Source organism: Streptomyces sp. NPDC090022 (assembly GCF_044748145.1).
Lineage (GTDB): Bacteria > Actinomycetota > Actinomycetes > Streptomycetales > Streptomycetaceae > Streptomyces.
This window is the reverse complement of sequence record NZ_JBIVFN010000002.1, coordinates 500,285-557,955: the sequence shown is the minus strand read 5'-3', so window position 1 is coordinate 557,955 and position 57,671 is coordinate 500,285. Positions and strand designations below refer to the sequence as shown.

Annotated in this window: 46 protein-coding genes and 1 tRNA gene (2 of these 47 running past the window's edge); 18 read left to right on the top strand and 29 right to left on the bottom strand. The window is 69.6% G+C overall.

What is annotated here, in order from left to right; genetic code table 11:
* The 5 genes from ACIPXB_RS07170 to ACIPXB_RS07150 all read left to right on the top strand — a co-directional run.
* A protein-coding gene (locus tag ACIPXB_RS07170) for a bifunctional 3'-5' exonuclease/DNA polymerase (RefSeq protein WP_401445561.1) crosses the window boundary here: on the top strand, positions 1 to 337 show its 3' end. It extends 1,397 nt beyond the left edge of the window; only the last 337 of its 1,734 coding nucleotides appear in the window; its start codon lies off the left edge, out of view; the stop codon is at positions 335 to 337.
* 146 nt (positions 338 to 483) lie between these two features.
* Entirely contained in the window at positions 484 to 1,905 is a 1,422-nt protein-coding gene (locus ACIPXB_RS07165; RefSeq protein WP_401445559.1) for a protein kinase, read from the top strand.
* A 5-nt stretch (positions 1,906 to 1,910) separates the two neighbouring features.
* Positions 1,911 to 2,489 (top strand): hypothetical protein, encoded by a 579-nt coding sequence (locus tag ACIPXB_RS07160; protein ID WP_401445557.1) that lies wholly within the window; start codon positions 1,911 to 1,913, stop codon positions 2,487 to 2,489.
* Between the two features lie 11 nt (positions 2,490 to 2,500).
* The gene (locus ACIPXB_RS07155) at positions 2,501 to 4,540 is read left to right on the top strand and encodes a HesA/MoeB/ThiF family protein (RefSeq protein WP_401445555.1); all 2,040 of its coding nucleotides are present in this window, start codon (positions 2,501 to 2,503) and stop codon (positions 4,538 to 4,540) included.
* Between the two features lie 16 nt (positions 4,541 to 4,556).
* Positions 4,557 to 5,186 (top strand): hypothetical protein, encoded by a 630-nt coding sequence (locus ACIPXB_RS07150; protein ID WP_401445553.1) that lies wholly within the window; start codon positions 4,557 to 4,559, stop codon positions 5,184 to 5,186.
* A 109-nt stretch (positions 5,187 to 5,295) separates the two neighbouring features.
* Here the strand turns inward: ACIPXB_RS07150 and ACIPXB_RS07145 are convergent, their stop codons facing one another.
* Positions 5,296 to 5,547 (bottom strand): hypothetical protein, encoded by a 252-nt coding sequence (locus tag ACIPXB_RS07145; protein ID WP_401445552.1) that lies wholly within the window; start codon positions 5,545 to 5,547, stop codon positions 5,296 to 5,298.
* Positions 5,548 to 5,614: 67 nt separating this feature from the next.
* Here ACIPXB_RS07145 and ACIPXB_RS07140 point away from each other — a divergent pair, with 67 nt between their 5' ends.
* From ACIPXB_RS07140 to ACIPXB_RS07110, 7 genes are all read left to right on the top strand, one after another.
* Positions 5,615 to 6,052, top strand: coding sequence for a hypothetical protein (locus tag ACIPXB_RS07140; RefSeq protein WP_401445550.1), 438 nt, complete (start codon positions 5,615 to 5,617; stop codon positions 6,050 to 6,052).
* A gap of 406 nt (positions 6,053 to 6,458) precedes the next feature.
* Positions 6,459 to 6,923 carry a hypothetical protein gene (locus ACIPXB_RS07135; RefSeq protein ID WP_401445548.1) on the top strand — a complete coding sequence of 155 codons (465 nt, stop codon included), beginning with the start codon at positions 6,459 to 6,461 and terminating at the stop codon, positions 6,921 to 6,923.
* Positions 6,924 to 6,930: 7 nt separating this feature from the next.
* Positions 6,931 to 7,161, top strand: a complete 231-nt coding sequence (locus tag ACIPXB_RS07130) for a hypothetical protein (RefSeq protein WP_401445546.1) — start codon at positions 6,931 to 6,933, stop codon at positions 7,159 to 7,161.
* Positions 7,162 to 7,354: 193 nt separating this feature from the next.
* The gene (locus ACIPXB_RS07125; RefSeq protein WP_401445544.1) at positions 7,355 to 7,810 is read left to right on the top strand and encodes a helix-turn-helix domain-containing protein; all 456 of its coding nucleotides are present in this window, start codon (positions 7,355 to 7,357) and stop codon (positions 7,808 to 7,810) included.
* A 4-nt stretch (positions 7,811 to 7,814) separates the two neighbouring features.
* Positions 7,815 to 8,372, top strand: coding sequence for a PIN domain-containing protein (locus ACIPXB_RS07120; protein ID WP_401445542.1), 558 nt, complete (start codon positions 7,815 to 7,817; stop codon positions 8,370 to 8,372).
* A gap of 411 nt (positions 8,373 to 8,783) precedes the next feature.
* Positions 8,784 to 10,205, top strand: a complete 1,422-nt coding sequence (locus ACIPXB_RS07115) for a hypothetical protein (protein WP_401445541.1) — start codon at positions 8,784 to 8,786, stop codon at positions 10,203 to 10,205.
* Positions 10,206 to 10,568: 363 nt separating this feature from the next.
* Positions 10,569 to 11,360, top strand: coding sequence for a phosphoadenosine phosphosulfate reductase (locus tag ACIPXB_RS07110; RefSeq protein WP_401445539.1), 792 nt, complete (start codon positions 10,569 to 10,571; stop codon positions 11,358 to 11,360).
* 59 nt (positions 11,361 to 11,419) lie between these two features.
* Here the strand turns inward: ACIPXB_RS07110 and ACIPXB_RS07105 are convergent, their stop codons facing one another.
* The 5 genes from ACIPXB_RS07105 to ACIPXB_RS07085 form a co-directional block, all read right to left on the bottom strand.
* Positions 11,420 to 11,926 carry a hypothetical protein gene (locus ACIPXB_RS07105; RefSeq protein ID WP_401445537.1) on the bottom strand — a complete coding sequence of 169 codons (507 nt, stop codon included), beginning with the start codon at positions 11,924 to 11,926 and terminating at the stop codon, positions 11,420 to 11,422.
* 188 nt (positions 11,927 to 12,114) lie between these two features.
* Positions 12,115 to 12,951 carry a phosphoadenosine phosphosulfate reductase family protein gene (locus ACIPXB_RS07100; RefSeq protein ID WP_401445534.1) on the bottom strand — a complete coding sequence of 279 codons (837 nt, stop codon included), beginning with the start codon at positions 12,949 to 12,951 and terminating at the stop codon, positions 12,115 to 12,117.
* A complete protein-coding gene (locus ACIPXB_RS07095) occupies positions 12,948 to 16,550 on the bottom strand; it encodes an ATP-binding protein (RefSeq protein WP_401445532.1) in 3,603 nt (1,200 codons plus the stop codon). The genes ACIPXB_RS07100 and ACIPXB_RS07095 overlap by 4 nt, the downstream gene beginning before the upstream one ends.
* A gap of 2 nt (positions 16,551 to 16,552) precedes the next feature.
* On the bottom strand, positions 16,553 to 17,659 hold the full coding sequence (locus tag ACIPXB_RS07090) for a DUF4007 family protein (RefSeq protein ID WP_401445530.1): 1,107 nt from the start codon (positions 17,657 to 17,659) through the stop codon (positions 16,553 to 16,555).
* Between the two features lie 61 nt (positions 17,660 to 17,720).
* Entirely contained in the window at positions 17,721 to 18,869 is a 1,149-nt protein-coding gene (locus ACIPXB_RS07085; RefSeq protein ID WP_401445527.1) for a cysteine desulfurase family protein, read from the bottom strand.
* 540 nt (positions 18,870 to 19,409) lie between these two features.
* Here ACIPXB_RS07085 and ACIPXB_RS07080 point away from each other — a divergent pair.
* Positions 19,410 to 21,728, top strand: a complete 2,319-nt coding sequence (locus ACIPXB_RS07080; protein ID WP_401445525.1) for a DUF262 domain-containing protein — start codon at positions 19,410 to 19,412, stop codon at positions 21,726 to 21,728.
* Positions 21,729 to 21,849: 121 nt separating this feature from the next.
* On the opposite strand, the gene ACIPXB_RS07075 is transcribed toward ACIPXB_RS07080, so the two are convergent.
* Positions 21,850 to 22,503 carry a class I SAM-dependent methyltransferase gene (locus tag ACIPXB_RS07075; protein WP_401445523.1) on the bottom strand — a complete coding sequence of 218 codons (654 nt, stop codon included), beginning with the start codon at positions 22,501 to 22,503 and terminating at the stop codon, positions 21,850 to 21,852.
* A gap of 614 nt (positions 22,504 to 23,117) precedes the next feature.
* Positions 23,118 to 23,504, bottom strand: coding sequence for a hypothetical protein (locus tag ACIPXB_RS07070; RefSeq protein ID WP_401445521.1), 387 nt, complete (start codon positions 23,502 to 23,504; stop codon positions 23,118 to 23,120).
* Positions 23,505 to 23,915: 411 nt separating this feature from the next.
* On the opposite strand from ACIPXB_RS07070, the gene aspS reads away from it, so the two are divergent.
* Positions 23,916 to 25,232 (top strand): aspartate--tRNA(Asn) ligase, encoded by a 1,317-nt coding sequence (gene aspS, locus ACIPXB_RS07065; RefSeq protein WP_401445519.1) that lies wholly within the window; start codon positions 23,916 to 23,918, stop codon positions 25,230 to 25,232.
* A gap of 64 nt (positions 25,233 to 25,296) precedes the next feature.
* Here the strand turns inward: aspS and ACIPXB_RS07060 are convergent, their stop codons facing one another.
* The 5 genes from ACIPXB_RS07060 to ACIPXB_RS07040 form a co-directional block, all read right to left on the bottom strand.
* Positions 25,297 to 26,079, bottom strand: coding sequence for a hypothetical protein (locus tag ACIPXB_RS07060; protein ID WP_401445517.1), 783 nt, complete (start codon positions 26,077 to 26,079; stop codon positions 25,297 to 25,299).
* Positions 26,080 to 26,094: 15 nt separating this feature from the next.
* On the bottom strand, positions 26,095 to 26,973 hold the full coding sequence (locus tag ACIPXB_RS07055; RefSeq protein ID WP_401445515.1) for a radical SAM protein: 879 nt from the start codon (positions 26,971 to 26,973) through the stop codon (positions 26,095 to 26,097).
* Positions 26,970 to 28,271 carry a radical SAM protein gene (locus tag ACIPXB_RS07050; protein WP_401445512.1) on the bottom strand — a complete coding sequence of 434 codons (1,302 nt, stop codon included), beginning with the start codon at positions 28,269 to 28,271 and terminating at the stop codon, positions 26,970 to 26,972. Before ACIPXB_RS07050 ends, ACIPXB_RS07055 begins: the two co-directional genes overlap by 4 nt.
* 4 nt (positions 28,272 to 28,275) lie before the next feature.
* Positions 28,276 to 28,635 (bottom strand): hypothetical protein, encoded by a 360-nt coding sequence (locus ACIPXB_RS07045; RefSeq protein WP_385430850.1) that lies wholly within the window; start codon positions 28,633 to 28,635, stop codon positions 28,276 to 28,278.
* 215 nt (positions 28,636 to 28,850) lie between these two features.
* Complete coding sequence (locus tag ACIPXB_RS07040) at positions 28,851 to 29,117, bottom strand: hypothetical protein (protein ID WP_401445510.1); 267 nt, start codon at positions 29,115 to 29,117, stop codon at positions 28,851 to 28,853.
* 449 nt (positions 29,118 to 29,566) lie between these two features.
* Here ACIPXB_RS07040 and ACIPXB_RS07035 point away from each other — a divergent pair, with 449 nt between their 5' ends.
* The gene (locus tag ACIPXB_RS07035; protein ID WP_401445508.1) at positions 29,567 to 30,889 is read left to right on the top strand and encodes a DNA-binding protein; all 1,323 of its coding nucleotides are present in this window, start codon (positions 29,567 to 29,569) and stop codon (positions 30,887 to 30,889) included.
* A 17-nt stretch (positions 30,890 to 30,906) separates the two neighbouring features.
* On the opposite strand, the gene ACIPXB_RS07030 is transcribed toward ACIPXB_RS07035, so the two are convergent.
* Entirely contained in the window at positions 30,907 to 31,929 is a 1,023-nt protein-coding gene (locus ACIPXB_RS07030) for an NAD-dependent epimerase/dehydratase family protein (RefSeq protein WP_401445506.1), read from the bottom strand.
* 198 nt (positions 31,930 to 32,127) lie between these two features.
* Here ACIPXB_RS07030 and serS point away from each other — a divergent pair, with 198 nt between their 5' ends.
* Complete coding sequence (gene serS, locus ACIPXB_RS07025; protein WP_401445503.1) at positions 32,128 to 33,420, top strand: serine--tRNA ligase; 1,293 nt, start codon at positions 32,128 to 32,130, stop codon at positions 33,418 to 33,420.
* 282 nt (positions 33,421 to 33,702) lie between these two features.
* Here serS and ACIPXB_RS07020 read toward each other — a convergent pair whose 3' ends face one another.
* The 6 genes from ACIPXB_RS07020 to ACIPXB_RS06995 form a co-directional block, all read right to left on the bottom strand.
* Positions 33,703 to 34,494 carry a ParB N-terminal domain-containing protein gene (locus tag ACIPXB_RS07020; RefSeq protein WP_401445501.1) on the bottom strand — a complete coding sequence of 264 codons (792 nt, stop codon included), beginning with the start codon at positions 34,492 to 34,494 and terminating at the stop codon, positions 33,703 to 33,705.
* A gap of 328 nt (positions 34,495 to 34,822) precedes the next feature.
* Entirely contained in the window at positions 34,823 to 36,523 is a 1,701-nt protein-coding gene (locus ACIPXB_RS07015) for a relaxase/mobilization nuclease domain-containing protein (RefSeq protein ID WP_401445498.1), read from the bottom strand.
* A gap of 5 nt (positions 36,524 to 36,528) precedes the next feature.
* Entirely contained in the window at positions 36,529 to 37,080 is a 552-nt protein-coding gene (gene mobC, locus ACIPXB_RS07010; protein ID WP_401445495.1) for a plasmid mobilization relaxosome protein MobC, read from the bottom strand.
* 473 nt (positions 37,081 to 37,553) lie between these two features.
* Positions 37,554 to 38,411 (bottom strand): DUF2637 domain-containing protein, encoded by an 858-nt coding sequence (locus tag ACIPXB_RS07005; RefSeq protein ID WP_401445493.1) that lies wholly within the window; start codon positions 38,409 to 38,411, stop codon positions 37,554 to 37,556.
* A 358-nt stretch (positions 38,412 to 38,769) separates the two neighbouring features.
* On the bottom strand, positions 38,770 to 40,056 hold the full coding sequence (locus ACIPXB_RS07000) for a DUF3631 domain-containing protein (protein WP_401445491.1): 1,287 nt from the start codon (positions 40,054 to 40,056) through the stop codon (positions 38,770 to 38,772).
* A gap of 230 nt (positions 40,057 to 40,286) precedes the next feature.
* On the bottom strand, positions 40,287 to 40,481 hold the full coding sequence (locus ACIPXB_RS06995) for a hypothetical protein (RefSeq protein WP_360631750.1): 195 nt from the start codon (positions 40,479 to 40,481) through the stop codon (positions 40,287 to 40,289).
* A 129-nt stretch (positions 40,482 to 40,610) separates the two neighbouring features.
* Here ACIPXB_RS06995 and ACIPXB_RS06990 point away from each other — a divergent pair, with 129 nt between their 5' ends.
* Entirely contained in the window at positions 40,611 to 41,291 is a 681-nt protein-coding gene (locus ACIPXB_RS06990; RefSeq protein ID WP_401445488.1) for a helix-turn-helix domain-containing protein, read from the top strand.
* Positions 41,288 to 42,898, top strand: coding sequence for a tyrosine-type recombinase/integrase (locus tag ACIPXB_RS06985; protein ID WP_401445485.1), 1,611 nt, complete (start codon positions 41,288 to 41,290; stop codon positions 42,896 to 42,898). The genes ACIPXB_RS06990 and ACIPXB_RS06985 overlap by 4 nt, the downstream gene beginning before the upstream one ends.
* A gap of 122 nt (positions 42,899 to 43,020) precedes the next feature.
* Here the strand turns inward: ACIPXB_RS06985 and ACIPXB_RS06980 are convergent.
* The 9 genes from ACIPXB_RS06980 to ACIPXB_RS06940 form a co-directional block, all read right to left on the bottom strand.
* Positions 43,021 to 43,094, bottom strand: a tRNA-Thr gene (locus ACIPXB_RS06980).
* Positions 43,095 to 43,234: 140 nt separating this feature from the next.
* Complete coding sequence (locus ACIPXB_RS06975) at positions 43,235 to 44,800, bottom strand: alpha/beta hydrolase (protein WP_401445483.1); 1,566 nt, start codon at positions 44,798 to 44,800, stop codon at positions 43,235 to 43,237.
* Between the two features lie 135 nt (positions 44,801 to 44,935).
* Positions 44,936 to 46,147, bottom strand: a complete 1,212-nt coding sequence (locus tag ACIPXB_RS06970; RefSeq protein WP_401445481.1) for a DNA polymerase III subunit delta' — start codon at positions 46,145 to 46,147, stop codon at positions 44,936 to 44,938.
* 97 nt (positions 46,148 to 46,244) lie between these two features.
* Positions 46,245 to 49,511: a dTMP kinase gene (gene tmk / locus ACIPXB_RS06965; protein ID WP_401445478.1), complete on the bottom strand. Its 3,267-nt coding sequence runs from the start codon at positions 49,509 to 49,511 to the stop codon at positions 46,245 to 46,247.
* 155 nt (positions 49,512 to 49,666) lie between these two features.
* Positions 49,667 to 52,540: a type I DNA topoisomerase gene (gene topA / locus ACIPXB_RS06960; RefSeq protein ID WP_401445476.1), complete on the bottom strand. Its 2,874-nt coding sequence runs from the start codon at positions 52,538 to 52,540 to the stop codon at positions 49,667 to 49,669.
* Between the two features lie 310 nt (positions 52,541 to 52,850).
* Positions 52,851 to 53,048, bottom strand: coding sequence for a hypothetical protein (locus tag ACIPXB_RS06955; protein WP_401445474.1), 198 nt, complete (start codon positions 53,046 to 53,048; stop codon positions 52,851 to 52,853).
* A 234-nt stretch (positions 53,049 to 53,282) separates the two neighbouring features.
* Positions 53,283 to 54,809 carry a methyltransferase gene (locus ACIPXB_RS06950; RefSeq protein WP_401445472.1) on the bottom strand — a complete coding sequence of 509 codons (1,527 nt, stop codon included), beginning with the start codon at positions 54,807 to 54,809 and terminating at the stop codon, positions 53,283 to 53,285.
* Positions 54,810 to 54,936: 127 nt separating this feature from the next.
* Positions 54,937 to 55,503 (bottom strand): small secreted protein, encoded by a 567-nt coding sequence (locus ACIPXB_RS06945; RefSeq protein ID WP_401445470.1) that lies wholly within the window; start codon positions 55,501 to 55,503, stop codon positions 54,937 to 54,939.
* A 128-nt stretch (positions 55,504 to 55,631) separates the two neighbouring features.
* Positions 55,632 to 57,671: the 3' portion of a sodium-translocating pyrophosphatase gene (locus ACIPXB_RS06940; RefSeq protein WP_401445467.1), read on the bottom strand. It continues 339 nt past the right edge of the window; only the last 2,040 of its 2,379 coding nucleotides appear in the window; its start codon lies beyond the right edge, outside the window — the gene reads right to left on this strand; the stop codon is at positions 55,632 to 55,634.

The following is a 57,671-nucleotide window of genomic DNA, read 5'->3' as shown; positions in this document are numbered from 1 at the left end:
ACCGCCGGGCGCCACCGACTGGGTCCCCGGCTACGCCTCCACCGACTCCCGGGCCCGCGGCCGCTTCACCCGTAACTTCGTCGTCCAGGGCAGCGCCGCCGACTGGGCCCTGCTGATGCTGGCCGCCCTGCGCCAGTCGACCGCGCACCTGCGCGCCGAGCTGGTGTTCTTCCAGCACGACGAGGTGATCGTGCACTGCCCCGAGGAGGAGGCGCAGACCGTCGCCGCCGCGATCCGCGCCGCCGGCGACCTCGCCGGCCGCATCGCCTTCGGCGACACCCCGGTCCGCTTCCCGTTCACCACGGCGATCGTGGAGTGCTACGCCGACGCCAAGTGACGGCGTACGCCCCCTGCCCCCCGCCCTCCTCCCGTGTCCGGAAACCACCCAGTTTCACGATTCCGATGAACCGATGACAGGTCTGGTGTCACCCTTGTGCCATGTCGGGTTTTCGGGGGGCGGACCCGGCGCCTACACGGCGCTTGGTGCTGGACCGGTACGAGTTGCTCGAGCGTTTCCACGGCGGCATGGCGGAGGTGTGGAAGGCCCGTGACCTGCGGCTGGGCCGTACGGTCGTGGCGAAGTTCCTGCACGTGGCGGACCGCGGCACGCCCGCCGCCAAGCGTTTCCTGCGGGAGGCCCGGATCCTGGCCGGAATCGACGACCCGCGCGTGGTCCGCATCCACGACGTCGACGAGGCCGAAATCGACGGGTCCTGGAACCTGTACCTGATCACCCAGTACGTCGACGGGCGCACGCTGGGCGCGGCCCTGCACCGGGACGCCTCCATGCCGGTCGGCCGGGCCCTGCACTGGGCCGCCGAGCTGTGCGAGGCCCTCGTCCCCGTGCACGCCCAGGACCTGGTCCACCGCGACGTGAAGCCGGGCAACGTCATGGTGCGGGAGGTGGGCGGGGAGGAGCGGCTGGTGCTGCTCGACTTCGGGATCTCCCGCTCGTACACGGTCGTCGGCGATCTCGGCAACGCGGCGGGCGTGACCGGCACCGGGCAGCTCCTGGGCACGCCCGGCTACATGGCGCCGGAGCGCTTCATGCTGGAGCCGCCGGGGCCCGCCACCGACCTCTACTCGGTCGGCTGCGTGCTGTTCGAGTTGCTCACCGGCCAGCAGCCCTACGTGGCTCCGGACTTCGGCGACTACTTCCGCCTCCACTGCCACGCGCCGATCCCCTCCGTACGGGCGCTGCGCGCCGACGTACCGGCGGCCGTCGACCAGCTGGTCACCAGGCTCCTGGCCAAACACCCCGGCGAGCGGCCGGCCGACGCCAAGGGCATGGCCCGCACCCTGCGGGAGCTCGGCGGCGGCAGCCACCGCCGGCCCGCGCCGCCCGCCGACCCGGTCGGCGCGGTCGAGGACCGCTGCAACGCCGTCCTGGCCGCCGGCCACACCCCCGACGAGCGGGTGCGCCGGCTGACCGAGGTGGCCGTACTGGCCCGCGACGTCCTGCCCGCCGACCACCGCGGCGCCTGGCTGGTCGCCCTGCACCTGGCGCAGGCACTGCACGCGGCCAAGAACCCGGCCGCGGCCGCCGACCGGCTCGCCCCGGTGGCCGCCCGAGCCCGCCAGGTCCTCGGCGCGCTCGACCCGCTGACCCTGACCTGCTCCCTCAACCTCGCCCGCTACCTGGGCGAAGCCGGCCACCCGGCGGCCGCCGCCAAGCACCTGGGCGACCTGCGCACCGCCCTCGCCGGCGCCCTGGAGCCCACCGACCCGCGGATGGCCGAGCTCCGCTTCGACCTGGCCCACTGGCTGGCGACCGCGGGCGAACAGCAGCGGGCCGCCGCCGAGTTCCGGGCGCTGTACGCCGACCACTGCCAGGCGTTCGGCCCGGACGCCCCCCAGACCATCCAGCTGTACGAACTCATCACGCAGGCACCGAACGAGGGATGATGCGCATGCCTGACATGTACGACCTCAACGCCATCCGCGAGAGCTTCTTCGCCAGCCAGGCCAAGAGATCGGACGGCCCGCAGTCGGGCCGCGACCAGGTGTACGTCGACCGGGGCGGCAAGGTCCGGCTCGGCACCGGCGGCGAGAGCGACGCCCCGCTGTCCAGGGTCCCGCACAGCACCTTCGCCGCGCGCCGGAGCGGCAGCGGCCATTCCGCCCGGCTGGCCCAGGAGTACCAGGTCGCGGAGACCAAGATGCCGCCGGGCACCTACTACGAGAGCACGCCCGGCGCCGAGGGCTGGGTGTACGAGATCACCACCGAGTTCGGCAACACGTACGTGATGTGCGCGCACTTCGACGGCACCGACTACAAGGTCCGGCTGCTGGAACCGGCACTGGAGTCGCTGCCCGGCCACGACCAGCACGGCGTCCACCTCTACTACAGCGGGAAGATCTGCCTCTCCGACAGCCCGGGATCGGGCCAGCCCACGCTCCAGGAGGCGTACGCGCGCTCGGCGGCCTGGGCCCTCGGCGTGGACTTCGTCCGCATGGGCCACCCCTTCCCGTTCAACCGCAACCAGTAGGAGCGCCCGCGGTGCTGCCCGTACATGTCTTCGACTACGTCATCGAACAGGTGGGGACGGACATCGGGCGCACCCGGCCCGAGCAGGGCGGCGCCCTGCTCGGGCTGCGCGGCCGGGACGTCCTGACCGCCTTCGTCCACGACGCGCACGCGCACGTGACGCGGGTGGAGTACAGCAACACGTCCTGGCTGCTGGAGGAGATCGTCCGGCGGGAGGCGAGCGGCACCGAGCGCTTCAAGGGCATCGTGCACTCGCACCCGCTGGGCATGCCCCACCCCTCGGGCCAGGACCACCGCGAGTACGGCCGCACACTGGAGTCCGTCTCCGAACTCGGCCGCTACATCGCCCCGATCGTCACGCACGACGTCCACACCCCCGGCCGGCCGCACGAGCTGTTCACGGACACGGCGCGGATGTCGTTCTTCGGCGCCGTCTGGGCGGCCCGGGGCGTACGGCTGGACCCCATGCGGCCGGTGGTGGTCCCGCTGGCCGCGGCCGTACGGCAGGCGGGCCTGCCCTGGACACCGGACCTGCCGGTCACCGACCGCGTGAACGGCGTCGACGGGGTCCGGATCCCGCTGCCTGCCGACCCGCACACCGGGGCCCAGCGGCACCTGTTCGTCACGCCCGACTTCCCGGTGACCGCGCCCCTGCTGCTGGAGGAGGGCCCGGCGGGGCACGACCCGGGGGCGCGGTCGCGGGGCGCGCGGGAGGTGAGCGTACGGGAACTGGTGTGGGACCACCGGATACCGGAACTGGAACGCCTGGGTCACGCCCTCCACGAGCCGCACACCCAGGCCCAGCCGTCCTTCACCCCCCTGCCGGCCACGCTGACGACGCCCGCCCCGGAGCTCCGCCCGGAACCGGACGGGGAGCAGGACCGGCACCAGAACCCGATGGCGGCACCCCCCACCCCGGCCCCGGCCTCACTCCCCGCCCCCGCCCAGGCGGAAGCGGAACCCACCCGTCCCCCGGTACGGGCGGCAGCGGACCCTCCGACCCCGATCGCGCCCGAGCACCCGCCCGGATGGCTGCGCCGGCGCGCCCTGCGGCTCGGCATCGGGCGGAGCCGGGCGGTCCACGCCGGCCTGTTCGCCCGGACCGGCGGCCTGCTCTCCCCGGAACTCGCCGGCGCCCACGTCCTGCTGGTCGGCGTCGGCTCGGTCGGCAGCTACCTCGCCGACGTCCTGGTCCGCTCCGGCATCGGCCGGCTGACCCTGGTGGACCCCGACCGGGTCGAGGCGTCCAACGTCGGGCGCGCGCTGTTCGGCGTACGCGACATCGGCCGCAACAAGGCCAAGGTGACCGCGCGGCGGCTGCGCCGGATCAACCGGAAGCTGTCGGTCGACGTCCGGCCGTACGAGGTCGCGCGCCTGGACAACCACAGCTGGCAGCAGCTGATCGCCGGCGCCCACCTGGTGATCGCCGCCACCGACGACAACGCGGCGCAGCAACGCCTCAACCACCTCAGCTACTTCGTCGGCCGCCCGGCGGTCTTCGTCGGCCTGTACGAGGGGGCGGCCGGCGGCGAGATCGTGTACACCACGCCCGGCTCGCCGTGCTGGTCCTGCGCGACGGGCGGGGTGCGCGAGCGGCTGGGCGACCTCGGACACCAGCCCCGTACGGACTACGGCACGGGCCGGACGTACGCCGTACCCGGACTGCTGCCGGACATCCAGCACCTGGCCTCCTCCGCCGCGAAGGTCGCGCTGTCGCTGCTGCACGAGCCGGACGGACCTGAGCGGATCGGCGGGTTCCTGAGCATGCCGCTGCGGGAGGGGCTGTCCATGGTCCAGTTCGGCATGGAACCGGACCACTGGTTCTTCCCGATGATCCTCGACGGGGTGCCCGGCCAGCACGCCTTCCAGAGCGTGTGGCTGCGTACGGGGAGCCGGCCGGACTGCGCGGTGTGCGGGAACCCGGCGCTGCGCAGCGACCCGGGCGACTACGCCGGGACGGGCGACGACTCCGAGATCACGCGGGCCCAGCAGCAGGCCCTGGCGGAACGACGGCGGACGGGGTCCTCCCGGGCCGCCCACGGCCGGCGATAGGAGGACGGGGCGCACGATGGCCGACGACACGACGGAGGCGATGCGGGCGGCCCGGCGCGCCCGCGCCCAGGCGAGCACGGGCGCCACCCCGCAACCACCCCCGCCCCCACCACCGCCACCCCCGACCCGAACCCCGCCGCCGCCCCCGCCCCCGGCCCCCATGGCGCCCCGGCCGAGGTACGTCGCGCCGCGCCCGCCCCGGTCCGCGGCCGGCCTGGGGGGTTTCGCCCGGCTGGGCCAGTCGGGGGCGCTGGCCGTCCTGCTCTGGCAGATCCTGGTCCTCGTCAAGTGGCCGCTGCCGTTCACCACGTCGGCGCAGTACGCCGGCGCATGGCAGGAGCCGTTCGCGCTCGCCGCCGCCCAGCGGCGCTGGGAGCACTTCGGCGAGGTCCAGCGCTTCGTCCTCGGGCAGGGTCCGGCGGTCGAGTACCCCTGGCTGTTCCCGGCGTGCGCGGTCGCCCTCGTCCTGCTGGTACGGGCCGTACGTCTCCCCGACACGGCCCAGGCCGTGCTGGGCGGCTGCGCCGGGCTGTACGGCGCGGCGCTCCTGTTCGCGGGCGGCCAGGTCCTGCTCCACCAATGGCCGCTGACCGCCGTCCTGCTGGCGCTGAGCCTGACCCTGCTGTACGCGATCCGCATCAAATAGGGCACAGGCGACCGCCCCACCCGCCTGCCCACCCTCCCCATGTCCGAATCCCGCCGTACCGTGACCGAAACGTCTCCGCCCCGACGCCGACACCGGCCCGTTGGCGTTGCTAGGTTCGCGGCGCAGCCGACCGCGGGAGGACCGCACCCATGACCGTCAGACGTGCCCTGCTGACCTCCATCGCCACCACGGCCCTGCTCCTGCCGGTCACCACGGCCTGCTCCAGCACCCCCGCACCCCCACGCGCCACCTCGTCCCCGGCCCCTCCCCCCGCGCCGACGACGACCCCCGCCACCCCCGCGCCGCTGCCGGCGACGACCACCCCGATACCACCCACCTCGCCCACCCCCACGACCCCCACACCCCAGTCCCCGACCCCACTCGCAACCCCATCCCCGAGGCCTCCCCAGCCCCCCACCCGGGCCTCGATGTCCGTCGAGACCAGAGGCGGCCGGCTCACGCTCGTCCGCGGGGGCGCCGCCCAGGAGTTCACGGTCACCGTCCGCAACGGCAACACCCAGGCCTACGACCACCTGCTGCTGACGTTCCAGATGGAGATCCTGTTCGGCGGCGGCACCGCCGAGCCGACCGGCCCCGGCCCGGGCTTCGTCCTGGAACGCAAGGACCCCGCGACCGGCGCCTGGCGCCCGGCCACCCTGCGCATCGCCAACGACTCCCTGCCGAACGCGCTGCTGCGCGGCGGCACCCCGCTGCCCCGCGACACCACCCGCACCGAGCACTACCGCCTGCGCGCCCTGCGCGTCGGAGCCGCCGGCAGCACCCCGGTCATGATCCGCCTGGTCGACACGGACACCGACCGCTCGGTGGCCACGTTCAACCTCCCGACGAGCACAGCCCGCCGCTGAGACACAAGGCCGGGAGCCCCGCCGAGAACCCAACAAAAAACCCAGGTCACGCATGACGTGACCTGGGCTTCGATGGAGCCGCCTTCGGGATTCGAACCCGAGACCTACGCATTACGAGGCCCCACAAAATCATCCCGGCCAGTGCCGGGCGGTGCCACAGAATCCCGTTTCCCCAGGTCAGGGACCTACGTACCCGAACCCTCGTGCCACCCAATCCACCCCGTGCCACCCCGTCCGCTCACGCAGCGCTCACGCATGAGATCAGCATCCGGGGACCGCGGTTACGGGTAGTCAGCACGCCAATCTGCTGATCACTCTTCATAGTGGACCGCCCCTCGGGGGCAGCACCCTGTGCCAGCAACAGGAGTTCCGATCTGCAGACACACTGCGCCAGAAGGGGACACCAATGGGCAAGCGCTCCACAGCACGCATCATCGCCGCTCTCACCGCAACGGCTGCGCTGGCCGTCTTACCTCCGGCCGAGGCGCACGCCGGCGCCATCGGCTCGACGCCCGTGGCCACCTTCGACTACCAAGTCGGAGGCGTCACGATGAAGGTCCCTACGGGCTGCATGTTCACCCACATCATCCGCGGCGGCGGCAGGAACATCACCTACCAGAACGCCGGCGTCGACTGCGGATTCGTCGGAGCCCTCAACGCCGGGTTCTGCAACTGGCGCATCGACTTCACCTACGCGGACACCGACAACAAGATCTACCGCACCTCACGCGGCAAGACCCACACCGAGTGCAAGATCAACCCGATGCGGGACAACGCACCCCAGAAACTCCCCCGCTACGGAAAGGCCTGCGCGTACATCAACGTCAACGGCGTTCGCCGGGCCGGCCAGTGCCACCACATCACGAAGTGAGCCGCACATGACCAACCATCCCACCCCCGAGGAACCCGCCTGGGAAGCCAAGCGCCGTCGCGCCGGCATCACCGCCTTCCTCACCGGCGCCGGCGCATCCTTCGCCTTCTTCGCCTTTTTCCCTGGCCTCCCCCACGTGATCGACTGGGGCGCGATCCTCGTCTCGTTCGCCGTCGGGGGGCTGATCCGCTGGGCATGGCTGGCCCGCATCACGAAGAAGCACGCCGATCTGGGCTGAAGCCCGACCGGGTACGCGCTACCTCAGGCCGTAGCCGGCCGCGCGGTCAGCCCCCGCGCACCCGCCCGGCCTCGCTCGCCCGCCACCACGACACCAGAGCGAACCGTGTTGCGGTTATTGCGATTGCTGCAGATAATGCGGTTAAAGGTTGCCTCATCGCGACTGAGACGCCACACGAAGGGACGGTCACACAATGAGCACGTCGACCGCTCGGCCCACACCCCCGTCCGGGGCGAATGCCGACTTCGCGGCCCGGGCCCTGATGCCCGTAAAGAGGTCCCTCGCGCGCTCTCCTCGCGCCGAACGGATCCGCTTCCGGATCGAGGACGCAAATGCCGATCTTGAGCTGCCCCGAGAGGCCGTGGAACTGCTGGCGACGGTACTGAGCCACATGGCCGCAGGCCGCGCTGTCTCCATCGTCCCCGAACACGCCGAGCTGACCACACAACAAGCCGCTGACATGCTGAACGTGTCCCGGCCGTTCCTGATCGGACTGCTGGACGCCGGCGAAATCGACTACCGGAAGGTCGGCACCCACCGCCGGATCAAGGCGCAGTCCCTGCTTGAGTACCAACGCCAGGACGACCAGAAACGACGGGCGGCAGCAGACGAACTAACCGCCCTGAACCAGGAGATGGGGCTGATCTGACCCCGTGGCGTTCATCGTCGTCTACGACGCCTGCGTCCTGTACCCGAGCACGCTGCGCGATCTTCTGATCCGCATAGCCCAAGCCGGGCTCGTGCAGGCCAAATGGACCGAACGGATCCTCGATGAGGTCTTCACGAATCTTCAGGCCAACAGGCCAGACCTCGAGTCTGCGAGGTTGACCCGTACACGCGAGTTGATGATGCGCGCTGTTCGGGACTGCCTCGTCAAGGACTACGAGCCCTTGGAGTCGGCGCTGGACCTGCCGGACGCCGACGACCGTCACGTACTCGCTGCCGCCGTCAAGTCCCGGGCTCAACTCATCGTCACCAACAACCTCAAAGACTTCCCCGACGAGACGCTGAGTACATGGAACGTCGAAGCCGTCTCCGCGGACGACTTCGTTTTGGCCCAGATCGACCTCGATCGCCAGAGGGTCTTTGCCGCTGTCCAACAGATCGCCGACTCATGGCGAAATCCGCCCGGGGTCGCGGGCGATGTGCTTGATCGCCTGGAGCGAGACGGCCTCCTGGAGTCGGCCGCCGCCCTTCGCGCTGGCCGGTAGCTCGGGGCCAGTTCCCCCGATCCGGTGCTCACGCACGGGGTTCCAGGCTCCGGCCGCCACATGCCCGCGGGCGTAGCGGAAAGGCAAAAGCCCAGGTCACAAGCTATGTGACCTGGGCCTTCTCTGAGCCGCCTTCGGGATTCGAACCCGAGACCTACGCATTACGAGGGTCCGCAAGATCATCCCGGGTGGTGCCGGACGATGCCGCAGAATCCCGTTTCCGCTGATCAGAGGCTTGCGGCCGTGATCACCGTGACACCTGGTCCGCGCCCGTGCCACCCAGTCCGCTCACGCAGCGCTCACGCAAGCAGGCCGTCCGACGACCGCGAACCCGCAGGTCTCCGGTGCTGCCAGAAGCGACCACCCGTACGAGTCATTGCCTCTGGCTCGGCTCCGGGGTGAGCTGTTTCCATGCATCGCTGGTCTCCCCTGAACGAACGACAGCTCGCCCTGCTCGGCCGACTCGCGAGCGGCAAGGAGTCCGAGGAGCCCTCTTGGGACCCCGGTGAGTTCCGCACCGCCTACGCGCTGCGCGACCGAGGGCTGGTGACGATCAAGCGCAGCGGGGGTGAGGTAGATGCCCAGGTCACCGAGGCAGGCACCTTCTACATCCAGCACGGCCACCACCCGGACGACCCCGCGCACGCCGACGAAAAGAAGACCGCCGAGGGGAAGGCGGCAGGGGGCACCCGCTCCGCCTCCTACGCCGACAGGCCAGTCGCACTCGCCCGTCGGACCAAGGCGAAGGAGCTCATCGAGCGACTCGTTACGGACAGGCGGGTCACCGTCACCGAGCCCGACGACGCCACGGTGACGGAGTGGCGACGCGTGATCGACTACGCGAAGCGCCACAGCCTCGTCCCTGAGGGACAACGCATCGAGAGTCTCCGCATGTGGAATCGCGACCTGCAGATCTCTCTGGTCGAGGGCCCACACCCCAACTCACGGAGGCAGAGGCCTGATGAGGCGCCGCCCGTCCACGTGCCCACTCAGTTGCGCTCTCCGCATCCGGTCGTGGCCGCACTGAGGGACGACGAGGGCCGACTCGTCGTGCCGGCCCCTCTGCGCCGCCGATCGTTGCTGCTTCTCCAGGGCCTCGCCGCCGAAGCAGTACGCCGCGGGCACAAGGTCAAGGAGCATGAAGTCCCCTCCCGCCACCGCAGCCATGCCTACACGTACAACGGGCGCCACTACCCCTCCAGCTACTCCCGCCGCGAAGGCGAACTGGACCTGGTCGTGGGCGGATTCGCCTACACCGTCACGATCCAGCAGGAGTTTCCCCAGTCCACCGAACCAGAGCGCTCCAAGAGCCTCGTGATCGAACTGGGCTACAGCCAAGCCAGCCGGCAGTCCCGCTGGGCCGATCGCAAGCGCTGGGTGCTGGAGGACATCCTGGGAGCCGTGCTCCGGGAGATCGAGACCCGCTCCGTAGAGGACGCCCAGCGCAAGGCGGACGAAGAGCGGGCGAAGGCCGAAGGCGAGGTCCGCTGGCGGGCAGCCATGGAGAAGGCTAAGGACCTGGCCGCCCAGGAACAGTTTGCTGAGGTACTTCGCGCTCAGGCCCGCCAGTGGCAGGAAGCGACTGAGCTGGGCGCGTACTGCAACGCCCTGGAGCGTCGACTGGAAGAGGAGGCCGGGGAAGATGAGGCCACGGTGGCCTCGGCACGAGGGTGGCTAGCCTGGGCACGCCGTTACGTTCAGAGCCTCGACCCACTGGCCCGTCCACCCGCCATGCCCACCGCTCGCGAACCGAAGCCCGAGGAGCTGGCGCCCTACCTGAACGGCTGGAGCCCACACGGCCCCGAAGCGCACCGCGGCTGGGGAGCTCACTAAAGGGGGCGACCCACCATCTGCGATGACCCTGTGGAGCCGAGAGTCAGCGACTACCTGCGCACGGCGACGAGTCCCCTCCGCTCACGGAGCGGTACCTGATTCACGGCCGGCCAAGAACGCCCACTAGGCGCCGCCGGCACGGCAAGCGACGGCCTACACGGGCCGCCCCCTCCCGCTGAATCACCCCGCTCCATCAGGAGATAAACACTTGACCAAATGGATCAACGTCAATAGATTATTCCATCGTGCTGGAGTCGAACCATAGGGGGAGCCATGGGGCAGTTGAGGACTCGCAAACCAGGCGCAGCGTCAGATCATCAAGCAGCGTCGAGCGGCTCGGCAGGGCCTCGACTGGGGCTACGCGTGGTCTCCTACGGTGGCGGCGTACAGTCCACCGCGCTCCTCGTGCTCGCGGCGCGAAGAGAGATTGACTACCGCACGTTCCTCTTCGCCAACGTTGGCAACGACAGTGAGCACCCGGCGACCCTGGCATACGTACGGGATGTTGCTCTGCCCTTCGCCGCGGCGAAGGGCATCCAACTGGAGTCGCTTGAACGTCGCCGTCGGGATGGCACCTCCGAGACGCTGCTCCAGCGGCTTTCGCGACCGGAGCTCCGTTCGATCCCAATCCCAGTGCGGATGGCGAACGGGGCGCCTGGTCGACGGTCGTGCACGGCAGACTTCAAGATCAGGGTGGTGGGGAGATGGCTGCGTGAGCATGGGGCCACTGCTGGAACCCCAGCGACCGTGGCCATCGGAATCTCCGTCGACGAGATACACCGGGCCAACCGACGGCGGAGAGAACCGCATGAGGAGATCGACTACCCCCTGCTCGACATGGGACTTCGGAGATCAGACTGCGAGCGTCTGATCTCCGAGGCCGGCCTGCCGGTGCCGCCCAAGAGTTCCTGCTTCTTCTGCCCGTTCAAGACGGTCGAAGCATGGAGGCAACAGCGAGCCGCAGACCCCGAACTCTTCGCCAAGTCGGTCAAGGTTGAGGAGCTGGTCAATCAGCGGAGGGCGTCCTTGGGGCGTGATCCCGTCTACCTGAGTAGGTTCGGCCGCCCCCTGAGGGAAGCGATAGCTGCCCCTGGACCGGCCGCATCAGGCGATGAGGACGACGGGGTGTGTGACGCGGGGTGGTGCATGACATAAACCATGCCATCGGGGCGTGGTCTTTCATCCGAGCTGTGACTCCGGCCTGGGCACTGCGCTCACCCCTTCCGGCCTCGTGGCTTCTGAGCAGCCCGTCGACCGGCCCGCAGTTCATCGACTACCTCCGTGATCACGGGCCGACCTCGCACAGCGGCATCTGCCATGATCGTCTCTAGCAGCCACAGCGGCGACCGAGACAGCACCAAGTCGGCATCGGCAATTGTCCGCCTATGCCTCCATCGGGCAACGGCCCGTTCGTCGGTGCCGAGGACCATGGCCGCTTCTTTGCTCCCCAGCAGAACGGGCAAGTCTGCTGGGGCTTCCAGCGCGTAGCCGCCGGGAACAGATTCCTTATACAGGGCGAGGCGCTCGGCCGAGACTTCCCGGCCGTTGTGCCCGTCGAGGCGGAGGACCGTCCCGAGCAGCCAGTACGGGTTTCCAGAAGCCACGAGGTCGGGCTCGCCAAGCACCCCTTCGGTTCGCCACTTCTGCGATGTCTGGCGCTCGACGCCGAAGAGACCGGCGATCTCCGCGTGGCCGACCAGGTACGGCATCTGCGGGGCCATGACCTCTACTTCTCCGTGCCGAGCGTCGAAAGGGGCCCTGCTTCCCGCAGGGCCCCTAAAAGATAGCCTCCACCGGCCTGCCGTGTTGGCAGGTGGCCGGCGTAGGGCCACATCGGCAAAGGAAGCGCGACTGTCACGTTGTACGCGACCGCCACCTGCCTACAGCGTGGCCTTGAAGCCAAGGCAGCTCAGAGATGGCACACCGAGCAGCCGGCCTCATCGTCGTCTTCATCATGCGCGTCGGCGAGGACTTCCAGAAGCGGCCTGTTGGGTCGTACACGCTTGGCCGCCCGCTCGAGGGCGCCCTGATGCTTGGCTTCGATCTCTTCGCGGCGCTCTATCAGCTCATGCAGGGACTCCCCCTGAGACCAGGTGTACTGCCGGTCCTGCATGGCGGTGTGCCGGTAGTTGACCTTCTCCTCGTAGGCTATTGCCTTCTCGAACAGCTCAGGGTGCCGGTCCTTGAGTCCAACCCATTCGTGCTTCCGCTGGAAGAAGCAGAAGTAGCAGCCAGACCTAGTGCGCCACTCGTAGTAGGCCGGCAAACCGATGCCTGCCTCCTCGAGGATGTGGTCGACACCTGCTCGATCGATCCCGTCCTCACGGAAGGGGAACACTGCAGTGATGTTGGGCTTGGTACTGACATAGCCGAGTCGGTTCTCGTCGGCCCTGATGGCGACGTAGGAGATCACCTCATCGTCACCGACCCACTCCTCCAGCGGCTTGATCTTCAGATTCTTGGTGCACCAACGCATCTGAGGGCTGGGGAGTGTGCCCTGATAGACCTCCAGCCAGTGGTCGAAGTCCCGAGTGGCGTTCAGCCGGACGATCGGCTTACCGACCGCGGCTTCGAGGCGATTGAGGTACTCGTACGTTTCCGGCAACTCGGCGCCGGTGTCACAAAAGAAGTACTCCATCTCCGGCACCCGGTCGCGCATGTGGATGGCAAGCGCGGAGGAGTCCTTGCCGCCGGACAGGCCGAGGACATGGCGCTTCTTGCTGCCGGAGCCGTTGGTGTCGCTCACAGCTTCTCCTTCGTCTCGTGGGCCTTGTCGGTGTCGGCAGCCGCCAGGCGTTCCGCCAGGGCAGCGAGGAGGATCCGGGCGCCGTCAGGGCCGAGTGCCTTCTCAGCCTGCCTGATGACACTGACAACGAGGTCATCGGCAGCTTGTCGGGACTGCTTCGGCATATGGATGAGCGTCCGCTCTTCCGTGCCCTGGGAAGTGGTCAGCGTCAGCAGACGTGTTTCGATCTGACGCGGAGCCGCGACAGCCTGCCCCTGGAGGGGGACGTCGTGCGCCTCGTAGAGGTGGCTGACGCGCTCGAGGGCGCGTGCGATCTCCTTGACCTTGGCAGGGAAGCTCGCAACGTCCTTGTCCGTCCAGTCGCCGAGAGCCTTGTTGGTCAGACGAATGACGATCGGGTCCAACCAATCCTCATCCGCCAAGCTCTCGTTGAGGACTCGGGAAACGAAGCCCTTCAGGTTCAGCTCGAGTGGGGCGTTGGCGAAGCCGTGCAGTCGCTCACTGAGGCCAGACCGGAGTGCTGCGATCTCCGTGGGCAGGCGGAACTCGTTGCCGATGGATGTCAGGACCTCCTGGCGAAGCGCGGCGCTCGCGCCGGAGAGATCGTCTAGGGCAGCGATCAGCTTCGCGGTGTATTCCTGGGCGATGCCCTCGTCCTTCATCGAGTCCGCGGCGATCGGCTCCAGGCCCAGTGCTTCGGGAAGCGACGTGAAGATCAGCTTGTCCGGATCGGTGGCGCCTTCCAGGACTTGGCGAATCTTCAGGGCGTTCTCGCTCAGCCGGTTGGTCTTGACCGCGTACGGCTCCAGGTCCATCACACGCCCAAGGATCGTGCGCGTCACCGAGAGGAGAACGGGGTTGCGGACCAGGCGAGATCGCGGCGGGACCACGCCCAGTGCCTTGGCGAGTCCATCGACGACCAGACGGCGCTGCCCGCGGCCTACAGGAGCGGCCTTTACCGTGAACCGGTCCGGGTAGGGGACGTTGAGCCGCTCAATGATTTCGGGAGTCAGGCGCTGGCAGTAGTTCCCTTCCTCGAAGAGCGCAATGTCCTCACCTCGCAGGATAAGCGCCGTAACCACCAGAACCGGCACAACGCCGGCCTTGACTCCGTACGGAGGTGCCATCAGCTGGTGGTAGATGTCCACGATGGGAGTGGGCTGTTTGGCGTTCGTGAGCGCTTCCTCGAGCGCCGCCCAGGCAGCCATGACACTGTCGTTCACATCGGCACTGGGGCGCGCGATGCCATGGGTCAGGATCGTGTCGCCCTCGGTGTCACTTCCACCCTCTGCCGCGACCCTGTGGAGACCCAGGTACTCGACGACTCCGTGGTACATCGCTCGTTCCGCGGAGTAGTTGTCCGGGTCAAACCCCAGGATGTGGACCCCCGACCGCTGGAGCATGGCGGTGAGGACCTCGCGACGCGCCCGCGCGCCATTGCTGGTGAGCTGGTGGCGGCCGGCCATCTCATTGCGAACCCACGGCGTGAACGGGTAAACGCGCTCGCATGCCTGCGAGACGAGGCTCGCATAGCTACGGGCCTCGATGATCGCGGTCGACTCGCTGGCGGTATCACTGCCCGCGTTCCACAGGTGCCAGGTCGACTGGCTGCTGCGGGGATTGAACGCCTCGTCGAGCTGGGCTCCAATGCTCTGGGCAATCTCAGCCGCGCGTTCAGCGATCTCTCGTGCCGCAACGTGATCGATGGTGTCGTCGTCGAGGAGCTCCTGAAGCGCTACCAAGTCGATGCCGGCCCGCAGGACGGCCTCAGGGTTCTTCGTGACACCAACCAGCACTGGCAGCGGCGAGTTCACTGCTGGGCGGGTCTCCAGCGTGCCGAGGTGGTAGACGATGAGACCGTCAGCGGCGTCCTTGACGACCTCCGGCCCATCGATCTTTTCGCCCTCGTGACTGACGGCAGTGACGAAATACCTGAGCATGCCAGTGCGTTGGCTGTGGCGGCCGGCGACCACAGCGGCGGGCAGGACCTTACCGAGGTGCTTGCTGAAGTACTCGACCACGTCGGCTGCCTGAATCCTGGTGGCCACCTCGCGCACACGCGCGTCGATGTCGACGTCGGTCCCCTGCCAGACGCGGTACTCATTGCTGTAGGCGCGGTGGACAACGAAACCGTCCGCGACGAGTCGGTTCAGGCGCTCCTGCAAGGCTGCGAAGCGGTCCTGGTCGGAGGCGTCGGTCGGGTCATTCAGGGCGAACTGGATCATGGACGGCGTGGCTCGGAGCAAGCCATCCGCATCGATCAGGTTCAGGATGCCAATGACCTTGATGACTTCCTGGTCTTCGGCCGGCAGGCCATGCGCCTCATTCAGCCGCATATCCACTTCGAGCCAGCGGCTGGCGTTGGAGGAAGCAAGGATGGTTGTCCGGCCGGAAGCGAAAAAGTAGTCGTACAGCTGAGGCAGGCGCACCGTAGATGCGCGATCGGGCACACCGGACCCAAGCGTCTCAAGTGACCGTCGAACGGTATTCGGCTCATCGCCGGCGAGGAACCCGGTGAGGCTGCGGTCGTGCTGTCCGATCTGGGATGCAAGGAGCGGGGCGGCGATCGCAGTAAGTGGGTGAAGCGGGTATAGGCCGGCGAATGTCTCGGCGGAGATGTCGACGACTGAGTTGAGGGCGTGACCAGTCCATGCTTCCGCGGCGGCGTGCGCTTGTTCCTGGATCAGGGCAAGGCCGGCGTCCGCGACGCCCGACAGGTCCAGCCGTCGCCGCATCAGGTGGACGGCGTCCCCGAGGTTCGGCGCAAACGTGATGTCTTCGAACCGACCCTGGACCTTGGCCCACTCCTGAGTCTGGACGGCGCTGGATCGTGCCGCGTAGTCAGTGAAGGCCAGGTGCTGCAGGGTGAAGATGAACAGGGGCAGTCCAGAACGGCCGGCCCCCTTTTCTGCCAGTGTCTGCAGCAGGAACACATCGCTGTCGGCATCGCCAGTGTCTCCGGCGGCGGCGAGGTATTCGAGCGACTTGCCGAACTCATCGAGAATCAGCAGGACCGGTGCCGTGTCGCACAGCACCGTGACCGCATCCTCCAGGTCCTGTGCAGTCGGAACACCCCGCTCAGAGCACTGGGCGAGCACCTGGGCAACGGCCTTCGGAGGCCGTGACTTCCATCTCCGCTCTACGGCCGTCTGCAAAGCGCGGTGAATCGTTGCAGCCAGGGGCTCGCGTCGGGCGGTGGCGACCGCGCCGAGGAACCCGCCTGGCGCGAGTTCGTCTCGCACTCGGGCCAGTCGTGCAGCGTAGCCAGGGCTCGTTGCGGCGACCGCTGCCTCGGCCTCAGCACGGCGGGCCTTGTCGTGGCCGAGGAACGCGTCGAAGAGGTTAGACAGGGTGGACTTGCCGGAGCCATACGGGCCGGTAAACGACCACGCGCGCGTACGTCCGAGATCACCCACTGCGTTCGTGAGGCGCTCCAGGACATCGTGAGCGCGCGCACCGACGTAGGGCGAATTCAGCTGGCGCTCACGGACGTCGCGTTCAAGGTTGGTGGACCGCAGTTCCGATCCGACCAGGGTGATACCTGCAGGAAGCTGGGCGGTAGCGCTGTTCTTTAGGGACTGCTTGCTCTTCGTTGCCATGATCAGGCGTTCTCCTCGCCGAATACCAGCTCGTCAACCTGCCGGGAGGGCTTCTTGCGCGTGGGCCTCGTAGTCCCGTTCGCGAGGCCCGGGTACTTCTCGAGCCACTCCTCGGGAGTGGGGAAGCCTTCACGGTCCCGCGCCCGCCCGTAGTAGTCGTCCAGCACGTCCCAGGCCAAGGCCTGCGGAGCCCCGGCGAAGGCAAGGCTGCGCTGGCCGAGCGCCTCGACGATCTGCAGTTCGGGGTGATCGGCCACAAGGGAGTCGATGGCCTTGGTCAGCTCGGGCTCCCGCATTCGGAATGCACGCCCAGGAGAGCCCTCTTCGGCGGAGAGCCTGGCCAGTGAGATCGAACCAGCACCTGGGGCGAACCGGGAGGCGTAGTCAAGGCAGGCGTAGGCGAGGACCGGCGCCGGGAGATTGGACCGCGAGCCGTTCGTGAAACGCCAGGTACGTTGCTTGCCCTTGCCCTGCCCTTCGAGCAGTCCAAGCTCGCGGAACGGCGACATGAGGAGATCTTCAAAGCTTCCAGGAGACAGCGGATTGAACTCCTGGTCCTGCGAGTACATCTTCGTCAGGCAGTCCACATCACGACCGACCGACTCCGCGGCCTTCCAGAACTTCTCCTCGAAGTTCTCGCGCACGTAGCGCGTGATGACACTCTCCATCTCCGCGTCAGTGACGCGCGAGCGGGGGGCGAGGTTGAACATCACATACCAACTTGGCGCCATGCATTTGGTGCCCGGCTCGGACGAGAGCAGCCACCAATGCAGCAGCCAGAGGCTACCGGTGTCCTCCAGGTAGGGGTCTGCCCCTTCCTCGTCGAGCAGCCAGCGCGCCCGCCACGTGGGTGCAGCAAGGTGCGCACGCTGGGAAGGGTCTTCGTGCGCATATTCCTGGACGAGCTTGAAGGCCTTCGACCAGTACCGCATAGCGTTGACCATGTTGCGGCCGACGCCGAGGCGGACACGCGCGTCGTCCCTGATGAAGATGTCAGGAACGTCCTTGACCTGCATGTATGCCTTGTGCATCCACCCGAACCTCGGAGCAAAGGTCTCGTGACGGTTGAAGTGGAGCTCGACGGCTTCGGCGAGCCGGCTGTCTGACATCGGGGGATGCCTTTCGGTGGGCAAACTCAGGGGAAGGTGGGGGTATCGAAGAGAACGCCGGTCACGGCTCCGCAGTGGCGGCCAGCAGTGCTCGCACCTGCGCGACTGAGCCGACGGCAGCCTTGATCGCGCGTTCGACATCCTCTTCGGTCGTGGCATAACCCAGCGAAAAGCGGATGGTGGCGTCCGCGTCGTCACGGGTGCGCCCCATAGCGAGGAGCACGTGACTCGGGCTCGGCGCGCCGGAGGAGCACGCGCTGCCGTCAGACGCGGCCACGTGGGGCATCGCGGCGAGAACCGCGTCAGCCTGCACGCCAGCGAACGTGACGCTAGTCACTCCGGGCAGTCGGGGGACACTCGAGCCGTTGATCCGGCAGTCAGGCACGTGGGCAAGGAGTCCGGCTTCCAGTCGGTTGCGCAGCTCAGTAATTCGGACTGCCTCGGCTCGCAGCTTGAGCCGGGCAGCTTCAGCAGCAGCACCAAGCCCCGCGATGCCGGCTACGTTGAGTGTGCCCGCTCGCCAACCGCGTTCGTGGCCGCCACCGATCATCAGCGGTCGGTACGGCAAGGTCGTGCCGCGCCGAACGAAGAGCGCTCCGACGCCCTGTGGTCCACCGAACTTATGCGCCGAGAGGGACAGCAGGTCGACGTCCAAGTCGGCGAGGTTCACGGGAAGCCGACCGACGCACTGCGTAGCGTCCGTGTGGACGAGGGCTCCCGCCTCATGCGCAGCCGTGACTAGGCCAGCCAGGTCGGCCAGTACGCCCGTCTCATTATTGGCGAGCATGACTGAGACCAGCGCCACTTCCCGAGTACGAAGAGCCTCGTGGAGCGGCTCCAGCTCGGCGATGCCGTTACTGTCGACCGGCACGACTACGAGCGTGTCGGGCTTGCCTGCGGTCAGAGCACGTGCGGTTTCAAGGACAGCCGGATGCTCGACCGCAGTGGTCGCCAACACGCCTCCGCGCGCGTAGGCCGAGCGCAATGCGAGATTGTTCGCCTCGGTGGCACCCGAGGTAAAGATGATCTCTCCGGGTGAGCAGCCAAGCAGTTCAGCAAGCTGCCGACGAGCAACATCGACCTTGGCGGCGGCGTCCCGCCCCGAGTAATGCATGCTGGATGCATTACCAACGCTCTTGAGAGCAGCCAGCGTTGCCTCTAGGGCCTCAGGGCGCATGGGAGCCGTGGCGTTGTAGTCGAGGTAGATCACGTCAGTCACTACAGCCCCACTCTTTGCCATGCTTGCCCTCTCTTGACCCGATGTGCACGTCGCACTACTGGCGACCGCTCCCGACAGACCGATCAGCCCCTCCAGGAGTGCACTGAGATCCTATCCAACCCCGACGACAGTCGGAGCAGGCTCACCAAAGCCGATCATCACGCGCAGTGATCGTCGAGGGTGTCCGTGCAGGCAGGGGCATGTATTGGTGTTGGCGGTGGGGGCCGTGGGTGAAATTTTCCGATCCTGCCCCACCGTCAGTGTTGCGGTCTAGAGTTGATCGTTAGCTGCGGATCCCGAGCTCCACGACCGCGGCCATCAAGGCTGTGCATGTGAGGGGCGTCACGCTGCGGCTGCGTGCCCCAACAGGGAGATACAACTCGAGGGGGGCGGCAGGATTCATAGCAGACACTCTTTTCGGCGGCGCGGGGCTGCAGCCGTCCCCCACCCCTTTCGTTAATTCACGAGCCGCGTCCGCGGCGCACAGCCCGAAAAGGCAAGCAGGACCGCGTAAGCACGGGAGCTTCAGAATTGGAAACCCGCGAGATCTTCGACGCCGCCCCTTACACGGTGGCGCAATTCCTCAGCGAGACTGGACAGGGTCTGTACATCCCGCCTTACCAGCGCGCATACAGCTGGGAGGCCAGCAAGGTTAAGCGCCTCATTGCGGACGTCGCCCATGGCGTCGACCAGATCACGAAGTTCCCGGCGTCGATCTGTTTCATCGGATCGGTTATCGCGCTACGAGACCTTCAGTACACGACGGTCGATCCCATCCACCGGCCCATGGTGCCGGCGAAGGTCATGAGCATCATCGATGGCCAGCAGAGGATGACCACGCTTCTCCTGCTGACCACCGTCCTGCACGAAGAGATCAGCACCCGGGCGCATCGGCTCCCCAAGAGTGGGGGTGATGCCCGGGACTGGTGCTTCAATCAGGCCATCGACGTGACTGTCCGCCTCACCGACACGTTCGAGGAGGACATGCGCTGGGGTGAGGGCGACTTCCGCTTCTACCCGCGGATGATCCGCTCGTTCCACGATGTGTGGTCCCGCAACAAGGGCGAGGCTCAGTACGAATCTCCTATCGGGTACTACCTGCACCAGTACGGAAGGTATCGGCGCGGCGAGAGCACGTCGCAGGACTACAAGCACACCCCGTTCGTCGAGGGTGATGCCCAAGATGCCAACGCCCAGGCGCACAAGCATCTCGAGCTCACACGGGCCCTCATCCGTCGCACCCTGCGCCAGGCGGTCTCCATGTCTCGTCAGGCCAAAGAAGACGAGGCAGAGCTCCCCTCAGGGCAGGCGATGGCGGAATCCGCCATTCTGCAAGAAGCCCTCTTCAACAGCCCCTTCCCGGATTACGTGATCGAGGCGGCTAGGGAAGATGACAGGATCGGCACGCTCCTCCGCCTGATCGTTTTCGCCAACTACCTGCTCAACCGCGTTACCGTCGCGGTCGTCACCTCGAAGCATGAGGACTACGGCTTCGACATGTTCGAGGCTCTGAACACCACAGGGCAACCGCTCACGGCCATCGAAACCTTCAAGCCCAAGGCCATAAAGAACGAGCCTCTGAAGGAGTGGCACGAGTCCGAGTCGTACAAGCACTTCGACACGATCGAGAAGTACCTCGACGCTGAAGGCGCCTCGTCTGCAGACAAGCGTCAGACCGCCACGGACAACATCCTCATCCCCTTCGCTCTGCTTAATGACGGCAACAAGCTCAGTAAGCGCCTCAGCGAGCAGCGCCGTTACCTCCGTACAGCGTTCGATAAGGAAGCCGACCAGACTGAGCGACGTGCCTTCCTCCAAGCGCTGGCTCAGGTAACTGGATTCGTCTCCGGGCCGTGGGCTCAGCCGGACAAGCTGCCCCAATGCAGTGACGACGAACTCCGCAATCAGGCTGCCCTGTGCGCTCAGGTGCTTCGCGAGGCCAAGCACGACATCGTCGTGGCGCCGCTGACCCGGTACTACGCCTCGCATCGCCTCGCTCAGGACGACATCGACGACAGGGCCCGACAGTTCCTGATGGCTGTGCGTGCCTGCGGCGCCTTCTACGGTCTCTGGCGAGGAGCCTTCGGGGGCACGAATGGGATCGACAACGTCTATCGGAAGCTGATGCTCGCGTGCGCCTCCGGCAACGATGGGCTGCGGTTCATGCGATTCGGCCGGCAGCTCACCGAGGTGCCGCATGTCGAGGACATGCTCAGCTTCTTGCGCCAGCACCTCCAGGAGGAGGGCCTGGGCGAGAAGGACCGCTGGGTGGCCAAGGCTGCAGAAGTCCCCGTCTACCAGAGCTCACGCCAGCTGACCAAGCTCCTGCTGCTCGCCGCGTCCAACGATTCGGCGCCCGATCGCGAGCGGCCTGGGCTGATCATGCCTGGAAGGAAGGACCTTCTCAGCACGTTGAGCGTGCACCGCTGGCACGACGAGGCATTTGCCACCATCGAGCATGTCGCCCCGAAGGGGCCTGGTGCGAGCGAGTGGGACAGCAAGCTCTTCGAGGAAGCCAACACGGTCCACGTGCTGGGGAACCTCACGCTGCTACCTCGGGTGGAGAACTCCTCGGCGCGACAGCGCTCTTGGCCGATCAAGCGTCTGATGTTCCAGGCTCTTTCGGCGACCACGGTGGAGGAGGCAGAGAAGACCCTGGCGCGAGCCGCCCATGAGGGCATCGAGATCGGTGAAGGCGCCGAGGCCATCATTCGAAGGGCTCGCCACCTGCCTCTGGTGGCCGCCCTTGCCGAGCGCGAGGAGGACTGGACGGTGGACTTCGTCCGGGAACGTTCACAGAGGCTTGCTGGCCTGGCCTGGGACTCTCTCGCTCCCTGGCTTGGCCTCTGAAGGGTCACCCAGAGTTGTAGGCCTGGTAGTCGGACTGACGCCGACTACCAGGCTGGCTCAGCGCCGGGCCCGATCACGTCGAGGCTCCGCGTGGCGATTCCTGACCGCCTAAAGTTCGCTTTCAGTCGAATGCGATATCAACGCCAGCCATCTGCAGTACCAAGCAGCTCCACCAGACGCTGCTGCGGCCGTGGAGGTCGGGACGATCACTGCAGTGGATTGCCCGCAGGCCGTACATGCCGCCCAGTTCAACCGTCTCAGCAGCCGACACGTCGAACATTAGGCGCCCATCGGGGACCGGGCCGTGGCGCAGATTCACGAAGAACCGGCCTCCAGGCACCAGCAACGTGGCGATCCTGGCCATCGCGCGGCAACGTTCCTCAGCGTTCAAATGCATCCATACCGCCGTGGCGAAAACCGCCTCGAATTGGCCGCCGTGATGGCGCAGCGTCAGGTCTGGGAGAACGTCGTCGACCCAATCAATCGCGCTACCCTCATGGATCCGTTGTCCGTGAACCCGGAGCTCCGCCGTCGGCTCGACAGCCACAACACGGTGCCCAAGGGCCACCAACGCAGCGGCATCGCGTCCGGTGCCGGCGCCGACATCCAGGATGCGGCCGGGCTCGGCAGGAATCAGCGTAAGCACGTCGCAGTGGACTTCGCCGAAGGTGACTGCCTCGTACTGGATGGCCAACAGGTCCGCTGCCTCGGCATAGCCAGCAGTTCCCTTGACCACAGTGGCGCCATCCCTTGTGGGAGCCCCATCACCACTCATGACCCAAGGCTACCGGCCAAGCTGCGGCGCTCTATCCGGCTGTCCTTTCCCGTCGTGCTCGCCGACCGGATAGTCGGACATGGATCCCTCTTGGGCTTGGAACACGGACGCCATGAGGCGAATGGGGAGGCGGCCTGGCCGTGGCCGGGCCGCCTCGTCAGAATCGGACCTCTGAGCAGCTGAAGGTCGCGAGCTCAGATCATTCCAGCCAGAACTTCACCAGCAGTGCGCCGATCGCGCTGGCCGCTCCCGTCAAGAGTCCGGCCGTTGCGTGTCGCGCAAAGAAGCGTCCTGCATGCTCGGCGGTGAGGCTGGTTCGCGGACGGATGGCCAGAGCGCGCGACTGCTTAGAGGCAGGTCGCTTACGCTTGCGAGGCATACGGGTCCCCCCAGGTCTTGTGATGGACGGTGACTCGCGAGAGGGCTCCCCTCGACCGTCTGCTGTAGGAGGCGCCGGTCGGGAGGGGCCCTCGGTGCATTCCGAGTCTAGGCACACGACTGGAGGCCAACTGCGGCCCTCAGGGACTGAGTTGTTCCCGCCTTAAAGCTCCTGGTCGCGCCCGGGCGCGTGCGCGCGCGTACCACAGAACCCCTCTTCTGCTTTGTGGTGCTTGTCACATGTTACAGTCGCCCTGCCAGTCGTCACGATCTGTGCGGCCGCGCGCCCTCCAGCCGTCTCTGGCGCCTCTTGCGTGAGCCCGCAGAAGTCGCAGACGTCTGCGGGCCGACTTCGCATCCCGATCTCGGACCGCGCGGTTCAACCGGGTGCGCCACTCGATCAGTGCCACCCGTTGCTCCCTTGGGGAGGCGGCCGACTTCTGCCACTTCAAGACAACCTTGAGGTTGTAGCCGAGACGCTCTGCAACCTGCTCGGCCGACATACCTTCCATGAAGGCTCGTGAGGCCACCGCTCGGGCCTTCTTAGCCAAGTCATACTCGGCAGAGCGCAGTGCGCGGCGCCGCGTCTTGATGGAGGCGAGCTCGACCAGCAGATCATCCATGAAGCCACGGTAGGCCCGATGTCTCGGACTATCTGGCATGGGCATCTCAGCCCGTGGGTTTCCGCCAGTGATCGCCATTCGGCCAAGTCTTCGCGATCGCCGAGATTGCGTTGCAGCGGCCCTGCACGCTCCCTATCCTCGTGAGCAACGCGTAGACGGAGACGAGTAGCCAAGGATCACGCGAGCAGAGAGAGCCGCCAGCAGCTGGGAAGGCGGACTCGCGCCCGAGGTGAAGACCCTCCCGAGCGCGGGGAGGAACGGCCGCTTGGCCCAATGCCCCGCCGGTTCGCCCCCGTCACAGGGCTGAATGAGGCCGCTACCCTCGGGTGGCAGCGAAAGTGCGGTGGTACCGCGAGTTCCCTTCTCGCCCGCACTCCCAAGGGATCATGACGACGCCCCTGGAGGGCTGCGATGATCCACACTACGAGCCGCGTTCTGACCTCTGACCTACGCGGCCACATCGACCAGACCGTGTCTGTCTCCGGCTGGGTGAACGCACTCCGGCTGCAGCGCAAGATGCAGTTCGTGATCCTGCGCGACCACTCCGGCATGGTCCAGGTGACCCACAAGCGCGACGACGGCCCGCTGGAGGCCGTGCTCGAGTCCCTCACCCCGGAGTCCGCCGTACGGATCACCGGACGCGTCGTGGACGCGGCCCAGGTCAAGCTCGGCGGCCTGGAGCTCGTCCCCGAGTCGGTCGAGGTGCTGAACCTGGCCGAGACGCCGCTGCCGATCGACGAGCACACCGGGCCCGAGCACCGGCTGGACTGGCGGTTCCTGGACGTCCGGAAGCGGGAGACCGCGCAGCTGGTGTTCGCCGTGCAGACGACCCTTGAGCAGGGGCTGCGGGAGTACGCCATGGAGCATGGCTGCACGGAGATGCACACCCCGAAGCTGATGGGGACCGCCTCGGAGTCCGGGGCGGAGGTGTTCAAGCTCGGGTACTTCGACCGGTCGGCGTACCTGGCGCAGTCGCCGCAGTTCTACAAGCAGATGGCGGTGGCGGCCGGCATCGACCGGGTCTTTGAGATCGGGCCGGTCTTCCGTGCCGAGCCGTCGTTCACGTCCCGACACGCGACCGAGTTCACCGGTGTGGACGTCGAGCTGTCGTGGATCGACGACGTCGAGGACGTGATGGCCTTCGAGGAGCAGATGCTCGCCCACGCCATCGCCAAGGTCGCCGAGGTCCACGGGGAGCGGATCCGGGAGGTCTTCGGGGTCGAGGTGGCAGTGCCGGAGACGCCGTTCCCGCGGATCACGATGGCCGAGGCGCAGGAGGTCCTGCGGGCCGGCAGGTGGGACCCCGAGGGGGTGAAGGAGGACCTGGACCCGGACGGTGAGCGTCGGATCGCCGCGCACATGAAGGAGCAGACCGGACACGAGTTCGCGTTCATCACGCACTACCCGGCGAGTATCCGGCCCTTCTACCACATGCGCCCGGCGGACCGGCCGGACCTGACGCTCAGCTTCGACCTGCTCTGGAAGGGCTTGGAGGTCACCACCGGCGCGCAGCGCGAGCACCGCTCCGACGTCCTGCTGAAGCAGGCGGAGGAGAAGGGCATGAGCACCGAGCCCATGCAGGACTATCTGAACATCTTCCGCTTCGGCTGCCCGCCCCACGGCGGCCTCGGCGCCGGCCTCGGGCGGATCCTGATGGTCATGCTCGGCCTGGACTCCATCCGCGAGGCGGCCTTCCTCTTCCGCGGACCGAACCGGCTGACTCCCTGATCGAGTGCGTACGTGTCGCTGCCCCCGCCGCCGTCTGGCGGTGGGGGCAGCGGCACGGGGGTGTTCAGTAGCGGGTGTGGCCCAGGTCGAGGGTCCATGCTTCGGCCGGGTTCTTGTCCCAGTGTGACCGGAGGGCCAGCTCGCGGTCGGCGTAGCCACCCTGGTGGCACAGGCCGCCGTGGGAGATGGTCACGCTGAGCGCGAGCGGGGACTCGGTGGTGACCCAGTGCGGGGTGAGGGCGTGGCTCCACAGCTGGTCGCCTGGGTGCATGGTCACTGACTGCCGGTCCGCCTCGTCGTGGGCCGGTGGTTCCTCGGCGGTGGTCTCCCCGATGACGGCGGCTTCGGCCGTGAGGTGCTTGTCGGGGTTGTGGTAGCTGTGGAAGGTCTTGGTGCCGTGGACTTGCCAGACGAGGCCGTGCGAGTTGTCGTTGTGGTAGGTCGAGGTGGCTCCCCGGGAAGACAGGAAGAGGATGGGCGCACACCGCTGCCAGGTGAATCCCTGGGAGGCGAGGTACGTGCGCCAGGGGATCATGACCTCGTCCTGGAAGCCGTCCAGGAGTTCGCCGTAGAACCGGGAGAGGTTGAAGTGCACCAGGCGGAAGGGCCAGGTGGTGATCTCCTCGACCGGGGCCGTCCGGAAGGCGGCCGTGCGGTCCATGCGGACCTGCCAGTCCTCGTCGCCGAGGATCGTGAAGCGCACCTCTTCGTCCTGGCGGATGTGGTCGAGGATGTCGATGGCGGGCATGAAGAGGTAGTCGAACGGGACGTGCAGGCGGAAGTTCGGCGGATGCCTCCAGCAGGCGGTGAAGTTGTGCGGGTCGGTGACGGAGACCGGTGCGTGCACGATGGCTCCTTGGGCTCAGGCCACCGCGCCGGCGTGCGACGCGGGGCGGCAGATGGCGGCGCAGTCGGGTCCGACCTGGTCCTTCGCCGGCGCTTCGAGGAAGCCCCTGATCTCGGCACGCGGGGCCTGGACGCTGACCCCGTCCGCGCCGTAGGGGCAACGCCGTATCTCGCCCTCGGCCGACATGTAGAGGGTCGCTGACCGGCAGTGATGGCCCTCGTAGTCGGACAGCTGCATCCGACGCAGATCATCAAGGTAGGACCGGTACGCGTTGGACAGGCGGAAGCGGCCGGCAAGGGTCGCCGTGTCAGCCTCTCTGAGCTTCACAGAGTCCTGGAGCGATCCGCCGGCCCTGACTAAGCCCTGCTCGTTCAGGAGTACGGGGCTGAGCTGGACCTGAACGCCTGTCCCGGCGACGAGGCCGGCGATCTGCGCGGCCTCCTCCTCCGCCACGTCCAAGTAGGTCAAGTGGAGAACCTTCGCCGGAACGTCCACGGCCAGCAGTGTTGCCACGGCGGAGGCCACGGTCCGCGTCGTACGGCCGAGGGCCATCGCGCCCTCGGAATCGGCGGAGACGGTGACGTTGGTCAGAAGGTGCTCGACCTCCGTGAGGGAGGTGACCTCGGCCTCGGTGCGGGCCGAGGTCACCATGGACACGGACATCCCGAACTGGTGGGCCAGGCGGACGAGCTGCCGGAGCTCCGGGTGGTGGGTCGGCTCGCCTCCGGTCAGGCACACGCCCTCCACCCCGGTCTCCCTCAGCCGCGACAGGGCCCGGGTGTAGGTCTCGACGGTGAGGAAGCCGTGGGCGCGGTCGGCGCGGAAGCAGAAGCCGCACGCGACCTTGCAGTGGCCAGCCGTGGAGACCAGCGCGGTACGGGCGGGCGTGCTCATTGGACCCCCGTGTTGTCCCAGACCGCGATGGACACGGTGCTTGTGTAGAAGGCGCACATCTGCGGGTCCGGGGTGTCGCCGCCGATGAGGGCCTGCTCGTTGCGGGACGGTCCGCCGCAGATGGCCAGAGCCGGGCAGTCGCCGCATGCGGGGATCGGGGCGACCTTCTTCGCCGCGGCGGCCAGCAGGCCGGGGTTCTGGCGGAGCTCGTCGATGGTGTGGAGGAACGAGGGCTCGGTGAAGTTGATGTCGCAGACGCTGACCCGGTTGCCCGGCAGCAGGGCGGCGTTCAGGCTGCGGTCGCCCTGCATGTGGTCGAACAGCATCGGCCGTCGGGTGTCGAGGGCCTGGAACGCGCGGTCGAGGACGGAGAAGAGCATCCCGCCCCTGCCGAGCGCGGTCAGGCGGGCCTCGTACAGCTCGCGGGCCAGCTCGGCGCCGTTGACTCGCCACTCACCCCCCGTGGGGATGGGGGTGTTGACGTAGATGAACTTCAGGCCGAGGTCGTCGATGATCCACCGCACGGTCTCGGCCAGGCGCCCGATGTTCGATGCCGTGGGGGTGAGGTTGCAGCCGACGTGCAGGCCCTTGGCCGCGATCAGGCGGCCGACGTTGCGGCGGATCCGGTCGTCGGCGGGCTGGCCGCCCAGGAGGAGCCGGTTGGCGGAGTTGATCCCAGGCGGGCCGTCGATGGAGATCCCGACTCCGTACTCGCGCTGCACGAAGTGGTCGAGGGCCTCGTCCGTGAGCCGGGCGCCGTTGGTGACGACGGTGCGGCGGACGCGTGCGACGCCGTAGCGGGTGGCGAGGGTGTCAGCGAGTTCGTCGCCGTACTTCATGAGGTCGAAGCGGATGGTCGGCTCGCCGCCGAACCACTGGATGGACACCTCCTCCTGGCCGGCGTTCTGCTCGAACAGGAACTCCAGGCCGGTGGCGAGCTCCTCCTCGGTCATGTCCGGCTTGCCGGTGTTGGTGTCGACGAAGCAGTACGTACAGGCCATGTTGCAGCGGTCGGTGAGGACCACCCGCAGCCCGCTGATCCGTTGCGGTGTCGGGTCGAATCCGAGGGCCTGGAGGCGGTTGTGGAGTGCTTCACGGCGGTCGGCGGCGGGGCCGTCCTGGGTGAAGCCGAGCCCAGCGAGGGCTTCATGGGTCGCGGTCGGGGAGACTCCGGCGAGGTCAGCGACCTCGCCGGAGTCGAGAAGCACACTGTCCAGCGTGACCGGGTCGAGGAGGACAGCCTCACCGGCCCGGTCGTACTGGAAGTACTTCCCCCACAGCAGCAGGGGAGCGGTCACTGGGTCAGGCCGCCGTTTCCTCTTCGGCGATGCCCAGCTCGCCCATGACGGCGCGGACCTGCTCCTCGGCATCGGCCTGGAGCCGGGCCGATGCCGCGGGGCTGCCGCCGTCGGAGAGGACGATGACGCCGGGGAGCGTCGGGTTCGGCACGATGACCGTGAGGCCGGCGGGCTCGGTGCTGATGACCATGATCGCATCGTTGAGCTCGACCCAGTCGGTTCGCTCCTTGAGCGCCTCGAGGATGCGGCCCTGCTTCTCGCGGAAGGACGCACGCTCGCCCATCCACACGCCCGCCTTGGACTTGGAGTCCACGACGTCCGCGTAGATCAGGTGGTTCTGCTTCTCTTTCCTGGGTTTCGGCATGCCGATCTCCTTGATGGAAGGGTGACTGCCCGCTTGGGCAGCTCTGATCCGCTCTGCTGGCCGCCACTCGGGATGCCATACAGCGCCCCCGAGCGGTTTGGTGCACGGCGCCCACGGGGCGCCGTTCCCCGCGCGTGGCCGACTGGTGACTGGCAACACGAGCGGGAAGTCTGTTCAGCTCCGGGTGCCGTTGCCCCGCACTGACTGGACGGTGGTCACCGAGGGTCCGCCGCCACATTGGAAGCCAGCGGGAGCAGGGGTTGGAGTGAGCCGGGATCCGCCGTCCATTCACGGCCCGAGTCGTCCATCGGGCGCATGTGCGCCACCTTCTTGACCACCCTGCCGGTGATCTTCGAGGTGTAGATCAGGACGCTGCCGACGGTTCCGCGCCGTCCGCTGGACGGCTGTGCGACCTCCCGACCGAGGAGCTGGTGACCAGGGTCGTCCGCCACCCAGAGGTTCGCGTCGGTGGTCGTGGTCACTGGGCACCCCCGAGGCCAAGGAAGGCGTCGTACTGGGCGGAGCTCCAGGTGGCGGGATCACCGTGCTCGGTCCGGAATGCCTCCGCCGCCCGCGGCAAGCGGCGCCTCTCCAATGACGGGGCCGCGTCCGTCTCCGCGTACGGGGCTACGGCCGCCTCGTACTGCAGGTCGGTCGCGCCGGGGGTTCGGCGGGGAAGCTGGGCGCTGCTCACGGTCCGTTCCCTTCGCTGGGGCTCTTTGGGGGTGGCGTAAGCGTCGCTCCGGTGCGGGTGTCACGGCCATGACGCGGCAGACGTCATCTGGTGCCCACTTGGGTGTGTGGGGTGTCATGGAGGTGGCATCGACATGTCATGTGTGCGGATTCCGTTGCAGATCAAGCCTGTTGGCCGGTACTCAACGGAGAGGGACGGGGCGATGTGGCCCGTCTCCTGACTGTGAGGGAGCGACCGATGCACGATCCGGCCACGCTTTTGCGGGTATTAGTCCAGCAACGACGCTGGCGGTACCGCGACTTCGCTGCCGCCTTCGCGCGAGCGGCTTCGCAGGCCGGCTTACCGGGCCTGTCGGTATCGGAGGCGCAGTTCCGACGGTGGACATCGGGCCGGATCAAAACCCTGCCGGGACCGGACACGTGCCGGGTGCTTGAGCGCCTGTTCGAGGTGGAGACCGTAGCGCTCTTCGGTCCCCCACCTGCTCCGTCCCCGACGACGTCGGGGGCTCCCGCTGTGTACGACCTCGAAAGTGACATTGCCATGACCGCACGTGACGCCGCAGATGAGGCGGGTGCTGCCGCCGCGCAGTGCGTATCCGACACCACCATCGACCAGCTTCGTGACGATGCCCTTGCCCTCGCCCGCTCCTATGGCGCGGTGAGCGCGTTCGACATCTTCCGCCGTGCCAGAGTGCTCCGCACGGAGGCGGAACACCAGCGGGGGCTGACACAGGTGCCCGCCCAACAGCAGGACCTGCTGATCGTGGCGGGGCAGGCGTGCGCGCTGCTGTCGACCGCCGCATTCGACCTCGGCTCCCTGGACGACTCGGCTCGCCTTGCCCGTTCGGCAGCCCTGTACGGGGAGATGGCTCGGTTCGATCCGCTGCGCGCGTACGCGACCGGGTCCTTGGCGATCTGCGACTACTTCACGGGGCGGCCGTCGGAGGCGGTACGGCAGGCCCGGACGGCGCTGGCCTACGCCGGGTTGGGGGATACGGCTCGTCGTCGGCTGCTGTCCATCGAGGCTCGCGCCCATGGACACCTCGGAGACCACGAGCGGGCGACCCGGGCGCTCGTCGCATCGACCCGCCAGGATCGCGGGGAGCGCGACGAGCTGCACGACGGCGTGGGCGGCGAGTTCGCGTTCAACGAGGAGCGACTGTTGATGTCCAACGGCACGACGGCTCTGCTCGTCGGCGACGGGGCAGGTGCCGAGGCCACCGCGCAGCAGGCATTGGCTCTTGTCTCGTCCCGGCCGCCGGCCCGACAGTCTGTGTCGGTGCGAGGGAAAGCCGCGGCTGACCTCGCCGCCGCGCAGCTCCTGCGGGGCGACCTGGACGCGGCAACCGTGACGCTGGAGACGGTCTGGGCGATTCCCGAGGACCAACGCGTGGCGGGACTCCTGGAGCGCACCGGGACCTTGAGGCGGGCACTGACCGCCCCCGCGTTCAGGGGGGCGGGCACGGCGATCACGCTGGGCGAGCGGATCGAGGAGTTCGGCCGCCGCTCAGCACCCAGGCAGTTGGGTACCGGGCGAGGGCTGCTCGCCATCGATTCCTGACCCGCTCCACCCCCTTCCTACATGTGGCCGAGATCAGCGAGGATCCGGGCCTCCTTGTCCGGGTCCACACCGTGTTCGGACCACCGCGGGTGCTCGACCGGACGACCGTCCGCCCGCATCCACGCCCAGGTGTCGGCGATGGTGTCCGCGAGCGGACGGCACCGGAGCCCGGATGCTACGGCACGGGAGGCGTCGACGGACCACACGCCGGCATGGGTACGCCACAGCGGAAGCTCCGTCCACTGCTTGACGTCGTGCGCCGTGAGGGTCGCAGCGTCGGTCCACACCGGACGGCCGACGCCGCCCGTGATCGCGAGGCATGCGCTGATGAAGTCCGCCCAGCTGATGCCCTCGGGGTGGGCGATGTTGAAGGCACGCCCGGGGGTGCCGGCCGCGGCTTGATCGACGGCGAAGACGGCGACATCGCGCACGTCGACGGGCTGGATGCGCTGCTCGCCCGGCGCCGGGACAACGATCGGGCCCCCACGATGGGCCCTGGTGAGCCACCACGGGAGGCGGCCGACGTACTCGCCGGGGCCCAGGATCACCCCCGGCCGTACGAACACCGAGTCGTCCCCGAACGCGGTCCGCACCGCGGCCTCTCCGCCGGCCTTCTGGAATCCGTACTTCGTCGGACTGCCGTCGGGGCCAGTGTGACCGAACGACTCGTCGGCGTCCGGGGGGCACTCCAGCAGCGGCGAATCCTCAGTGAGCGGGTGGTGAGGCCAGCCCTGGTAGACGGACACCGTGGAGACGTGCACCCACCGGGCGGCAACCGGGCGCAGGGCCTCGGTGGCGAGGAGTACATCACGAGGCGAGAACTCGCTGCTGGAGGTGTCGATGACGACATCCCACGGCCCTTGGCTGGCCAGCCGCTTCACGTCGTCGGGGTCAGTCCGGTCACCGCGGACCGTGTCGGCGCCCTCTACCGCACCGGAACGGCCGCGGTTGAAGGTTGTCACCTCCCAGCCCCGTCGCAGAGCTTCGTCAACAATCGCGCGGCCGAGGAACCAGGTGCCGCCCATCACCAAAATCCGCATGGGGTCGACCCTGTCACGAAGCACCAGGCGGGCACCATCCCGGCCCTTGTCGAGGCTGGCGGGATCTGGACAGTACGTGGCCCGGTAGCGCTGCGCCGTAGAGATCACACGGCGATATTCCGGATCAGCGAGGGGTCGCTGTTGCTACCGTCGCTCTGGAATCCCCATCCCACTCGCTGGATAAAAAGGATCCCCCTCATGCATGACGCCCGCGCCCTGATCGAAATGGGTGCCGAAGCTGTTCGTCGGCTCGCTCGTCGCGGATACTCCCTGGACCTGTCCCGGCTGGAAGACCTCCAGTCCCGGCGCAACCAGAGGATCCGCTCGGCCGACGAGCTGCGGGCGGAGTCCAAGCGGGTGGCGAGCGAGGTCCAGCAGACGGCCAAGCAGGGCGGCGACATCTCCAAGCTGAAGGAGCGCGCCCGCGAACTGAAGGACCAGATCCGGGACATCGACGCCGAGCAGGAGCGGGTGCAGGAGGAGCTGCGCGAGCTGCTCCTGACCATCCCGAACCTGCCCGACGACGCGGCCCCCGACGGCGACTCCGAAGAGTTCGCGGTCGAGGTCCGGCGCGTCGGCACCCCGCCGGCCTTCTCCTTCGAGCCGAAGGACCACGTCGACCTGGGCGAGAGCACGGGCATCCTCGACTTCGCCCGGGCGACGAAGCTGTCGGGCCCCCGGTTCGTCGTCTCCCGTGGGGCGGGCGCTGCCCTGGAGCGCGCCTTGGCGACGCTCTTCCTCGACATCCACACCCGGCGCCACGGGTACGTCGAGCACTCGGTCCCGTACCTGGTCAGCCGCAAGACGATGACCGGCACCGGACAGCTGCCGAAGTTCGAGGAGGACCTGTTCAAGACGGGCGTGGCCGACCGCGAGCTGTTCCTCATCCCGACGGCCGAGGTACCGCTGACCAACCTCTACGCCGACGAGATCATCCCGCCGGCCGAGCTGCCGCTGGCTCTGACCGCGCACACTCCGTGCTTCCGCTCCGAGGCTGGGTCGTACGGACGTGACACCCGGGGCCTGATCCGCCAGCACCAGTTCGCCAAGGTCGAGATCGTCCAGATGGTCGACCCGGCGGACGCGGACGCCACGCTGGAGACGATGGTCGGCCACGCCGAGGCGTGCCTGAAAGAGCTCGGCCTCGCGTACCGCGTCGTCAAGCTGGCGGCAGGCGACACGGGCTTCTCCGCCCAGCTCACGTACGACATCGAGGTCTGGATCCCGAGCCAGAACACGTACCGCGAGATCTCCTCGATCTCGAACTTCGGCACCTTCCAGGCCCGCCGCGCGAACATCCGCACCCGCGGCGAGGACGGCAAGCCCAAGCTCGTCGCCACCCTCAACGGCTCCGGCCTGCCCATCGGCCGCACCCTGGCCGCGCTCCTCGAGCAGTGCCAGCAGCAGGACGGCTCGCTCCTCCTTCCCGAATTCCTCGTCCCGTACCTCGGCTTCCGCCGCATCTCGGCGGACGGAACACCGGAGGCATAGCGTGTACCGGGCTCTGTTCGGCGAGCTCCGAGTTTCATGGCCGCTGCTTGATCGCCCCATCAAGGGGCGGCTGCGCCGGTAAGCGCAATGCCTCTGGGGGCCAGTGCGTTTCGGCGCCGGCCCCCAGAGGGCGTCATGTGATCAAGTCGGGCTACGGAGCCACGGGCTGAGGACGTGACTCCGGAGGTGCTGGCCATCCATGTCGAAGGACCCGGTGAGATGGGGGGCGAACTTGGCTCACCTTCCGAATGATCTTGCGTTGCCGGGTCTCACGGGTAGGGCTCAGGGGAGGTTGCGCTCCCGCCATACAGCGTCCATTTCTGTGAGCGCGGTCATCGCGTGGGCGATGGTCTCGCGGGTGACGGCGCGGCGCGGTGCCTCGTACTGGGGGTCATACCTCGCAAAGGTCCTGGAGCCGCGCGTCTGCGCCAGAGACGTTACGACATCGCACAGGAGATAGGTCGCGACCCTGCGCTGCCGTGCGTCTTCCTTGATGCGACCCTGGTGCTTGTTCCAGGCCTGAAACGCGGTGAGTTCACCCGCGATGACGCGGTCGCCGAGGTCAGGGGCCTCGGTGCGCAGCCGGGCGAGGTGCTGCTGGCTGACTTGTGCACGGACCTTGTTGGTGAGTGCGATCTCGTGGGCCTTGTCCAAACTGACAGCACGCGTGATGACTGGCTCGACGAGCTCGGGCTCGTGTCGCATGACCATGTCGGCCAACTCCAGTCGGCCAATGGAGACACCGGTCCTCTCGCTGAGGGAACGCATCCCCTCCCCGGGGGAGAGGTGTTCGTTCGTCTCGGTGCCGGCTTGGAGCTTGGTAGCGATCATCGCCGCCTGCCCCGTGGTCAGGTTGCGCTGGCGGATGTTGACGGTCAGGGCGTATCCGTCGGGGTCATCTCCTTCGTAGGTGGTGAACAGAGGTTCGACTCCGAGGGTCTTGCAGACGGCGAGTCGATGGCGGCCGTCGAGGAGGGTTCCATCGGGGCCGAGGACGATCGGGTGGCGCAGGCCGTGGGTCCTGATCGACTCGGTCAGCTCGTGGAGCTCCTCGTTGGTGAGCGGCGGGAACATGGCAGCGGTGGGGTGGAACTTCAGGGTGGTGCTCCTTGTGGTGTGGGTGTGCCGACAGCACCGTGCGGGTGCTGTGCGTCTGGGTGGAGTTGGGCGCGGGCCCGTGTATGTAAATGGTCTGGGGAATCCCCGGTTTGGCTAACCGGGGATCGTCGGCTATACATGTCGGCCCTCTCCCGGCGATCGCGTCCGGATCCGCCTGTGGGCCTCGGGCCCGGAGAGCGGCCACGGTGGCGGCCGGCCCACCTGAGCACAGCTGTGATGTGCTGCGGGGGAGAACGTGTCCTGCTGGGGTGCTGGGCGGGTGCCAATGGCGAGATTCCAGGGGTCAGCGTCGCGGGCGGTTGGGTCGGCCTCCGGGTGCTGCTGGCGGCAGTGTGGCGGTGGCCTGCTGGCCGGTCACCGACGCCGTGGTGCGGAGGCGCGCGGCTTCAGCCCGGGGGTTGGGGCTTGGGTTGCGGCTGGTGTGCTGGAGGCGGGTGATCAGAACACGGGCGGGCTGGCGGGCTGTGGCCAGTTCGCGCTGGGCTGCGGCCTCCTTGAGCAGCTGGTGGGGTTGGTGGCCTCGGGCCTCCGCGTCGGCCAGGAGGGCGGCGAGGGCGGGCCAGTTGGAGTCGGTGAGGATGCGGTCTGCGTGGTCGGGAACAGCGGCGCGTACGTCGTGGGCGAGCGTGCGACGGGTCTCCTGCTTCGGTTGACGCTGTTCGAGTACGAGGAGCGTGGGGGTGAGGGCCTGGTCGGCGGCTTCCTGTAGGTGGTGGAGGGCTTGGCGGGCGGCGTCGGCTTGGTGGGCGTGGCCCTTGGCCGCGTGCCAGCGGTTGGCGATGATCCCGGCCCACAGGAGGGCGGCGATGAGGGCGGCGAGGGCGCTGCCGTCGGGGCCGGTGGCGGTGTGGACGATGTCGCGGGCCGCGTGGCGGATGGCGTGGGCGGCGCGGTCTTCTGCCCGGATCTGGGAGCGCTGGGCGCGTGCGAACGCCTGGGATGCGGCCTGGAGTTCGGTACGGAGGTGGGTGGGCGCTTTCTGGGCGGTGGCTTCGAGGAGTTCGCCGAGGGCGGTGATGTGCGCCTGGGCGTGGGTGTCGTCGGCGAGGTCGGTGCGGAAGCTGTCGAGGGCTTCGGTGGCCTGGTGCCAGGCGGTGGTCGGGCGGTTGCGGCGGGCGGTGGGGTGTTCCTCGGGTTGGCCGGCTTCGAGGCGGGCCTGCAGCTTGGGGAGGGTGAGGTCGGGGGCGATCTTCCCGCCGGGGTGGAAGATCTGTTCGCCGTCCTTGTTGAGGTCGCCGGGGCGGCCTGCGGCGTAGCCGAGGAGGTCTCCGGAGGGGCCGCGCCTGGCCTTGATCACGATGCCGTCGGCTTCGAGGTAGGCGAGGAGTTCCTCGGCGGTTCGGGCGTGGGGGATGGCGGCGCGGATGCGGTCCTGGAGCCATTCGCGGCTGGTCTGCTCCCAGCCGAGGCGCTGGGCCTTGTGCATCTCGGCCTGGGTGGGCGCGCGGGTGCCGGTGCGGTCGCCCTTCTTCAGGCGGCGCAGGCCGTAGTCCTTCTCGATCTGGCGGCAGGCGTCGCCGACGCGGATGCCGCTGTCGTGGAGCTTGGGGCGGCGGCCGTCCTCGCGGACGGTGGTGGCGAGGATGTGGATGTGGTCGTCGGCGTGGCGTACGGCGATCCAACGGCAGGCCAGGTCGTCCCCTTCGGGGGCGATGCCGGCCGCGGCGACGATGCACTGGGCGATCTCGCCCCACTCGGCGTCGGAGAGGTAGCGGTCTTCGGGGGCTGCACGGACCGGGCAGTGCCAGACGTGGTCGGTGATCTTCTTGCCGAACTCGCTGTTGCGGAGCCGGACGGGTTCGTCGAGGTAGCGGGCGAGCTGGGTGAGGGTGGCGTTCTCGTCTCGGCCGGGATCGGGCATGGCGAGCATGGCAAAGCCGGCCACGATGTGCGGATCGGTGTGCTCGTCGTGGCGGCCGGGGCCGTAGAGGTAGGCGAGCAGTCCGCGGGTGTTGGCGCCGGAGGGCTTGATGGCGGCGATCACGATCGTCAGCCCTCCCTCGGGTCGACGGGCTCGCGCAGGGCCTCGGCGATCACCGTGAGCAGGTCGTGGAGTTCGTCGAGGCGCTGGCGTATGTCGGGCGGGGTGAGGTCGCTGTTCAGGGCGCGGGCGATCTGGTTGATGTTGACGCCGATGCGGTTGCACTGGCGGAGGACCTGGGCGCGGAAGACGTGGGTTCGGCGTCGGTCCTCGGACAGAGGGAGGTTGGCGGTGAACCGGCCGTCGATGAAGGCCAGGACGATGTCGGCGGCGAGGCCGGATTCACCCTTGTAGTTGTGCTCGGCGGCGGCCTCGATCAGGCGGGCGCGCTCGGTGCGTGTGAAGCGCAGCGGGCCGACGCGGTCGGTGCGCTTGTTGCCGGTGAAGCGGCGGATCGTGGGCTGGACGCTCTGCACCGTCGGCTCGCCGGCGGCGGGCTGGGCGCTGCGTTCGGCACGGAGGATCTCGTGCTGGATGGCGTGGAGCTTGTCCTGGTCGGGGCCGCCCTCGGTCCCGAACCTCCGGTCCGGCGCCCCCTGGCGCTGGGCCGTCTCCGCCACCCCCGGGGCGGAGAGCCCCGAAGGCCGGCCTTGAGTCGGACTCGGGGTACTACTGGCTCCGCCAGGGGCCGTCATCCCGAACGCGCGCCGCCAACGGTCGGTCTGCCACGGCTGTTTCGCGACCGGCGAGGGCGTGGGGTCGGGGTCGTTCGGGTCAAGCGACACAGGGCGGTTCTCCGGTGTGGGGGCGGCTGGCAAATGCGGGGACAGTCGATGTCGACAGGCGGGCGCCAGCGGCATTGGCACAAGTTGCGACGTGCGGTCAGCGAGGAGATGACCGGAAGTCCGGCGGTCCCCGGAATACGGCGGGTGGCTGGCCCGGTGCAGGGGACCGTGGAGTACGAATCGCGGTCTGGGGACCGGGGCGGTGGTGAGGGTACGGAGGCTCCGCGGTGATCGCCGGGGACCGTGGCCGCCAGGCAGCCACGGTCCCCCGTCCGGTCTTACCGGCGTTGACCTGCGGTGAATATCGGTCAGTGTCCGGGCGCGGCTCCGGTGAGAGCCTGCTGCCTGCGGAGATCCACGAGCGCCTTCTTCACCTTCCCCAGGCGCTCGTTGCTGATCGAGTGGCCCGCGCCCTCGATGGCCTCCCGCATCTGCTTCAGCGTCGGCTTCCCGTCCAGCTTCTCGACAATCGGGAGGAAGTCCTCCACGTCACCGGTTGTCGGTCGGCCAACCTTCCGGGAGGGGACGGCGGGCAGGGCGACCTTGCGGGGACCGTCTTCCGGGTGCGACTCAGCGGCGGGCTCAACGCCGTTGCCACCGAAATCCTCCGGCTCCTCGCCCGTGGGTGCAGGCTGACGTCCGAAGGCTTGCCCAGCGTCGTACGGCAGCTGGGCAGCGATCGTCTCAGGGGAATGACGGTCGTCCGGGGGACGTGGGGCTGCGGGTTCGGCGACGTGCTGGTGGATCTGCCGCATCAGGGCACCGAAGGCCATGAGGGCGGCGGCTGGGGGGATGGCGGCGATCACGTAGTCCAGGAGCGGGACCTGGGTGGTGCCGCGTGTGCCGTAGACGCCGGCCACGTTCAGGGCGATGGAACCGAGGGAGCCTGTGGCGGTCAGGGCGATTGCCCACCAGTCGGTCACCCGGCGCAGGCTGGCGCGGAGCATCAGGAGCTCGCCGGAGACAATGAACGCGTCGAGGGTGGCGGGCCAGGCCCACTGGCGTTCTGGGGCGTCGCCCAGGCCGTGGCGTCCGGCGACCTCGGCCAGGTGGGCGTACGAGAGCCAGAAGCCTGCGGCGGTCAGAGCGACGATCACGAATCCGGCGGCGGCCAGGACGTACCGCTCGGCCCGGGTGGTTTTGTGCGTGGGGGTGGGTGTGGTCAAGCGGGTGCACTCCAAGGGCTGAGGTGTGGCCACCGGACTGGGTGGCTGTGGAGGGTTGGGGACTCGTCCCACTCGTCCTGTCGCTGGTCAGGGCAGGTACGAGTGCTCGGCTGATGTCGAGTCGACTCGTTGCGCCCGTCCGATACCGCGTGCCGGGCGGTCGGTGAGACGAGTGGAGTACGAGTTGGTACGGGTGCCGACTCGCGCGTCTTGGGGGCCGCTTTGCGGGCGGTTGCACGCCTTCGACGGCAGGTTTCACCAGGTCAGCAGGCCGGTGATGTCGAGTCGACTCGTTGCGCCTCCCCCACCCGTCCCCGAGCTGACCTGCGCGGGGACGAGTGGGACGAGACGTGGAGGGTCAGGCGCCGGTGGTGGGCGGGGCCTCCGCGACGGGATTCTCCGGCGGGCAGTACCGGGTCCAGGCGTCGGTGAACTGCGCAGGGGTGAAACCCTTGGCCTGGTTGCCGTCGGGGAAGCGGCGGTTGCCCGAGCCGATGCCGTAGTCGTCGAGCAGGATCTGCAGGCCGCGCGGGGTGAGCCCCTTGGGGCTGTGCTCGGACCACGGCGCCTCTGGGTCGGCGTTGAGGAGGTCCAGGAGGTGGGTGGTCCGCAGCGCGGGCGGATTGCCCACACTCGCGAAGGCTTTCCGAATGTCGGTCAGGATGCGGACCTTCAGTCCGCCGTCCTGGTCCCGTCCGGACTCGTAGTCCGTCATGGTCTTGCACGCCGTACGGGCGATCACCGGCCAGCGTCCGCCCGCGAGGTCGGCGACGCTGATCAACGGCTCCCACGTGTCGGCGGCGCGGTCGTCGACCGGGAGCTTGGGCTCCAGCGCGATGGCCTCGTCGCGGACGCCGGCCAGCCAGGCCGCCAGCCACTCGCGCAGTGCCCTGACCGCCAGGTCGTCGCGGCCGTAGCGCCAGGAGGCGACCTTCTCGCCGCGGGCGCGGCGGCGCATGCGGATGACCACGGACCGGTCCATGATCGTGTCGGGCAGGTCACCGATGCCGGCCAGGGCGGCCATGGCGAAGGTGGAGAATTTCTGCACGTCGTGGTTCGGGCCCGAGACGCGCAGGGTGGGTCGGTTGCGCTGGTGACCCGCGTTGAGCAGGCCGCGCATCTCCTCGTTCTTCTCCGCGACCTTCGCCGACCCGAAGATCGTGTCGACCTCGTCCACCAGCAGCGTGGGCGGGTTGCCCTCGCTGATCGAGCGGAAGATCGCTGCCGCGGAGGCGTTGACCGTGATCAGCGGGTCGTGGACCGCCTCGATCAGCACCTCCAGCAGCCGCGACTTCCCGCACCGCCTCGCCGGTCCGACCACCGCCAGGCGCGGGGCGTGCTGCCACACCGTCTGGAGGTGGGTGGCCGCCGCCCATAGCGTGGCGGCGGTCAGGGCCTCCTCGCTGGGCATCACTACGTACCGGCGGATCGTGGCGCGCAGCTCGTCCAGGATCGCCTCCCCCTCCGACGCCGGGATCGACGGCACGGCCGGGGGCACGTCCGCCTCAGCGGGGCCTTCCACGGCCGAGTCGAGGTTCTCGTCCTGTGCGTCGTGCAGTTGGGCACCGGGCTGGCCGGGGATCGCGACCGGAGGCCAAATCGTCTTGGCGGGTGCGCCAGGGGGCGTGGATGTCGTAGGTTTCAAGGGGCAGCTCCTTCTCGTGTGGCCGCGTGCGTGCTGGCCACTCGGGTTGACCGTGTGATCGCGGGTGGGGATGTTGCCGGGGCCTCCGACGTTGGCGCGTCGGGGGCTCACTCGTTTTCCGTGAGCCCTTGGAGGAGCCGGGCGACGACGAACAGTACGTTCGACCCCTGGCACAGTCCAGCGTTTCTGTGTCAGCTCCGCGCAGAATGGTCTGCTAGATTTTCTCGCCCTCAAGCGGCCAGTCCCAGCAGGTTCACCAGGTCCGCGGTCACCACGCGGTACGCCTTGCCCAGCCGCAGGACCCTGCACGGGTACTCGCCCCGCTTGGCCAGCTCATAGCCCTTGCTCCGCCCCAGACCCAGCGCCCGGTTGCTGGTGTCCAGATCAATGGCCGCCGGCAGGGCCAGCACCTCCTCGCGGCTCATCCCCTTCGCCTGGCCTACGTTCCCGATATCGCGCACGCGGCGCTCCTCTCTTAACAGCCCATGGCGAACACATCCTCGCGTCCGTCTCCTGGCCTCGAATACCTAGTGTGAAAAAACTAATGTGTCTCCATGACACAAACTCGTTTCGATGATGGAGATGAGGACGACGTTCCCGAATGGGCCGACCGGGTCATGGCCGACGTGGCCCGTGAAGTCCGGCGGCGGAGGAAGGAGATGAAGTGGACCGCGCAGAAGCTGGCCGACCGGTGCGAGGAGATCGGGTATCCGATCCCCCGCAACGTCATCGCCAACATGGAGTCCGGGCGGCGGGTGGTGCTGCCGTTGGTCGAGGTGATGGTGCTGGCCAAGGCCCTGAACACGCATCCGATCCACCTGATCTACCCCGTCGGGTACGTGGAAGAGGTCCAGAAACTCCCGCTCACCTCCCTGGTGGATCCCGGAGAAGCCATGTGCTGGTTCGCCGACCTGGACCAGACATTCACCGCCGGCCCGAGCAACCACTCGATGCTTCACGACCACCTCGCCCACCGCGCGGCCCTGGCCGAAGCCTTGACCGCGCTCAAGGGTGAGGCCCGTCAGCGAGAGGTCGCCGCGAAGGCTGCCGATGACACCGAACGCGCTCAAGCCCTGCGTGCCCAGGCCGACTTCGCTGAACAGGCGGCACGCGCCAAGTACCAGCTCCGCAATGTGCGCAGGAAGATCTATACGAAGGGCGGGTTCTTGCCCGACCTTCCGACCACGCTCACCGACGTCGACCCTGACGAAGGCTACGAAAGGAAGACCGTTTGAAGGGCTCCACCTACCGTCGCTGCTCCTGCCGCGACCCCAAGACCGGTAAGGAACTCGGCACTTCCTGCCCCAAGCGCAACAGCAGGAACCACTGCACCTACTCCATACGCCAGGAGCTGCCACCCCGCGAGGACGGCAGCCGGCGTTCGTTCGCCCGTGGCGGGTACACCAACGTCAAGGCGGCACAGGCCGACCTCGACCATGTACGCGCTCTCCTCGGGCTCGCCAAGGCCGACGACCCCGAAGGCGTCCAGCTCGTCGCCGAGATGCTGGCGGAGGTCAGCGGCGAGAAGCTGCCCCTGCCCGACGTGGAGGAGACCCGGCGGCGTCTCAAGGCCGGCCAGGACCTCGTCGGGAGCCTGACCGTGGCCGAGTGGCTGGACCGGTGGCTGGCGGGCAAGCGTATCCGGAAGTCGGGCATCAGCCGGTACGAGACCGACATCCGCGTGCACCTGAAGCCTCACATCGGCCACCGGCGCCTCGACCGGCTGCGCGTGAGCCACCTGAGTGAGATGTTCACGGCCATCGCCGACGGCAACGCCGAGGTCCTGGAGCAGAACGCCCAGCGGCGGGCAGCCGTGCAGGAGTTGGCGACCATCCCGTGGAAGGGGGCCGAGAACCGTGCTCGCCGGAAGGCGCTGAAGGCGGCAATCGACGCGATGCCGGCCTTCCGACGGGTGACCGGCCCTGCCACGCGCCAGCATGTGAAGGCCACGCTCCGCGCGTCCCTGAACGACGCGATCGGGCAGCAGATCATCACGTTCAACCCGGCAGCCCACGTCGAGATCGACCCGGTGCGCAAGCCGAAGGCGCTGGTGTGGACAGACGAGCGGGTCGCCAAGTGGGAACAGACCGGCGAGAAGCCCTCCCCCGTGATGGTCTGGACGCCGGAACAGACCGGTGCCTTCCTCGACTTCGTCGCCGGTGACCGGCTGTACGCGATGTGGCACCTGATCGCGTTCCGCGGGCTGCGGCGTGGAGAGGCGTGCGGGCAGCCGTGGTCGGAGACCAACCTCGACCGGCACTCCCTCACCGTGACGGCGCAGCTGGTGCAGGACGGCTGGGAGGTCGAGGAGTCCGAGCCGAAGACGGACAGCGGGTTCCGCGTCGTGGCACTCGACGACGACACCGTCGGCGTCCTGGAGCGGCACCGCAAGCAGCAGGAGGCCGACCGCTTGGAGTGGGGGTCGGCCTGGGTGAACACCGGGCTCGTCTTCACCCAGGAGGACGGCTCCTGGCTCCACCCAGGCAAGGTGACGGACCTCTTCGAGCGGCTCGTCGCGGCCTCCGGCCTGCCGCCGATCCGGCTGCACGACCTCCGGCACGGCGCTGCCACGCTCATGCTGGCGGCCGACATCGACATCAAGATCGTGTCGGACACGCTCGGGCACAGCGACACCCGGATCACGCGCGACATCTACCAGAGCGTGCTCCCCCACGTCGGCAAGAGCGCCGCCGAGGCCACCGCCAAGCTGATCCCCCTCCAGCGCAAGGCGGAGCAGGAAGAACAGGTCCGCAAGGCCGCCAAGGAGGCCAAGCGGGCCGCGAAGGCGAAGGCCAAGGGGAAGAAGAAGGGCAAGGCCAAGAAGGCCGCCAAGAAGGGCTGACGGCCCCTCCGCTCACGCATCGCTCACGCACGCAAACCTGCGGCACCCCCGCCGCATGCCCTGCCATGCCCCGAGCAACAGAAAAGGCCAGGTCAGATGATGTCTGACCTGGCCTTTCTCTGAGCCGCCTTCGGGATTCGAACCCGAGACCTACGCATTACGAGTGCGTTGCTCTGGCCAACTGAGCTAAGGCGGCGTGCCACTGCAGAGGGATCTTCCGGGGAAGGCTCTCATCAGCAGCGGCGCTAAGTCTACAGGGTTAATCCGGGTGCCTCGGACCAGGCTGCGCGGGGGTGGGTGCGGCGCCGCGCAGCGGGGGCCGCCGCCTTGTGCCCGTCAGCACTTCTTGCCGTCCTTCGGGGGTGTGCCGTCCAGCAGGTAGCGGTTGATCGCCGTGTCGATGCAGTCGCTGCCACGGCCGTACGCCGTGTGGCCGTCGCCGTCGTACGTCAGCAGGACCCCGGAGTCGAGTTGGCCGGCCAGGGCCTGGGCCCACTTGTACGGGGTCGCCGGGTCGCGGGTGGTGCCCACGACCACGATCGGCGCGGCCCCCTTCGCGGTCAGCTCCTTCGCCGAGCCGGTGGCCTTGACGGGCCAGTACGCGCAGTTCAGGGAGGCCCAGGCGAGGCCCGCGCCGAAGACCGGGGAGGCCTTCTCGAAGGAGGGCAGGGCCGCCTCGACGGCCTCCGGGCCGGAGAAGGCCGGGGGCTGGTCGAGACAGTTCACGGCCGCGTTCGCGTACATCAGATTGGCGTACTTGCCGTCCGCCTCACGCTCGTAGTAGCTGTCCGCCAGCCCCAGCAGCCCGGCCCCGTCGCCGTCCATCGCCTGCCGGATCGCCTCGCGCAGCTGCGGCCAGGCGCTCTCGTCGTACAGCGCCGCGATCGCCCCGGTGGTGGCCAGCGACTCGCCCAGCGGGCGGGCCGGATCGCCGCTGGGGACGGGCTGGGCGTCGAGCTTGCGGAAGAAGTCCTTCAGACGGGCGGCCTGCTGCTCCGGGGTGCCCCGGCCCAGCGGGCAGTCGGGCTGCTTGGCGCAGTCCTTGGCGAATGACCGGAACGCCGTCTCGAAGCCCTCCGTCTGGTCCCGGTTCAGCTCCAGCGCGGGGCGGGAGGGGTCCATCGCACCGTCCAGCACCAGCCGGCCGACCCGGCCGGGGAACAGGTTCGCGTACGTCGCTCCGAGGAGCGTGCCGTACGAGGCGCCGACGTACGTCAGTTTCTCGTCGCCGAGCACCGACCGCAGCAGGTCCAGGTCACGGGCCGCGTCCGCCGTGGAGACGTGCGGCAGGACCCGCCGCGAGCGCTCCTCGCAGGCCGCCGCGAACTTCTTGAACGCCGCCACCAGCTCGGACTTCTCCCCCGCGTCGTCCGGGGTCTGGTCCACCTGCGTGTACGCGTCCATGGCCGGCCCTGTCAGGCACTCGACGGGGGTGCTGCGGGCCACGCCGCGCGGGTCGATGGACACCATGTCGTACCGGGCGCGGACGGGGGCCGGGTAGCCGATGCCCGCGTACGCCTGCAGATAGCCGACCCCGGAACCGCCGGGTCCGCCGGGGTTGACCACGAGCGAGCCGAGCCGCTTGCCGGGGCCGGTCGCCGCCCGGCGCGCGACGGCGAGGTCGATGTCCTGGCCGGCGCCGGGCTTGGCGTAGTCCAGCGGCGCCTTCATCGTGGCGCACTGGAAGCCGGGAACACCGCAGTCGCGCCACGCCAGCTTCTGCACGTAGTACGGGCGCAGCGCCTCCGGGACGGCGGGCGGTGCGACGCCGGCCGCGCCGTCACGGCCGGCGGGGGACGCGGCGGCCTTGGAACCCGACGTGCCCTGTGCGCACCCGGACAACAGCAGCCCGGCGGCGGCGATCACGGTTCCGGTCGTACGCAGCAGGCGGCTGGTGTCCATCCTCGCAGCCTATGCCTTCCTGCGCGGGACGCGAGTCGATCGCCCGCCACCGGAGCCGGGTGGCGCCGCCCCCGTACCGGCGGGGGCCGGTCCCCCCTCGTACGAGTGACCCGTCAACCCTGGTGCGGTGTCCACTCAGCCGCGGCGCAGGGCCATGGTCATCGCCTCGACCGCGAGGAGCGGGGCCACGTTGCGGTCGAGGGCCTCGCGGCAGGCGATGATCGCCTCGATGCGCCGCAGGGTGCGCTCGGGACCGCCGGCGCGGGCGACCCGGTCGAGGTCGGGGCGTATCTCCTCGTTGGCGATGGCCACCGCCGAGCCGAGCTGGAGGGCCAGCACGTCCCGGTAGAAGCCGGTCAGGTCGGTCAGGGCGAGGTCGAGGCTGTCGCGCTGGGTGCGGGTGCGGCGGCGCTTCTGCCTGTCCTCCAGCTCCTTCATCACGCCCGCCGTGCCGCGCGGCATCCGGCCGCCCGTGCCGGCGGAGGCGCCGAGCGCGGCGCGCAGCTCCTCGGTCTCCTTGGTGTCGATCTCCTCGGCGACCTGCTTGGCGTCCTCGGCAGCGGCGTCGACCAGCTCCTGCGCGGCCTTCAGGCACGCGCCCACATCGTCCACGCGCAGCGGCAGCTTCAGCACGGCGGCCCGGCGGGAACGGGCCGCCTCGTCCGTCGCCAGCCGGCGGGCCCGGCCGATGTGCCCCTGGGTGGCGCGGGCGGCGGCCGCGGCGAGGGCCGGCTCGATGCCGTCCCGCCGGACCAGGACGTCGGCGACGGCACTCACCGGCGGTGTGCGCAGCGTCAGGTGGCGGCAGCGGGAGCGGATCGTGGGCAGCACGTCCTCCAGGGACGGTGCGCACAGCAGCCACACCGTGCGGGGGGCGGGCTCCTCCACGGCCTTCAGCAGCACGTTGCCCGCGCCCTCGGTGAGCCGGTCGGCGTCCTCCAGGACGATGACCTGCCAGCGCCCGACGGCCGGGGACAGCTGGGCGCGGCGGACCAGGTCGCGGGTCTCCTTCACACCGATCGAGAGCAGGTCCGTACGCACGACCTCCACATCCGCGTGGGTGCCGACCAGCGTGGTGTGGCAGCCGTCGCAGAACCCGCAGCCCGGGTCGGCGCCGAGCTTGCGGTCCGGGCTGGTGCACTGCAGGGCGGCGGCGAAGGCCCGGGCGGCGGTGGCCCGCCCGGAGCCGGGCGGGCCGGTGAACAGCCAGGCGTGCGTCATCTTGGACGCGGCGGGTGCCTGCTCCCCGTGCTCCGCGGCCGTGACCAGGGCGTCCGCGTCACGGGCGGCGGCCGCCAGCTGCGTCTGCACACGCTCCTGGCCCACCAGGTCGTCCCAAACGGGCATGGCACCCACCGCCTTTCTTCTCCGTGCGCTCCCCATTGTGGCCCGGACCACCGACAGCCCGGACCGCCTGTGGACAACCGTCCCGGGGCGTCGCGGATCAGCGGCGACGGCGCCCGCGGCCGCCCTCGTCGTCGTCCTCGTCGCGGTGCGGTCCGAGGAGCTCGTCCGCGAGCGTCGGCAGGTCGTCCAGCGGGGTCTCCTCCGCCCAGTCCGAGCGGCGGCGCGGCCGGCCCTGGTCGTCCAGGACGGGCAGCTCGCGCGTGGCGTCGTTCCCCGCCCCGGCGCCGGAGCCGGGGGCGTCACGGAAGATGCCCGGCGGCACCCGGTCGACGGGGTCCTGCCCCGGCCGTACGGGCGGCAGCACGGCCGTCTCGTCCGCCGGGCCGGCCGCCGGGGCGGCAGGCGGGGCGGCAGGCGCCGCGGGTACGGGCGGCAGGACCGCCGTCTCCTCCACCGCCGTGGGCTCCGCGGGCGCGGCGGGCGCCTTCGGCACCGGGATCGGCTGGGTGACGTCGTCCGGCATGACGACCCGCTTGCCCACGGGCGTCTCGACCGTGAGCGCGTCGTCGGGGTTCGGGTGCGGCTCCTTGGTCAGGTCGGCCTTGGGCCCGGCCCAGCTCGGCGTCGGGTGCGCGGCGGCGGTCCGCCCCCGGTCCGGCTCCGGAGCCTTGGTCAGATCGGCCTTCGCCCCGCCCGTCGCGGGAGCAGCGGGAGCAGCGGGAGCCGGCGTAACCGGTGCCGCCGGGGCGGCCTGCGCGGCCGCCGCAGCGGCGGCCGCGGCAGCCGCCGCCTCCGCCAGCCGGCGCGCCTCCTCCGCCTTGACCAGCGCCTCCTCGGCCCGCCGCTGCTTCTCGCGGCGCCGCTCCTCGGCCTCCGCCCGCAGCCGCGCCTCTTCCTCCGCCTGCCGGCGCAGCCGCTCGGCCTCCGCCGCCCGCGCCTTCTCCTCGGCCTCCTTGCGCAGCCGCTCGGCCTCGGCCCGGGCGCGGGCCTCCTCCTCGGCGCGCAGCCGCTCCTCCTCCGCCCTGCGGGCGGCCTCCGCCTCGGCCCGGACCCGCGCCTCCTCGGCCTCGCGGGCCTTGCGCGCCTCTTCCTCGGCGCGCAGGCGCTCCTCCTCGGCCTTGCGCGCGGCCTCTTCCTCCGCCTTGCGCCGGGCCTCCTCCTCGGCACGCCGCCGGGCCTCCGCCGCCGCGGCCACCTCGGCCTCGGACAGCGGCAGCATCCGGTCCAGCCGGTGCCGTACGACCGTGGTGACGGACTCCGGGTCCTGCCCGGCGTCCACCACCAGGTAGCGGCCCGGGTCGGCGGCCGCGAGCGTCAGGAAGCCGGCCCGCACCCGCTGGTGGAACTCCGCCGGCTCCGACTCCAGCCGGTCCGGCGCCTCGGTGAAGCGCTCCCGCGCCGCCTCCGGCGAGACGTCCAGCAGCACGGTCAGGTTCGGGACCAGCCCGCTGGTCGCCCACCGCGAGATCCGGGCGATCTCCGTCGGCGACAGATCACGGCCGGCGCCCTGGTAGGCCACGGACGAGTCGATGTAGCGGTCGGTGATCACGACCGCGCCGCGCTCCAGCGCCGGCCGGACCACGGTGTCCACGTGCTCCGCCCGGTCGGCGGCGTACAGCAGGGCCTCGGCGCGGTTCGACAGCCCGGCCGACGACACGTCCAGCAGGATCGAGCGCAGCCGCTTGCCCACCGGCGTCGCGCCGGGCTCGCGCGTCACGACGACCTCGTGGCCCTTGCTCCGTATCCACTCCGCGAGGGCCCGGACCTGCGTGGACTTGCCGGCGCCGTCACCGCCCTCCAGGGCGATGAAGAAGCCGGTCGCGGACGGCGCCTGCACCGGCTCGCCGCCGCGCAGCGCCTCGCGCAGGTCGCGCCGCAGCGGTACGCCGCCACGGTCGTCCCCGCGCGTGAGCACGATGACGGCGGCCGGCAGCAGCAGCGCGCCGACCAGCATGAGGGTGAACGCCGCGCCGCCGTGGGAGACGACGACCCCGCCGCCGCCGAACCGGTGCGGGCCGATCGCGGCCGCCACCACCGGGGCGCCGAGCGCGCCGAGCGCGACCGCGACCCGTACGACCGCGTGCAGGTGCTCGGTGACCCGGGCCCGGCGGAACTCCTCGGTCTCCTGGTCCAGCAGCGTGTGCCCGGTGTTCGCCGAGACCCCGGCCGCGGTGCCGGCCAGCAGCGACAGGAACAGCACGGTGGCCGTGTCCGGCACCAGGCCGGCCAGCAGCAGCGCGAGGCCGGTCACCGCGATGGCGAGGGCCAGCAGGCGGCGCCGCGACAGGGCGGGCAGCACCTTGCCGGCCTGGGTGGCGCGGATGCCGAGGCCGGTACCGCCGGCGAGGGCGAGGACCAGCAGCGCGAAGGTCGCGGGGCCGCCACCGAGGTCGTACGCGTGCAGCACGGCGACGCCGACCGCGGAGGCGATGGCTCCGGCGACGGCGGCGCAGGCGAGCACGAGCAGCGGGACGGCGCCGGTACGGCCCTTGTCCGGGCCCCCCTCGGGGGTCCTGGGCGCGCGCAGCCCCTCCAGCGGGGAGCGCAGGCGCGGGGTCTTGTCGCCGGGCAGGACGAGCGGCACCAGCAGCGAGACGGAGGCGGCGAAGAGGCCGGCGGCCACGTACGAACCGAGGGCCGCCTGGTTCTGGGCGAACCAGTCGACGCCGAGGCCGAGGGCCTTGCCGACGAGAGTGGCGGCCAGCAGCACGGCGGCGGCCGCGGGCAGCGCGGCGAAGCCGGTCCGCAGGTTCAGGCGGCGCAGGGCGTCGAGGTGGTCGGGCAGCGGCCGTACGGTCGCACCCTCCGGCGGCGGGGCCGGCAGCAGCGCCGGGGCGGCGGAGTCCTTGGCCAGGGTCCACAGCCGCTCGGCGACGCCGGACAGGAAGACGGTGCCGAGCAGCGCCGCGAGCGCGTGCGCGGGGATCCAGTCGAGCCACAGGGGCGCGACGACGAACAGGGCCAGCCGGACCCCGTCGGCGCCGACCATCGTCCAGCGGCGGTCGAGCTTGCCGCCGGCCTCCTTGGGCGCGAGGAGCTTGGCCAGCGGGCCGAGGAGCACCGCGCCGGTCAGGAGGGTGGCGAGGATGCGTACGCCGAACACGGCGGCGACGGCGAGCGCGGCGCCGCGGTAGCCGCCGCCGAACGCCTGCTCGGCGACGGCGGCCTGCAGGGCGAGCAGGACCAGCACCAGCAGGGCGAGGGCGTCTCCGATGCCGCTCAGCAGCTGCGCGCTCCAGAGGCGGCGCAGCCGTGGGGTGCGCAGGAGTGCGCGCACCGCGCGCTCGCGGGAATCCGCGGCGAGGGCTTCGTCGTAGGTGGGGTTCGCGGTGGTCACGACCGTTGGCTGCTCGGCTCGCGTCATCCGCCCAGCCTATCCGCTGCGCCCACCGCACCGAACGCCCCGGACCTCACCAGCCCCTCCTCCCCAGCGCCCGAACGCCGGCGAGGGCGGATGCGCTGCACGCATCCGGCCTCGCCGGCGTCGGTGGGGAAGGGCTCCGCGCAGCGGACCGCGGACTACTCGTCCGCCGGGCCCGCCGCCGTCGCCTTCGTCGTGGCCGTCTTCTTGGCGGCCGTCTTCTTCACCGTGGCCGTCGTCTTCTTCGCGGCCGTCGTCTTCGCGGCGGCCGTCTTCGCGGCCGTCTTCTTCGCAGCGGCCGTCGTCTTCTTCGCCGCCGTCTTCTTCGCGGCAGCGGTCGTCTTCTTCGCCGGCGCCTTCTTCGCCGTCTTCTTCGCCGGCCCCTTCGCCCGCTTCTCCGCCAGCAGTTCGTAGCCCCGCTCCGGCGTGATCGTCTCGACGTCGTCGTCGCGCCGCAGCGTCGCGTTCGTCTCGCCGTCCGTCACGTACGGCCCGAAGCGGCCGTCCTTGACGACCACCGGGCGCTCGCTGACCGGGTCGGTGCCCAGTTCCTTCAGCGGCGGCTTGGCGGCCGCCCGGCCCCGCTGCTTCGGCTGGGCGTAGATCGCCAGCGCCTCGTCCAGGGTGATCGAGAAGAGCTGGTCCTCGGTCTCCAGCGACCGCGAGTCCGTGCCCTTCTTCAGGTACGGGCCGTAGCGACCGTTCTGGGCCGTGATCTCCACGCCCTCCGCGTCGGCGCCCACGACCCGGGGCAGGGACATCAGGCGCAGCGCGTCGTCCAGCGTGACCGTGTCCAGCGACATCGACTTGAACAGCGACGCCGTCCGCGGCTTCACCGCGTTCTTGCCCGTCTTCGGGGTGCCCTCGGGCAGGATCTCGGTGACGTACGGCCCGTAGCGGCCGTCCTTCGCCACGATCTCGTTGCCGCTGACCGGGTCCTTGCCCAGCTCGAACTCGCCGCTCGGCTTCGCGAACAGCTCCTCCGCGAAGCCGATCGTCAGCTCGTCCGGGGCCAGGTCGTCCGGGACGTCGGCCCGCTGGTGGCCCTCCGCGTCCTTCTCGCCGCGCTCGATGTACGGCCCGTAGCGGCCGACGCGCAGCACGATGCCCTCGCCGACCGGGAAGGAGGAGATCTCCCGGGCGTCGATCGCGCCCAGGTCGGTCACCAGCTCCTTCAGGCCGCCCAGCGCGTCGGCGTCGCCCGCCGCCGGGGCCTCGCCCGCCGCCGGACCTTCGGCGCCCTCGCCGAAGTAGAAGCGCTTGAGCCACGGCACGGACTGGGCCTCGCCCCGCGCGATGCGGTCGAGGTCGTCCTCCATCTTGGCCGTGAAGTCGTAGTCGACGAGCCGGCCGAAGTGCTTCTCCAGCAGGTTGACCACGGCGAACGACAGGAAGGACGGCACGAGCGCCGTGCCCTTCTTGAACACGTACCCGCGGTCCAGGATCGTCCCGATGATCGACGCGTACGTCGACGGGCGGCCGATCTCGCGCTCCTCGAGCTCCTTGACGAGCGAGGCCTCGGTGTAGCGGGCCGGCGGCTTGGTCGCGTGACCGTCCGCCGTGATCTCCTCGGCGGTCAGCGCGTCGCCCTCGACGACCTGCGGCAGCCGCCGCTCGCGGTCGTCGAGCTCGGCGTTCGGGTCGTCGGCGCCTTCGACGTACGCCTTCATGAAGCCGTGGAAGGTGATCGTCTTGCCGGAGGCCGTGAACTCGGCGTCCCGGCCGTCCGAGGCACGGCCACCGATCTTGACGGTGACCGAGTTGCCGGTCGCGTCCTTCATCTGGGAGGCGACGGTCCGCTTCCAGATCAGCTCGTAGAGACGGAACTGGTCGCCGGTCAGACCCGTCTCGGCGGGCGTGCGGAAACGATCACCCGAAGGCCGGATCGCCTCGTGCGCCTCCTGCGCGTTCTTGACCTTGCCCGCGTAGACGCGCGGCTGCGGCGGCAGGTAGTCGGCGCCGTACAGCTGGGTGACCTGCGCGCGAGCCGCCGCGACGGCGGTGTCGGACAGGATCGTGGAGTCCGTACGCATGTAGGTGATGAAGCCGTTCTCGTACAGCTTCTGGGCCACCTGCATGGTCGCCTTCGCGCCGAAGCCGAGCTTGCGCGAGGCCTCCTGCTGGAGCGTGGTCGTACGGAACGGCGCGTACGGAGAGCGGCGGTACGGCTTGGACTCCACCGAGCGGACCGCGAACGAGGTGTCGGCGAGCGCGGCCGCCAGGGCCCGGGCGTTCGCCTCGTCCAGGTGCAGCACATCGCTCTTGAGCTGCCCGTTCGAGCCGAAGTCGCGGCCCTGAGCCACCCGGCGGCCGTCGACGGTGTTCAGGCGGGCGACCAGCGTCGAGGGGTCGGACGCGTCACCGGCGCGGCCGGTGGAGAACGTACCCGTCAGGTCCCAGTACTCGGCGGAACGGAAGGCGATGCGCTCGCGCTCCCGCTCGACGACGAGGCGGGTGGCCACCGACTGCACGCGGCCGGCCGACAGGCGCGGCATGACCTTCTTCCACAGGACCGGCGAGACCTCGTAGCCGTAGAGGCGGTCGAGGATGCGGCGGGTCTCCTGGGCGTCGACCATGCGCTGGTTCAGCTCGCGCGGGTTGGCGACGGCGTCGCGGATCGCGTCCTTGGTGATCTCGTGGAAGACCATCCGGTGGACGGGGACCTTGGGCTTCAGGACTTCCTGGAGGTGCCACGCGATGGCTTCGCCCTCGCGGTCCTCATCGGTGGCGAGGAAGAGTTCGTCGGACTCGGCCAGCAGCTCCTTGAGCTTCCTGACCTGGGCCTTCTTGTCGGCGTTGACGACATAGATCGGCTGGAAGTCGTGCTCGACGTCCACGCCGAGGCGGCGGACCTCACCCGTGTACTTCTCGGGCACCTCGGCGGCGCCGTTCGGGAGGTCGCGAATGTGCCCGACGCTCGCCTCGACGACGTATCCCGGGCCGAGATAGCCCTTGATCGTCTTCGCCTTGGCAGGGGACTCGACGATGACGAGTCGGCGGCCGCCCTTTGCGGTCTCGCTAGTCGGGGACAACTTGGCTCTTCTCTCCGGTCGGCACTCGGTCGCAGTACGGCGACGCTGCGGAGTGTGACGGTACAACCCGCCCCCGTGTCAAACGGCACAAGCCCGCAACGGCCACTCGAACGGTAACCCGACTAGTGCCCTTCCTGCCGCCCGGATACCGCGCCCGACCCTTGTCGATCACCATGGCGAGTGGCCCGGGGGCCGTCTGGCCCCGCCCTCCGGCCCGGCCGGAGCAACGTCTTCCGCGGGATGCGACACGCCGGGACCGGACCGGAACGACAGGCTCGGCGGGCCGGGCGGGGCGGTCGGCGACTTTCGGTCAGAGCCGCCCGAGGCACCAGACGCCGGCCGCGAGCGAGACCCCGCCGGCCAGCAGGGCGAGTGGTACGGCCAGGGCGGGGCGCACGCCCTCGGCGACCGGCGCGCGGTGCAGGACACGCGTGCCGGTCCAGGTCAGCACGGCGGCACCGAACAGCAGGAACACCACCGCGGCGAAGATCGCCGGTACCGTCTCCATGCCGTTCCCCTTACCTCGTGCGGGCTCGCCCCGGGTCCTGCCGGGTTCCGCCCCGGGTCCTGCCGGGTTCCGCCCCGGGTCCTGCCGGGGTCCGCCCACGGCCACACCTCGCGCGGCGCTGGCGGCCCCGGGCGCGACCCTGCCAGCCCGGGGAGTACGGCAGACGAACCCACGGTGAAGTCCGGCCACCTCCGGCGACGTCCGCACGCCCGCACGCCCGGACGCCCGGTGACGTCAGCGCCGCGCCGCGCCCTCGGGCTCCAGGAAGCCCTGCTCCACCAGCAGCCGGATCGCCTCCGGCGTGCGGTCGCGCAGAACGACCGGATCCTCCTGCACCAGCTGGGCGATCGCGTCGAGGATCCGGCCCGCGCTGAGTGAGCCGTCGCACACACCTGCGAAGCCCGCCCCGACCGTGTCCACCTTGGTGGCGCGGCGCATCCCGCGGTGCTGGCGCAGCACCACGTGCTCGGGGTCCTCCGCGCCGGGCGCGCCGACCTGCTCCTGGACGACCTCGTCGGCCAGCCGGAAATAGCCCTCCAGCAGGGAGGCGTCGTCGTGGTCGCGCAGGAAGTCCTGCCGGGCGAAGTGGGCCCGGACGGTCTCGCCGAGCGGCTGCTCCACCGGGTGCGGCCACTCCTCGACCACGATCGACGGAACCTCCGCGTCCGTACGGCGCAGGGTGATCCAGCCGAAGCCGACCGCCTTGGTCCCGCGGGCCTCGAACTCCTCCAGCCAGGCCTCGTAGCGCTCCGCGTACTCCTCGGGACCGCCGCGATGGTCCCCCGCGTCGCGCAGCCACAGCTCCGCGTACTGCGTGATGTCCTGCTCCTCGCGCTGCACGATCCACGCGTCGCAGCCGCGCGGCACCCACGAACGCAGCCGGTCGCGCCAGTCCTCGCCCGCCACGTGCTCCCAGTTGGCCAGGAACTGCGCGTACCCGCCGGGGTTGAGGTGCGCGCCGGCCTGCTGCACGAGGGTGCGGCACAGGTCGTCGCCCGCCATCCCGCCGTCGCGGTAGGTCAGCCGCGCGCCGGGGGAGATCACGAAGGGCGGATTGGAAACGACCAGGTCGTACGTCCGGCCACCCACCGGCTCGTAGAGGGAGCCCTCCAGCAGCTCGGCCGCCGGGGCACCGGAGAGAGCCAGCGTCAGACGGGTGAATTCCAGCGCCCTCGGGTTGACGTCGGTGGCGGTCACCCGGGTGGCGTGCTGGGCGGCGTGCAGCGCCTGGATGCCGGATCCGGTGCCCAGGTCGAGGGCCGAGCCGACCGGGGTGCGGACGGTGATCCCGGCGAGGGTGGTGGACGCGCCGCCGACTCCGAGGACCACCCCCTCCTCGTGGCTGCCGATGCCGCCGGCACCGCCGACCGCGCAGCCGAGGTCCGAGACGATGAACCAGTCCTCGCCCTCCGGGCCGCCGTACGGCCGGACGTCGACGGTGGCGTGCACCGTGTCCTCGCCGTCGGCGGCCTCCTCCCGGCGCAGCCAGCCGTCGGCCAGGGCCGCCTCGACGGGCAGGGCGGCCGCCGCACGCCCGTACGGGACGGGACGCTGGAGCAGGAACAGCCGTACGAGAGCGGCCAGCGGGCCGTCGCCACGGGTGGCGCGCAGGGCGGGGACGGTCTCGCTGCGGGCGAGCGCGGCGTACGCGGGGGCGCCGAGCAGGTCGAGCAGGCCGTCGGCGGTGAAGCCGGTGGCCAGCAGGGCCGCGCGCAGTTCGGCGGCGTGGTCGGGCGAGGGAAGGCGGGTGGTGGTACTCACGCGTCCATTGTGTCCGCAGGCACCGCCGATCGGTGCGACACGGCCGGGGCCCTGTGGAGAACCCCGGCCTCCGCTTCGGCCGCGGGGCCGGGTCCTGTGGAGAACCCGGGCCTCCGCTCCGGCCGCGTCAGCTCTTGGTGGACGCCGGGGCCGTGCTGACCTGGCAGCCCTTCTGGGCGTTCATCGCCTTGGACACGCCGGCGACCTTGAGGCGCTCGCGGGCCTCCTCGTCGCCCTTGACCGCTGTCTTGAGGCCACCCGCGATGCCCTTGAGGTCCTCGGCGAACTTGGCCTGGTCCGCGGGGTCGAGGCCTTCCATCTGCGTCTTGAGGTCGGCGTAGCTCTTGGACGCCGCGGTGAAGCCCTCGGCGGCGGCGCGCTGGGCGGCCGCGCCGTCCTTGACGGGCGGGGCACCGGCCTTGTTCAGGGCCTCGGCCAGCGCCTTGTAGGCGTCGGAGATCTGCTGGAACGCGGCCGCGTCGGTCTTCTGGACGTCGGCCGACTTGGAGTTCTCCGTGGAGACCCGCTTGATCTCGGCGTTGGCCGCCTCGAGCTTCTTGAGCTCGGGTTCCCAGCTGTCGCAGACCTTCTTGGCCCAGTCGTTGGTCTTCTGTTCGCCGTCGTCACCGCAGCCGGACAGCACGAGCATCAGCACCGCGCCGCAGGAGGCCGCGGCCGCAAGCTTCTTGTTCACCGGATTGGTCCCTTCCAAGGCTCTGGCCGGAAGATACACGCCATCCACCGGAGAGCGCAGAACGGCGGACGGACGACGCGTCAGTCCACGTCGTCCGTCCGCCGTTCAGGCGTACGCGGGTACCGTCGCTACGACGCCACGGTGGCCGGGTCGGACGGCTGGGCCACCCGTTCGGCCGTGCCGCCGCTGTCGTCGCCGACCGCGATGCCACGCCGCTTGGAGATGTACACCGCGGCCACGATGACGGCGATCGCGAGGACCGCGACGACCGCGCGGACGACGGGGCTCGCGTCGTCGCCGTAGCTGAACTGCACGACCGCGGGGGCGATCAGCAGGGCCACCAGGTTCATGACCTTCAGCAGCGGGTTGATGGCCGGGCCCGCGGTGTCCTTGAACGGGTCGCCGACGGTGTCGCCGATGACGGTCGCGGCGTGCGCCTCGCTGCCCTTGCCGCCGTGGTGGCCGTCCTCGACGAGCTTCTTGGCGTTGTCCCACGCGCCACCGGAGTTGGCGAGGAAGACCGCCATCAGGGTGCCGGTGCCGATCGCGCCCGCGAGGAACGAGCCGAGCGCGCCGACGCCGAGGGTGAATCCGACGGCGATGGGGGTGAGCACCGCGAGCAGGCCGGGTGTGGCGAGTTCGCGCAGCGCGTCCTTGGTGCAGATGTCGACGACGCGGCCGTACTCGGGCTTCTCGCTGTAGTCCATGATCCCGGGGTGCTCGCGGAACTGGCGGCGCACCTCGTAGACCACCGCGCCCGCGGAGCGGGAGACGGCGTTGATGGCGAGGCCGGAGAAGAGGAACACGACGGCCGCGCCGAGGATCAGGCCCACCAGGTTGTTGGGCTGGCCGATGTCGAGGCTGAGGGCCATGTCACCGGCCTTGGCACCGACGTCCTTGATGGCGCCGGCGATCGCGTCGCTGTAGGAGCCGAAGAGCGCCGCGGCCGCGAGGACGGCGGTGGCGATGGCGATGCCCTTGGTGATGGCCTTGGTGGTGTTGCCGACGGCGTCGAGGTCGGTGAGGACCTGCGCGCCGGAGCCCTCGACGTCGCCGGACATCTCGGCGATGCCCTGGGCGTTGTCGGAGACCGGGCCGAAGGTGTCCATGGCCACGATGACGCCGACGGTGGTGAGCAGGCCGGTGCCGGCCAGGGCGACTGCGAACAGCGCCAGCATGATGGAGGTTCCGCCGAGCAGGAACGCGCCGTACACGCCGAGGCCGATGAGCAGCGCCGTGTAGACGGCGGACTCCAGACCCACGGAGATGCCGGCCAGGACGACGGTGGCGGGGCCGGTCAGCGAGGACTTGCCGATGTCCCGGACGGGACGGCGGTTGGTCTCGGTGAAGTAGCCGGTCAGCTGCTGGATGAGGGCGGCGAGCACGATGCCGATGGCCACGGCGACGAGCGCGAGGACGCGGGGGTCGCCGGAGTGGCCGCTGATGGCGGCGTTCTCGACGCCGATCAGCTCCTTGTAGGTGGGCGGCAGGTAGACGAAGACCGCGACGGCGACCAGGGCCAGGGAGATGACGGCGGAGATGAAGAAGCCGCGGTTGATGGCGGTCATGCCGGAGCGGTCGCTGCGCCGCGGGGAGACGGCGAAGATGCCGATCATCGCGGTGATGACGCCGATGGCGGGCACGATCAGCGGGAAGGCCAGGCCGAGGTCGCCGAAGGCGGCCTTGCCGAGGATCAGGGCGGCCACCAGGGTGACGGCGTAGGACTCGAAGAGGTCGGCTGCCATGCCGGCGCAGTCGCCGACGTTGTCGCCCACATTGTCGGCGATGGTCGCGGCATTGCGCGGATCGTCCTCCGGAATGCCCTGCTCGACCTTGCCGACCAGGTCGGCGCCGACGTCGGCGGCCTTGGTGAAGATGCCGCCGCCCACACGCATGAACATCGCGATGAGCGCGGCGCCGAGACCGAAGCCCTCCAGGACCTTGGGGGCGTCGGCGGCGTAGACGAGTACGACGCACGAGGCGCCGAGCAGGCCGAGGCCGACCGTGAACATGCCGACCACGCCGCCGGTGCGGAACGCGATCCTCATGGCCTTGTGGGCGACGTCGGTCAGGTCCTTGGCGGGCTCGCCCTTGGCGGGGGTGGCCTCGCGGGCGGCCGCGGCGACGCGGACGTTGGCGCGGACCGCCAGCCGCATGCCGATGTAGCC

What these genes read in the sequence shown, in the direction of transcription:
- ACIPXB_RS06975 (WP_401445483.1), bottom strand. Translation starts at nt 44,800, where the DNA reads ATGGACACCAGCCGCCTGCTGCGTACGACCGGAACCGTGATCGCCGCC.
- ACIPXB_RS07150 (WP_401445553.1), top strand. Translation starts at nt 4,557, where the DNA reads ATGGCCGACGACACGACGGAGGCGATGCGGGCGGCCCGGCGCGCCCGC.
- ACIPXB_RS07045 (WP_385430850.1), bottom strand. Translation starts at nt 28,635, where the DNA reads ATGCCGAAACCCAGGAAAGAGAAGCAGAACCACCTGATCTACGCGGAC.
- ACIPXB_RS07075 (WP_401445523.1), bottom strand. Translation starts at nt 22,503, where the DNA reads ATGAGTGGTGATGGGGCTCCCACAAGGGATGGCGCCACTGTGGTCAAG.
- ACIPXB_RS07020 (WP_401445501.1), bottom strand. Translation starts at nt 34,494, where the DNA reads ATGTTCCCGCCGCTCACCAACGAGGAGCTCCACGAGCTGACCGAGTCG.
- ACIPXB_RS07115 (WP_401445541.1), top strand. Translation starts at nt 8,784, where the DNA reads ATGCATCGCTGGTCTCCCCTGAACGAACGACAGCTCGCCCTGCTCGGC.
- ACIPXB_RS06970 (WP_401445481.1), bottom strand. Translation starts at nt 46,147, where the DNA reads ATGCCCGTTTGGGACGACCTGGTGGGCCAGGAGCGTGTGCAGACGCAG.
- ACIPXB_RS07030 (WP_401445506.1), bottom strand. Translation starts at nt 31,929, where the DNA reads ATGCGGATTTTGGTGATGGGCGGCACCTGGTTCCTCGGCCGCGCGATT.
- ACIPXB_RS07135 (WP_401445548.1), top strand. Translation starts at nt 6,459, where the DNA reads ATGGGCAAGCGCTCCACAGCACGCATCATCGCCGCTCTCACCGCAACG.
- ACIPXB_RS07140 (WP_401445550.1), top strand. Translation starts at nt 5,615, where the DNA reads ATGTCCGTCGAGACCAGAGGCGGCCGGCTCACGCTCGTCCGCGGGGGC.
- ACIPXB_RS07160 (WP_401445557.1), top strand. Translation starts at nt 1,911, where the DNA reads ATGCCTGACATGTACGACCTCAACGCCATCCGCGAGAGCTTCTTCGCC.
- ACIPXB_RS07130 (WP_401445546.1), top strand. Translation starts at nt 6,931, where the DNA reads ATGACCAACCATCCCACCCCCGAGGAACCCGCCTGGGAAGCCAAGCGC.
- ACIPXB_RS06995 (WP_360631750.1), bottom strand. Translation starts at nt 40,481, where the DNA reads ATGAGCCGCGAGGAGGTGCTGGCCCTGCCGGCGGCCATTGATCTGGAC.
- ACIPXB_RS07070 (WP_401445521.1), bottom strand. Translation starts at nt 23,504, where the DNA reads ATGGATGATCTGCTGGTCGAGCTCGCCTCCATCAAGACGCGGCGCCGC.
- aspS (WP_401445519.1), top strand. Translation starts at nt 23,916, where the DNA reads ATGATCCACACTACGAGCCGCGTTCTGACCTCTGACCTACGCGGCCAC.
- ACIPXB_RS07105 (WP_401445537.1), bottom strand. Translation starts at nt 11,926, where the DNA reads ATGGCCCCGCAGATGCCGTACCTGGTCGGCCACGCGGAGATCGCCGGT.
- ACIPXB_RS07090 (WP_401445530.1), bottom strand. Translation starts at nt 17,659, where the DNA reads ATGTCAGACAGCCGGCTCGCCGAAGCCGTCGAGCTCCACTTCAACCGT.
- ACIPXB_RS06990 (WP_401445488.1), top strand. Translation starts at nt 40,611, where the DNA reads ATGACACAAACTCGTTTCGATGATGGAGATGAGGACGACGTTCCCGAA.
- ACIPXB_RS07095 (WP_401445532.1), bottom strand. Translation starts at nt 16,550, where the DNA reads ATGGCAACGAAGAGCAAGCAGTCCCTAAAGAACAGCGCTACCGCCCAG.
- ACIPXB_RS07035 (WP_401445508.1), top strand. Translation starts at nt 29,567, where the DNA reads ATGCACGATCCGGCCACGCTTTTGCGGGTATTAGTCCAGCAACGACGC.
- ACIPXB_RS07055 (WP_401445515.1), bottom strand. Translation starts at nt 26,973, where the DNA reads ATGAGCACGCCCGCCCGTACCGCGCTGGTCTCCACGGCTGGCCACTGC.
- ACIPXB_RS06955 (WP_401445474.1), bottom strand. Translation starts at nt 53,048, where the DNA reads ATGGAGACGGTACCGGCGATCTTCGCCGCGGTGGTGTTCCTGCTGTTC.
- tmk (WP_401445478.1), bottom strand. Translation starts at nt 49,511, where the DNA reads ATGACGCGAGCCGAGCAGCCAACGGTCGTGACCACCGCGAACCCCACC.
- ACIPXB_RS07125 (WP_401445544.1), top strand. Translation starts at nt 7,355, where the DNA reads ATGAGCACGTCGACCGCTCGGCCCACACCCCCGTCCGGGGCGAATGCC.
- serS (WP_401445503.1), top strand. Translation starts at nt 32,128, where the DNA reads ATGCATGACGCCCGCGCCCTGATCGAAATGGGTGCCGAAGCTGTTCGT.